The organism is Azospirillum agricola (genome assembly GCF_017876095.1).
Classification (GTDB): Bacteria; Pseudomonadota; Alphaproteobacteria; order Azospirillales; family Azospirillaceae; genus Azospirillum; species Azospirillum agricola.
Map to the genome: position 1 here is coordinate 1 of NZ_JAGINM010000034.1, position 56289 is coordinate 56289.

At 68.7% G+C, this 56289-nt stretch carries 44 protein-coding genes and 1 pseudogene; 19 read left to right on the plus strand and 26 right to left on the minus strand.

Annotated features, from left to right (window positions below; all coding sequences use genetic code 11):
- Window positions 1-396: 396 nt before the first annotated feature.
- Window positions 397-1149: a methyltransferase, TIGR04325 family gene (locus J2847_RS30975; RefSeq protein WP_209782580.1), complete on the minus strand. Its 753-nt coding sequence runs from the start codon at window positions 1147-1149 to the stop codon at window positions 397-399.
- A 432-nt stretch (window positions 1150-1581) separates the two neighbouring features.
- A complete protein-coding gene (locus J2847_RS30980; RefSeq protein WP_209782581.1) occupies window positions 1582-2850 on the minus strand; it encodes a tetratricopeptide repeat protein in 1269 nt (422 codons plus the stop codon).
- A gap of 148 nt (window positions 2851-2998) precedes the next feature.
- Between J2847_RS30980 and J2847_RS30985 the strand changes: the two genes are divergently transcribed.
- The gene (locus tag J2847_RS30985) at window positions 2999-3304 is read left to right on the plus strand and encodes a hypothetical protein (protein ID WP_209782582.1); all 306 of its coding nucleotides are present in this window, start codon (window positions 2999-3001) and stop codon (window positions 3302-3304) included.
- On the opposite strand, the gene J2847_RS30990 is transcribed toward J2847_RS30985, so the two are convergent.
- From J2847_RS30990 to J2847_RS31000, 3 genes are all read right to left on the minus strand, one after another.
- Window positions 3292-5403, minus strand: a complete 2112-nt coding sequence (locus tag J2847_RS30990) for a glycosyltransferase family protein (protein WP_209782583.1) — start codon at window positions 5401-5403, stop codon at window positions 3292-3294. The genes J2847_RS30985 and J2847_RS30990 overlap by 13 nt on opposite strands.
- A gap of 5 nt (window positions 5404-5408) precedes the next feature.
- Entirely contained in the window at window positions 5409-6470 is a 1062-nt protein-coding gene (locus J2847_RS30995; RefSeq protein ID WP_209782584.1) for an FkbM family methyltransferase, read from the minus strand.
- Window positions 6471-6670: 200 nt separating this feature from the next.
- Window positions 6671-7765, minus strand: coding sequence for a 3-oxoacyl-ACP synthase III family protein (locus J2847_RS31000; protein WP_209782585.1), 1095 nt, complete (start codon window positions 7763-7765; stop codon window positions 6671-6673).
- Window positions 7766-7935: 170 nt separating this feature from the next.
- Here J2847_RS31000 and J2847_RS31005 point away from each other — a divergent pair, with 170 nt between their 5' ends.
- The 4 genes from J2847_RS31005 to J2847_RS31020 are packed head-to-tail and all read left to right on the plus strand — an operon-like array spanning window position 7936 to window position 10920.
- On the plus strand, window positions 7936-8700 hold the full coding sequence (locus J2847_RS31005) for an SDR family NAD(P)-dependent oxidoreductase (RefSeq protein ID WP_209782586.1): 765 nt from the start codon (window positions 7936-7938) through the stop codon (window positions 8698-8700).
- A 35-nt stretch (window positions 8701-8735) separates the two neighbouring features.
- On the plus strand, window positions 8736-9368 hold the full coding sequence (locus J2847_RS31010; protein ID WP_209782587.1) for a Rieske 2Fe-2S domain-containing protein: 633 nt from the start codon (window positions 8736-8738) through the stop codon (window positions 9366-9368).
- Window positions 9365-10363, plus strand: a complete 999-nt coding sequence (locus J2847_RS31015) for an RHO alpha subunit C-terminal catalytic domain-containing protein (protein ID WP_209782588.1) — start codon at window positions 9365-9367, stop codon at window positions 10361-10363. Before J2847_RS31010 ends, J2847_RS31015 begins: the two co-directional genes overlap by 4 nt.
- Complete coding sequence (locus tag J2847_RS31020; RefSeq protein WP_209782589.1) at window positions 10360-10920, plus strand: GNAT family N-acetyltransferase; 561 nt, start codon at window positions 10360-10362, stop codon at window positions 10918-10920. Before J2847_RS31015 ends, J2847_RS31020 begins: the two co-directional genes overlap by 4 nt.
- A 22-nt stretch (window positions 10921-10942) precedes the next feature.
- Here the strand turns inward: J2847_RS31020 and J2847_RS31025 are convergent, their stop codons facing one another.
- Window positions 10943-12091, minus strand: coding sequence for an aromatic ring-hydroxylating oxygenase subunit alpha (locus tag J2847_RS31025; RefSeq protein ID WP_233474899.1), 1149 nt, complete (start codon window positions 12089-12091; stop codon window positions 10943-10945).
- Window positions 12092-12167: 76 nt separating this feature from the next.
- On the minus strand, window positions 12168-13322 hold the full coding sequence (locus J2847_RS31030) for an exo-alpha-sialidase (protein ID WP_209782590.1): 1155 nt from the start codon (window positions 13320-13322) through the stop codon (window positions 12168-12170).
- A gap of 142 nt (window positions 13323-13464) precedes the next feature.
- Here J2847_RS31030 and J2847_RS31035 point away from each other — a divergent pair, with 142 nt between their 5' ends.
- The 5 genes from J2847_RS31035 to J2847_RS31055 all read left to right on the plus strand — a co-directional run bounded on the left by J2847_RS31035 (window position 13465) and on the right by J2847_RS31055 (window position 16403).
- On the plus strand, window positions 13465-14070 hold the full coding sequence (locus tag J2847_RS31035) for an NUDIX hydrolase (protein WP_209782591.1): 606 nt from the start codon (window positions 13465-13467) through the stop codon (window positions 14068-14070).
- Complete coding sequence (locus tag J2847_RS31040; protein ID WP_209782592.1) at window positions 14067-14324, plus strand: hypothetical protein; 258 nt, start codon at window positions 14067-14069, stop codon at window positions 14322-14324. The genes J2847_RS31035 and J2847_RS31040 overlap by 4 nt, the downstream gene beginning before the upstream one ends.
- Before the next feature lie 198 nt (window positions 14325-14522).
- Window positions 14523-14732, plus strand: a complete 210-nt coding sequence (locus tag J2847_RS31045) for a hypothetical protein (RefSeq protein WP_209782593.1) — start codon at window positions 14523-14525, stop codon at window positions 14730-14732.
- 57 nt (window positions 14733-14789) lie between these two features.
- Entirely contained in the window at window positions 14790-14996 is a 207-nt protein-coding gene (locus tag J2847_RS31050) for a hypothetical protein (protein ID WP_209782594.1), read from the plus strand.
- A 117-nt stretch (window positions 14997-15113) separates the two neighbouring features.
- Entirely contained in the window at window positions 15114-16403 is a 1290-nt protein-coding gene (locus tag J2847_RS31055) for a nucleotide sugar dehydrogenase (protein WP_209782595.1), read from the plus strand.
- Window positions 16404-16431: 28 nt separating this feature from the next.
- On the opposite strand, the gene J2847_RS31060 is transcribed toward J2847_RS31055, so the two are convergent.
- The 4 genes from J2847_RS31060 to J2847_RS31075 form a co-directional block, all read right to left on the minus strand.
- Entirely contained in the window at window positions 16432-17940 is a 1509-nt protein-coding gene (locus J2847_RS31060; protein WP_209782596.1) for a glycosyltransferase, read from the minus strand.
- Entirely contained in the window at window positions 17937-18974 is a 1038-nt protein-coding gene (locus J2847_RS31065) for a lysylphosphatidylglycerol synthase transmembrane domain-containing protein (RefSeq protein ID WP_233474900.1), read from the minus strand. Before J2847_RS31065 ends, J2847_RS31060 begins: the two co-directional genes overlap by 4 nt.
- Before the next feature lie 91 nt (window positions 18975-19065).
- Window positions 19066-21798 (minus strand): right-handed parallel beta-helix repeat-containing protein, encoded by a 2733-nt coding sequence (locus J2847_RS31070; RefSeq protein WP_209782597.1) that lies wholly within the window; start codon window positions 21796-21798, stop codon window positions 19066-19068.
- Between the two features lie 163 nt (window positions 21799-21961).
- Complete coding sequence (locus J2847_RS31075; protein WP_209782598.1) at window positions 21962-22972, minus strand: M23 family metallopeptidase; 1011 nt, start codon at window positions 22970-22972, stop codon at window positions 21962-21964.
- 224 nt (window positions 22973-23196) lie between these two features.
- Between J2847_RS31075 and J2847_RS34395 the strand changes: the two genes are divergently transcribed.
- Window positions 23197-24675 carry a carbohydrate-binding domain-containing protein gene (locus J2847_RS34395; protein WP_233474901.1) on the plus strand — a complete coding sequence of 493 codons (1479 nt, stop codon included), beginning with the start codon at window positions 23197-23199 and terminating at the stop codon, window positions 24673-24675.
- Between the two features lie 10 nt (window positions 24676-24685).
- Here J2847_RS34395 and J2847_RS31085 read toward each other — a convergent pair whose 3' ends face one another.
- Together J2847_RS31085 and J2847_RS31090 are read right to left on the minus strand one after the other, a co-directional pair.
- Window positions 24686-26176: an HlyD family type I secretion periplasmic adaptor subunit gene (locus tag J2847_RS31085; RefSeq protein ID WP_209782599.1), complete on the minus strand. Its 1491-nt coding sequence runs from the start codon at window positions 26174-26176 to the stop codon at window positions 24686-24688.
- Window positions 26177-26187: 11 nt separating this feature from the next.
- On the minus strand, window positions 26188-28479 hold the full coding sequence (locus J2847_RS31090) for a type I secretion system permease/ATPase (RefSeq protein WP_209782600.1): 2292 nt from the start codon (window positions 28477-28479) through the stop codon (window positions 26188-26190).
- Window positions 28480-28735: 256 nt separating this feature from the next.
- On the opposite strand from J2847_RS31090, the gene J2847_RS34720 reads away from it, so the two are divergent.
- Entirely contained in the window at window positions 28736-29623 is an 888-nt protein-coding gene (locus tag J2847_RS34720; RefSeq protein ID WP_209782601.1) for a hypothetical protein, read from the plus strand.
- A gap of 70 nt (window positions 29624-29693) precedes the next feature.
- Here the strand turns inward: J2847_RS34720 and J2847_RS31100 are convergent, their stop codons facing one another.
- The 8 genes from J2847_RS31100 to J2847_RS31135 all read right to left on the minus strand — a co-directional run bounded on the left by J2847_RS31100 (window position 29694) and on the right by J2847_RS31135 (window position 43740).
- A complete protein-coding gene (locus tag J2847_RS31100; RefSeq protein ID WP_209782602.1) occupies window positions 29694-34037 on the minus strand; it encodes a DUF4347 domain-containing protein in 4344 nt (1447 codons plus the stop codon).
- A gap of 375 nt (window positions 34038-34412) precedes the next feature.
- The gene (locus tag J2847_RS31105; RefSeq protein WP_209782603.1) at window positions 34413-35396 is read right to left on the minus strand and encodes a glycosyltransferase family 2 protein; all 984 of its coding nucleotides are present in this window, start codon (window positions 35394-35396) and stop codon (window positions 34413-34415) included.
- Window positions 35397-35408: 12 nt separating this feature from the next.
- On the minus strand, window positions 35409-37838 hold the full coding sequence (locus J2847_RS31110; protein WP_209782604.1) for a calcium-binding protein: 2430 nt from the start codon (window positions 37836-37838) through the stop codon (window positions 35409-35411).
- An 81-nt stretch (window positions 37839-37919) separates the two neighbouring features.
- Window positions 37920-38216, minus strand: coding sequence for a hypothetical protein (locus J2847_RS31115; RefSeq protein WP_126999957.1), 297 nt, complete (start codon window positions 38214-38216; stop codon window positions 37920-37922).
- A 103-nt stretch (window positions 38217-38319) separates the two neighbouring features.
- Entirely contained in the window at window positions 38320-39891 is a 1572-nt protein-coding gene (locus J2847_RS31120; RefSeq protein ID WP_233474903.1) for a flippase, read from the minus strand.
- A gap of 148 nt (window positions 39892-40039) precedes the next feature.
- The gene (gene pseC, locus J2847_RS31125) at window positions 40040-41305 is read right to left on the minus strand and encodes a UDP-4-amino-4,6-dideoxy-N-acetyl-beta-L-altrosamine transaminase (RefSeq protein ID WP_325169524.1); all 1266 of its coding nucleotides are present in this window, start codon (window positions 41303-41305) and stop codon (window positions 40040-40042) included.
- A complete protein-coding gene (gene pseB, locus J2847_RS31130) occupies window positions 41302-42363 on the minus strand; it encodes a UDP-N-acetylglucosamine 4,6-dehydratase (inverting) (RefSeq protein ID WP_233474904.1) in 1062 nt (353 codons plus the stop codon). Before pseB ends, pseC begins: the two co-directional genes overlap by 4 nt.
- Before the next feature lie 141 nt (window positions 42364-42504).
- Window positions 42505-43740 (minus strand): glycosyltransferase family 4 protein, encoded by a 1236-nt coding sequence (locus J2847_RS31135; RefSeq protein ID WP_209782605.1) that lies wholly within the window; start codon window positions 43738-43740, stop codon window positions 42505-42507.
- A gap of 134 nt (window positions 43741-43874) precedes the next feature.
- On the opposite strand from J2847_RS31135, the gene J2847_RS31140 reads away from it, so the two are divergent.
- Window positions 43875-44459 carry an NUDIX hydrolase gene (locus J2847_RS31140; protein WP_209782606.1) on the plus strand — a complete coding sequence of 195 codons (585 nt, stop codon included), beginning with the start codon at window positions 43875-43877 and terminating at the stop codon, window positions 44457-44459.
- A gap of 292 nt (window positions 44460-44751) precedes the next feature.
- Here the strand turns inward: J2847_RS31140 and J2847_RS31145 are convergent, their stop codons facing one another.
- Window positions 44752-45690 (minus strand): replication protein RepA, encoded by a 939-nt coding sequence (locus J2847_RS31145; RefSeq protein ID WP_209782607.1) that lies wholly within the window; start codon window positions 45688-45690, stop codon window positions 44752-44754.
- 644 nt (window positions 45691-46334) lie between these two features.
- Between J2847_RS31145 and J2847_RS31150 the strand changes: the two genes are divergently transcribed.
- Window positions 46335-47771, plus strand: a complete 1437-nt coding sequence (locus J2847_RS31150) for a mannose-1-phosphate guanylyltransferase/mannose-6-phosphate isomerase (protein ID WP_209782608.1) — start codon at window positions 46335-46337, stop codon at window positions 47769-47771.
- Between the two features lie 86 nt (window positions 47772-47857).
- On the opposite strand, the gene J2847_RS31155 is transcribed toward J2847_RS31150, so the two are convergent.
- Window positions 47858-48439, minus strand: coding sequence for an ATP-binding protein (locus J2847_RS31155; RefSeq protein WP_209782621.1), 582 nt, complete (start codon window positions 48437-48439; stop codon window positions 47858-47860).
- 33 nt (window positions 48440-48472) lie between these two features.
- Window positions 48473-48888, minus strand: a pseudogene (locus tag J2847_RS31160) (IS21 family transposase); the annotation flags it as partial.
- Here J2847_RS31160 and J2847_RS31165 point away from each other — a divergent pair.
- From J2847_RS31165 to J2847_RS31180, 4 genes are all read left to right on the plus strand, one after another.
- The gene (locus J2847_RS31165) at window positions 48869-49315 is read left to right on the plus strand and encodes a pre-peptidase C-terminal domain-containing protein (RefSeq protein ID WP_209782609.1); all 447 of its coding nucleotides are present in this window, start codon (window positions 48869-48871) and stop codon (window positions 49313-49315) included. The pseudogene J2847_RS31160 and the gene J2847_RS31165 overlap by 20 nt on opposite strands.
- Window positions 49316-49515: 200 nt before the next feature.
- Window positions 49516-49938, plus strand: coding sequence for a hypothetical protein (locus J2847_RS31170; protein ID WP_209782610.1), 423 nt, complete (start codon window positions 49516-49518; stop codon window positions 49936-49938).
- Between the two features lie 95 nt (window positions 49939-50033).
- Window positions 50034-52151, plus strand: a complete 2118-nt coding sequence (locus J2847_RS31175) for a peptidase domain-containing ABC transporter (protein WP_233474905.1) — start codon at window positions 50034-50036, stop codon at window positions 52149-52151.
- 5 nt (window positions 52152-52156) lie between these two features.
- Window positions 52157-53497, plus strand: coding sequence for an HlyD family type I secretion periplasmic adaptor subunit (locus J2847_RS31180; protein ID WP_209782612.1), 1341 nt, complete (start codon window positions 52157-52159; stop codon window positions 53495-53497).
- A gap of 34 nt (window positions 53498-53531) precedes the next feature.
- Here the strand turns inward: J2847_RS31180 and J2847_RS31185 are convergent, their stop codons facing one another.
- On the minus strand, window positions 53532-54701 hold the full coding sequence (locus tag J2847_RS31185) for an acyltransferase family protein (protein ID WP_209782613.1): 1170 nt from the start codon (window positions 54699-54701) through the stop codon (window positions 53532-53534).
- A 78-nt stretch (window positions 54702-54779) separates the two neighbouring features.
- On the minus strand, window positions 54780-55901 hold the full coding sequence (locus J2847_RS31190; protein WP_209782614.1) for an acyltransferase family protein: 1122 nt from the start codon (window positions 55899-55901) through the stop codon (window positions 54780-54782).
- A 284-nt stretch (window positions 55902-56185) separates the two neighbouring features.
- Between J2847_RS31190 and J2847_RS31195 the strand changes: the two genes are divergently transcribed.
- Window positions 56186-56289: NAD-binding protein (locus tag J2847_RS31195; protein WP_209780498.1), on the plus strand; the 104-nt coding region annotated here is incomplete at its 3' end.

Consider the following 56289-nt stretch of genomic DNA (forward strand, 5'->3'; position numbering starts at 1 on the left):
CCATCCTCCATCGTACCCTCCGCGTCCCGTAAGCCCGCACGCAATCTCGATCATGGAACCCGGTTCGGGAAGAAGGGGGCGCTCGTAACGCTTACGATAAACATTGCGTGCGCAGCAGGGAGCCGGCTGTGCCTGCATGCCTGATCCTCCGCGCAGAAATCCACACGCAAAACTCCACGCATCAACAGCATGGCCTTCTGGTTGCAGCCGAATTCGCGACCCGCTGGATTGTGATCATGCGGCACATCGTCTTTTCTGCTTGTTGGTGCATGAAGCCAATCCACTGGAGGAACTGGGTGGCGCGAAGACGTGGTTCCCAGGCTCGCGGACACCTCGCAAACGATGATTTCCAGGGCTTTCTCCCCGATGTTCAACCGTTTTGATCATGATTGCGGTTCAAGGCGAAGAAGAGGGGTGTCGAGCGAGCAAAAGGCCGATGAACCGCATTTCACTGCCGTCGTCGAGCGAATGGCATCCATCGAAGCCATCCGTCCAATGATAGACGGTGTCATGGGTGGCGCCAAAAACGGCTCGCCAGCGTTGTCGAGAGAAGCCCCAATGAGGCAAGAACATGCCGCTTTCGATGAGCGCCATATCCTGAACGAGGCACGCATCCTCCAAGACCTCTTCGCTACCCTCGCGGATCGGAAAGCGGTTCACGACCATATGGTGATGAGGCCGGCGGGCAAGCTGCGCAAAGGTTTCCACCGGTTCGGGCAGATACTGGAATACGCCCGACACGATGATGACATCGTGTTCCCTGTCTCCCAAGGCGTCGATCGATTCGTAAAAGCGCAGACCTTTCTGGGCGAATTGTGCGTTCCCGGCGCGGGCCATGGCAGGCGTTTCGACGACGTCCCATTCGAGTTCGACGCTGGGCCCCAGGATCGCATCCAGAATCGTATAGGCGGCTCCCAAGCCACCGCCGAAGTCGCAGACGCGCAACGGCTTTCCAGCCGAACCTCCACGCAGTGCGCCCGCCAGGAGAGCTGCCCCAAGTTGCTGGTGCAGAGGGTCAAGCATCCCTTCCCATTGGAGGTGTGCCTGTCGCGTTTCCACCAATCTGGAAACGATCCGGTCATCATCGTATCTTTGAGAGCGTGCCTCGGCTAGCGCAAGGCTGGCGTAAGGACCACTGAAAATCCCCATCACTTCCTCTTCCTAGTCACTTCGCGCCACATTGGTTTCCCATCGGAAGGCATCCCCAGGCCCTTCAGGAAAGACCAGTCTGTAAACACCGCGCCCGCGTTCGAACCTCCGGGTTGCTCATCGGCGACGACAAGCGGATGTGCTTGGACGGGACATCGAAACGCCCGCGACATTGTTGGCCAGAAAGGTAAATAAATGTCTTTTCGCCATTTTTCCCGTCCCTTCTCTGACGGCGACCTGTCGGGCGATGTGCCCCACCAATACTCTTCGGCCCAGAACACCGGCCGCGCCAAGCTCGAAAATTGAAACTGGAGCAACGGCATTTCCTTACGGGAGTCCGAACCCCACCGTTTCCGATTGTCGCCGCCACGATGCGGAAGCCAAGCCGAACATCATGCAAATCCAGACCGGCGTGCCGCTGTGGGAAAACGGTCAGGAAGCGTTGGCGCCATGCCGCGCGGCATTCCCCATCAATTCGCGGTATCCGGCCGCGGACAACAGAGGCCCCAGCGCCTCGCCATGCCGTCCGAGCAGCCGAAGCGATACCGCAATCAAAAGTTGCTCTTCGGCCAGAGCCTTCCGGATCAATTGGTCGGCTTCCGCAACCTCTCCCAGCCCGAGCAAGGCAAGAGCCCGCCCGAGACGACCCAGTGCCAGATTATTGAGATCCCCGGTTTGATCGGGAAGATCGTCGAGCGCTTCGCGGAAACGGCCTTGGGCAATCTTGAGGATGCCGGAGCCCAAACGCGGCAGCATGTAATCCGGAAGGTGCCTGGAACCCTCCTCAAAATCCACTGCCGCTTTTTCGAAGGAGTCCATGGCAAGATGGGTCAGGCCACGATAAACGGCGACCCACGCAAAACCGGGATCAAGCAGGCGCACGGCCTCGCAAGCTGCCATCGCTTCGCCGGGACGGCCTGCCAACAGAAGCGTATATGCGGTCATCAGGCCGGCCCAGAGCCGCATGGGATCGCTGCTGTCCCGAACCTGGCCGTAAAACTCGAGCGCAGCGTCCAGTTCGAGCCCAATTCGAAGGTAATGGCCGAGAAGGAAGCGGGCGGCCGTCCGCTCAGGCGCCGCAAGGATCGCGGCACGCGCCTCGCGCTCAGCCTCGTCATGACGCCCCTGCGTCATAAGGATCAGGCCACGCTGGTAGTGAAGATGGCCAAGGTCCTGCGCGTGCGGAGCCGCGAGATCGCACCATTGGAGAGCCTCGTCAAGGCGATCGCGATTCCGCAATTCCCCGGCAAGCTTGACGAAGCTGTCCGGCCTATGGGCTGCGGCCTGCGCGCCCACGGCAAGCGCCTCCCGCATGAGCGCGATCGCCTGGTCCACCTTTCCGGCATCGAAGGCATCGTCCGCGTCCTCGACCAGCGCCAGCGTATCGGCGGCGGGATCATGCGCACGGGCATGCTCAAGGACCGCGCGCGCGCGGTCCGGCTGGCCATCGTCGACCAGGAGGTGGGCGAGATTCCGCGCGGACGAGAAACGCCGGGGATCCGTTGCCACGGCCCGCTCAAACGCGGCCAGAGCGGGTGCACGCTCCCCCTGGGCGAGGAGGGCCACGCCCATCTGGTGATGATAATTGCCGAAGGTGTCCCTGCGGATGGCTTCGCGCCAACGCTGGACGATATCCTGGGAGATGCCGGCTTCCGGGCCGCTTTCAGCATCACCGGAGGGCATTGCCGTGCCTTTGGTCATCCAGATGTCCGTTTCCCACCCACAAAGGGCTGCCCTGCACGTTCGCCAGCATCATCCCACCCTTCCAGGAAGGATGTTGCGCGCATCATGCCAGCAGCCCGTCGGCGCGATCAAGCCATCCGTCGCAGGAGGCTATGGAGTCGTCGACGTGAACACCGGATGGGGAGGCGACCGTCCTGCATGGGCAAGCGGCGCGGCTGCACAGGCCATCGGCATCCCGGTGCGGATCAGGATCTGCGGCCGCAAGGGGGGCTTCATCGCAATCGGGCCTCCGGGGCTGCCGAGCGTTCTTCGCTTGCCTTGGCCGAAACCCAAAGCTGATGAATGTCTTCGAGTGGGCCGGCGAAAGCCTCGTCGCTTTCATGCCAAGCGCCTCATTTCCATCCTGGTCAGCCGACTGCACGGCCAGGAAAAATACAGAAAGATAATCACTGCATTCAGTCATCCGGCCTGATGAAAAGCCTCATTTTCTGCCTTACAATGGGAATAAATATAGGGATATGCATTATAAATGGTAATGGTTCCTTCGAGGTTGGGGAACAAACGATTTATACGCTTGACAGAATCGGACACATATTGATTGGCAACAACAATAACAGCGTCAGCGATTTCCTCATTCCTTAGAGTTTCCGGCCGACGCACCGGAAGCCCCCAGGCCTCCCCCTCGTGATGGGAGTCGAGAAAACCGGCGACTGTGATCCGTTCCCACTTGATCAGCTCCAACTGTAGGAGCCGGCCGCCGCGCGACGCGCCGTAGATGAGGATGGGCCGACTTGGCGGCAAGCGGGCAAAATCATCAGGCCCCAGGAGCCGAGGCAAAGCGGCGACGGACTGCGAATTCAGATCGGAAACCCCTGTCCAGGGAATGCTTGATGCCTTTGGCGCAGACACAGCCGTCGGGATGGAGCGCGGTTTCAGAGATGCAAAATGCTTCAGCCGCTCTAGTTCTTCCGGCGGCAAGGCACTCTGACCACGCGCCCGGATTGTGGCCCTGTCGCTGCGGGCGATGCCGCGCTCGGTGGTCAACCGCTGGGCCAGCAGCCAAGCCGCGGCGGGGCCAAGTTGGGGATCCTGTCGCAGCAGCGGATTCAGTTGCTCCCGTCGGACCAGCAAACCGGCAGGATGGGCGGGTGTCTCTTCGGCCAAGCGCCAAGGCCGCATGACGCAGGCATCGGTGTGGGTGGAAGGCTTCACCTCATCCGGTTCCAAGACATCACCACGAATGACCGTCGCGTCCGGCCACATCGTGGCGGCCGCATGGAGGGACGCCAGATGCTCGGGAAATGGAAGGGCGCCTTCGGGAAGCCAAGCCACCCATCCTTGACGGGCCGCAAGGGCTCCTGCCCACAGGCTGCTGCCTTCTGGACATCCGGCGGGCTGTTCGATGACTCGTCTGGGAATCCCACCGGCGGCGGTCGGGGTGCCGGCCAAGGTTTCAGCACCGGGGCCGGCAACGATCACTTCGGCCGGCAACACCATCTGGGCTTCCAGGGCGACCAGACGCTCCTGCGCCGACGCGACGCCACCGGTCCCGATCGGCACCACCACCGAGATCGGGAGGGGCTCTGGCGAGCAGCGGTCCGAAATTCGGCCTGCTCTCGGCCCCACGCAGCCTTGCAACTCGCCCAGCAAGTCCGGCAAAGGGGCGAACAACCGCTCCAAGCTAAGGTTTTTCAGGAAGATCGCCTGGGCTTCCCGCGCCATTTCGCGGCCGGCGGCGAGGCACGCACGTGCCCAGTTCCCATGAGCGAGGATCTGCTCGGCCACCAGTTCCTCACCCAGTTCCATATCCACATAGAGCACGGTGTCGCCAAAATTCTCGACGATGAAGGGATGCCGATCCGCGACGATCAAAGCCCCCGCAGCGCACAGCTCAAAGACGCGCATATTGGGGATGCCGATCTCGAAATGGGCTGGCAAATGCAGGCACAAGCCCATCCCGCAGGCGTGAGCGGTTTCGATGACGGAACGGCCATCGAAAGGAAGGCTTCTGATGAAAGCGTCCGCCAAATGCTTCCAGCGATCCTCTTGGCCATGCAGGGCCAGCATGCGATGGCGCGCCAATGTTTGCAGCAAAGCGGGGAAGCGTCGGCCGTCCCAATTGGAACCGATGTAAAAGAACCGGCTGCCGCTGTTCAGTGCGGGCTCAAGCGCCCAGCCCTGTGAACTGGGAAAGATGGGCGAGGTCACAAATCGGCGGCCGGTTCCCCAAAGGCTGTCGCGCAGTTGACGTTCGAGAGCTGGCGCTGCGGTCAGGAAAGCGTCATGGGACAATCCGTTCCGCAAGGACACCGGATCGTCCCCGAAGATTACTGGCGGATTCCAGTGACAGCCCAGGCTGGGTATGGCCGTCATTTTCGGCACCGCCTGGGGATGCAGGCAAAGGGCGGCGTCCGGGGCAAAGGCCTCCAGCGCCTCTACGCTGTTGACGATGCGATGCTCCCATCCCATGCCCTCCAGCGCGATCGACATGCGAAGAGCCAACTCGCGCTCGGCCCAAGGCGCCTCCGGCGGAAACGGGTTGTGAAGGGCAAGGCGCAGACCGCTTCCCATGACAGTCACCCCGGAGCGTCAAAGCTGTTGCAGGCGAATTCCGGGCTGTGCATCGGAACGAAAAACAGGTCGAACTGCCACAAGGCTTCGTCATGGCTCCGCCACATCGGCTCCGACAAATCAATGGGTCGGAATCCCCGCTCGGCCATCCAGGCACAGATCTCGTGAAACAGCAGGGCCTGCTGGTTGACATGGAACACGTAGACCTCGATCACCAGCAGGCTGGTTTGCGGCAGAAGCGCCTCCGCCCCGGTCAGGATCGGCACTTCGAAACCATGGGTGTCGAGCTTGATGAGGTAAGGAGGCTTCAGCCCAAGCCGCTCGACCTCCGAAGCGAGGGTAACCTGCCGAATCTTTCCACCCCTGCTCGTCGGAGTGTGGGACAAACCTCCGCCATACGGGGCCTCGGGATCGTTGTGGAACCAAGCCTCGCCATCATGCTCACCGGCAGCCGCCAGCACATGGCTGAAGTTGTCCCGCTCGGCGCAGACCCGTTCAAGCGCACCACGCCAATGCTCGAAGGCCTCGACCAAGTGATAGCGGGCATCCGGCCAGACCGGCAGAGCCGCCACCGACCAGAGACCTTCCGCAGCACCGACATCCAGGACGGAGGCCACCGGCAGACCGCGCCGGGCCAAGCGGAACAGGGCACTGGTCGTACGCAGCCGACCTTCATCCAGATACCAGCGCAGACGGTTCAGGGCGGCATGAGCATCCGGATCGATGGCAACCGCACGACACAAAGCCTGAATGCTCTCGCTCTTGCGTCCAAGCCGGTCCAGGGTGCGCCCACGGTCAACATGGGCAGGGGAAAGCAAAGGGTTGAGGTCCAAAGCGCGGTCCAGAAAGCTCAACGCTTCGGTCGGACGCTCCAAGGCAAGAGCCAGTCGCCCGAGGTCGTAAAGCGCATCCGCGGACAGTGGCTCATCGGAAACGGACAACGCATCATATAAGGTCTGTGCGGCTGCCGGAGCACCGACTTTCGCCTGGGCCAAGGCATCTTCCACCAAACTTGCGATGTCCACGAATATCTCCTGGTTCTCTTGCGAAAACATGAGGTTGATCATATCATTCGCCGATTCCCTGGAAAATCCCTTTCAACCCTCCAACCTCGGATAAACCGAGAGGCGGAGGGTCATTTATTTCCAAGAGAATTTCGTGTGATCGGCAAATATTGCTTTCAACAAGCTGAGTTGGACAATGTAGCCGGTTCTTCCACCACATCAGCCCAATCGAGACATGGAGCCAACGGGCAATCCGGCGCGTCTCACACCGCCAGCACCGGGTACCCCTCGGGCAGATCCACCACCCGCGGCTCCGGGATCGGCCCGATGTCGGCAACCATGGCACCCCAGGACCACCCCACCCCGAAGCCGGCCATCAGCGTCCTGCGGCGGCCAGTCGACATGCTGGCGCCCAGGCCGCTGCAAATCGCCAGCGGGATGGAGGCGGAGCTGGTGTTGCCGAAGCCCTGCATGTCGATCACGAACCTCTCGGCCGGCGCCTTCACGCGCTTGCGCAGGTGCTCCAGCATGAAGGCGTTGGCCTGGTGCAGCACGAACCAGTCGATGCCGTCGACGTCGGTGCCGGCGTGCTCCATCGTCTCGCGCAGCAGCGGCGGGACGGCGCGCAGCGTGAAGGCAAAGACCTCCGCCCCGTTCAGGGTCAGACGGGAGTCGCGCTCCAGTCGTGCCTCGGCCTCCAGGTCGCGGGGGACGGCGGCCGAAGCGACCGGCGGGATCAGCGAATGGCGCTTGCCGCCGGCCTTCACGAAGATGTGGGGGGCGCCGGCGCCGTCGGTGCCGATCACCACCGGCATCGGCGGGGCTTCCGGATCGACCTCCAGCGCGGTCGCCGATCCGGCGTCGCCGAACAGCGGCAGGGTAGCGCGGTCCTCCGGGTGCAGATGGCGCGTCGCGTTGTCGCCGCACAGCACCAGCGCGCGCTTGGCGGTCGAACCGCTCAGCAGCCGCGACGCGATCCACAGCCCATAGACATAGCCCGAGCAACCCAGCGGCACGTCGAAAGCCGCCGCGCTGGTCGGCAGACCAAGCCGCTTCTGCATGATGCAGGCGGTCGCCGGCAGCACATAGTCGGCGTCCTGCGAGACGAAGACCAGCACTTCCACCGTGCCTGGATCCCAGTCGAGCTGCTCCATCAGCCCTTCCGCCGCCGCGACACAGAGATCGGACGCGCAGTAAGGCGGGAGCAGGACGCGGCGCTCGTGGACGCCGATGGTGGCGGCCAGCTTCCTCACCTCCTCCGGCGTGAAGATGCCGGGATCCTCCACGAAGGAATGGCGCTGCGGCGGCACCACGGCGCGCAGGCCCGCGATCCGGACACCGTCGACGATCGCTTTCATGATATCATGTCCTTGCGTGTTGGAACGTCCTGGGACGCTTAGCCGGAACCGGAGGTCAGCCTACGACAAAATGCCCTAACGACCGGCAAATATCGAACCCTCTATACCGTGATGGAAAGACGGGCTGTGTTAAGGTCGCCCATCCTCCACGAGACCGGATTCTGCCGCCCATGACTGCCGTTTACAACCCGATGGACCTGTCCGGCCGTCAGATTCTGGTGACCGGGGCTTCGGCTGGAATCGGCCGGGCGACGGCGGTGATGCTGTCGCAGCTGGGGGCGCGGGTCCTGCTGAACGGCCGCGACGCTGGCCGGCTGGAGGAAACCGCCGGATTGCTGGCGGGCGAGGGCCACGCAACCGCCCCCTTCGATCTTTCGGATCTGGAAGCGGTGCCCGGCTGGATGAAGGCCCAGGCCGCCGCCCACGGTCCGCTGGACGGCATCGCGCATTGCGCCGGCATCCAGACCCTGCGGCCGATCCGCATCTTCTCCGCCGCTTTCTTCGACGAGGTGATGCGGGCCAATCTGGGCAGCGCGCTCGCGCTCGCGCGCGGGCTGCGGCAGAAGGGTTGCCACGCGGAGCGGGCGGCGATCGCGCTGATCTCCTCCACCGCCGCCACGGCGGCTTCGCCCGGCAACGTCGTCTACGCCGCCAGCAAAGGCGGCATCATCGCCGCCACCAAGGGGCTGGCGGTGGAGCTGCTGGGCGACGGCATCCGCGTCAACTGCGTCGTCCCCTCCATCGTCGAGACCGAACTGATCGAGCGCGGCAAGCAGAAGCTGACAGCCGAGCAGTACGAGCATCTGCGCACGCTCCAGCCGCTGGGCTTCGGCCATCCCGACGACATCGCCCACATGATCGCCTATCTGCTCGCCGACACCAGCCGCTGGATGACGGGGTCCATCGTCACCGTGGACGGCGGGCGCACCGCCTGACCTCCCTCGCCTGACTCTTCAGAACCGGATTTCCCATGACCGAGGCCGTACCCGACGACACCCGCTGGTTCTATCTGTGCACCGAGGACGACCTCGCGGTGCCCAACGCCTTCGTCACCACCCGCGTCGGCGCCGTGCCGCTGGTGGCGCAGAATCTGAAGGGGCGGGTGGTCGCCTTCCGCAACGTCTGCACCCACCGCTTCGCCATCATACACGACGCGGCGTCGGGCTGCGGCCCGCTGCGCTGCCCCTATCACGGCTGGACCTTCGACGCCGAGGGCGTGCCGGTGGGGCTGCCCTTCAACCCGACCGACTTCCAGCTGGACGCGGAGGGCCGCCGCCGGCTGGCGCTGAACCCGGCCTCTCTGGCGCGCTGCGGCCGGCTGGTCTTCGTCCGCGTGGCGACCGAGGGGCCGGCGCTGAAGGAGCAGTTGGGGAACGATCTCTTCACCCGGTTGGCGGACCTGTCGGAGACCTTTTCCCGGTCCGGCGAACCGATGGAACCCGGCGAAGACTGGGAAGGGTTCGAGACCGCCAACCTGCGCGTCGCCCTGCGTGCCGGCCACGCCTTGCATCTGGAGGCGCTGCCCCCGCCCGGTGCCGGCGACCGCTTCGCCCGGACCGCCACCTTCTTGCCCGTCCACGCCGACACGGAGCGGCCCGCATGACCGCGCTTTTCCCCGAAGCGGGCGGCTTCCTGCCGCACCATCATTTCTGGACCGAGGAGGGCCTCGCCCTGGAGCGCGAACGCGTCTTCGGCCGCTGCTGGCTCTACATGGGCGTGTTCGACGCCACCGGCGCGCCGGCCGAACTGACCGCCGACATGGCCGGGTTGCGCTTCACCGTCCGGCGCGACGCCGCCGGCCTGTCGGGAATCTGCCGCGACGGCGACCGTGTCCGCCCGCTGGAGGTCGATTGCTGCGGCGCCCTGGTCTTCGCCCGCGTGGCCCGAGAAAGCGCGGAGGACGGCCTCACCCTGGCCGAGCATCTGCACCCCTACGCCGAGCGGCTCGCCGCCATGTCGGTCAACTGCGTCAACCCCGAGCTACCGGTCGGCATCCCCTTCCAGGCCAACTGGAAAGCGCTGGTCGAGAACACGATGGACGATTTCCACGGTTCCACCGTCCATCCCGAGACGATCCACCCCGCCGTCCATCCGGACTGGCAGACCCACCTGACAACCGAACGCTTCGGCGCCAACAGCGATTCATGCTGGCGGTTGGCCGACGGCACCGCCGGCTGGTGGGCGAAGCTGGACGCCAAGCTGCGCCTCGCCAAATTCGCCGATGAAGCGGTCTATCGCCACATCTTCATCTTCCCGAACTTCTATCTGGCGAGCTTCTACGGCGCGACGGTCATCCCGCACCGGGTCGATCCGGTGGCGCCCGACGCGGCGGTGCTGCGGTGGCAGTTGTTCCTGCCGACGACCCGGCTGGAGACACCGCGCGAGCGGGCCTTCCACCGTTCGACCGCCGCCTATCTCCTGACCTCGGCTAGCGGCGTGATCGAGGAAGACCGCCCGGTCTGCGAGGCAGTGCAGCAGGGGCGGGCGGCCATCCTCGGCAACGGCGTGTACGGCCGGCGCGAGCGGCGCATCCTGGATTTCCATGTGGCGATGCTGGCGCAGTTGGCCGGGACCGCCGCGACGGGTTCCCGCCCATGAGCGGCCTCGGCTTCATCGTGCCCACCGAGGAGCACGCCCGGATCCTCCTCGATTGGCGCACCCGGCCCGACATCGCCGACCAGATGCTGTCCGAAGTGCCCCACGACGTGGAGCGGCAGAAGGCGTGGCTGCGCCGCTGCGCCGAGCGCGACGACTATGTCCACCGCATCCTCTGCGTCGATGGGGTGCCGGCGGGCCATGTCTCGATCACCGTGACCGAACCGGCCTGGGGAATCGCCACGCTGGGCGTGCTGATGGGCGAGCGGGCCGGGCGGATGGGGGCGGCGCCGCTGAACTTCGCCTACATGCTCAACCACGTCTTCTACACGATGGGCCTGCGCAAGGTGGTCAACCACATCCTGGGCACCAACAACCCGCGCCTGTTGAAGGGCCAGCCGCTGATCGGCTACCGCCCGGTCGGGGTGCTGGCCCGGCAGGTGGTGAGGGACGGCCGGGAGATCGACCTGCACATCTTCGAGATGCTGGCCGAGGATTGGCGCGCCACGCGCGGGCGGTTCCGGATCCGCGAAGACATGGACGGCCGGGTCTGGGAGTGACCCGCCCGCCGGATCGGGCGATTCAGGCCCACTCCATCGCGTCCCGCCAGACCGCGTGGAAATGCTGGATGCGCTCCTCGCCAAGCCCGAGCATGGCCGGGAAGCCAACCTGTTGCACCCCCCGGAAGGCCTGCTCGGTCTCTTCCTGGTCTTCGCGCAGCAGGGCGACGTTCAGGTCGCGGGCGGTGTCCTCGATCATCCGGCGCGCCGCCGTGCCGCCGCCCTCCAGCCCGGCGGGATCGGCCAGGAACAGCCGCAGGCGCAGCGCGCAGCGGGCGGGGTCTAGCGGGTCGTAGGTCTGCACGCTCATCACCGCGCCGCGGGTAAAACCGACCTCCAGGTTGGGGAAGATGTGAAGGTGGTCGTACTCGCGCAGGGTTCCGCTCGGGCGGAAGCCCAGCCTCTGCGAGACCCCGTCCCACCAGCGGGCGCTCTTGTCCGAGACGGAGGTGACGCCGCGCGAGTGCGGCCCGGCTTCGCGCGCGTCGCCGCCGTAGTCGCAGCGCCAGTCGCCCTTGACCAGCTTGCGGAAGGTGGTCGGGTGGACCATGTCGGCGTGGTAGACCTCCAGCACGCTCTCCACGCCCATCTTCCAGTTGGCCTCCCACATCGTCTCCCGCTCGTCGAAGGAGCGGATGAAGATTTCCGAGGCGTGGCGCAGAACCTCGGCGTAGACGCCCAGCCACTCCTCCAGCGACGGGCCGTCCGCCGCCACCCGCAGGAAGACGAAGCGCCCGCAGATCTCCACCGCCACCGGAGTCAGCGCCCGCGCGCAGCGGGCCGCCTTGTCCAGGCCGAACTGCGCCTCGTTGCCGGGGATGCCGTAGGGCACGCCGTCGCGGTCGTAGGTCCAGCCATGGTAGCCGCAGCGCAGCATCCCATTGCCGCGCGCTTCCCGCTTCAGGATGGCGAAGCGGTGGGTGCAGACGTTGCGGAAGGCCCGCAACTCCCCTTCGAAATTCTGCACCACCACGTCCAGCCCGCCGATCCGCCGGGTCAGATAGTCGTTGTGGCGGACGAGGTCGTCGGTAAAGCCGGCGAACACCCAGCAGCGGCGGAAGAGGCGCTCCTCCTCCGTCCGGAAGATCTCCGGATCGTGGTAGGCGGCCGGAGGAAGTCCGGGGGCGGCCTTGGCCGGTGCGAAGCCCGGCGCGCGGGGGAACATGTGCATGGCGGGCAGGGTAGCGGCGGCGCGGCGGGCGGTCCAGGGCGCAGCGCCCGTCCCGGATGCGACCGCATGCCGCCCTTCAGCCCGGTCTGAACAGGCTCGCCTCGATGCCGCGCACGCCCAGCGAGTCGGCTACGTAATAGGCGATCATTGCCCGGCCGTCTGGCAGCATGCCGGTCCAGGGGTATCCCAGGTCGGGCGCCGGACCGTCGTCACGGACCAGAATCTCCGGCGCGTCGTCGATGGCCTGGGTCAGCGGATCGTAGATTCGCGCGCGGATGCCGTAGGGCTCGTGCCGGTAGCCCCGGCAGACCAGCAGCCGGCCGTCCGGCAGCGGGCAGGCGTCGTAGGGGTGTCCCGGCAGGTCGTGGCGCCGCCACGGCTCCCAGCTGCGCCCCAGGTCGGTGGAGCGCGAGGTCGCCAGGGAATCGCCCAGCCCGGTGGTGCGGTGGAAGGCGGTCAGCCCGCCCCCGGCGTCGAGATGCAGCGCCGTCTCGCAGAACCCCGCCTTGCCCTCCGGATCGAAGGCGATGACGGAGCGGTACTCCCAGCTCTCCCCCCTGTCGGTCGAGGCGAAGAGGTGGCTGGCGTAGGTTCCCGTCGCCGGGTGATGGGTGTAGCCGGTCAGCAGGAGCGTGCCGTCGGGAGCCTCCACCGCCCGGCCGCGCACCGCGCCGCCGCGGAAGGGCCGCTGTCCGGGCACGAGGTCGGGGTGGCCGGGCAGGGCGGGCAGGAAGCGGTGCGGCGACCAGTTCCGCCCACCGTCGTCGCTGAGCCGGGTGTAGCCACCCCAGAAGAGGTAGAGGTCGCCGGTCTTCAGCGGGCTGCCCACCAGCCCCAGCCCGAGGTCGCGCAGCGCCTGCCCGTCCTCCGCCGGCACGGGGTACCAGCAAAAGCCGGCAAGCAGGATGCGACCGTCTCGCAAGACCAGCAGGCTGGCGTCCTGGTCGGCCGCCTGGGGGTCGGGCGGCAGGCCCCAGGGGTCGCCTTGCGGACGCCCATCGGGACCCAGCTCCAGCAGCACGGTCTGCGAGCGGGCGTCGAGATGGTCAATGTGGTTGAAACCATCCTCGCTGCGCCGGTAAGCCTCCCCGCGCAACCAGCGGTGGTCGCGGGCGCGCCGGAAGGCGACCAGCACCGTCCCGTCGCCCCGCACCGCCACCGAGGGGAAGGAGGCGTAGAAATGCGGGTCGCGGTAGAGGACCCGATGCTCGATGTCCGGCGCGGAGGCCATGGCCAACCCTTTCCCAATCATTGCCACAGCCTTGCAAACCGGAGCGGGCCTTGCCAAGCGCCCTCTCCGTCCGGGGGCTTGTGCCGGGCGGGCCGCTCCGGTTAGGTCTCGGGCGCCTTGGAACCAAGCCGAAGGACCGCGCATGACGCGACACCGCCCCTGGACCGTGCTCGACAGCCGCGACCTGGTCGACGCCGACCCGTTCCTGAAGCTGCGGGTCGAGACGGTGGAACTGCCCGACGGCCGGCGGATCGACGACTACTACCAGCTCGACATGCCGTCCTTCGCCTGCGTCTTCGCCGAAACCGAGGACGGCCGGATCGTTGTCTACCGGCAGTACCGGCACGGAACGCGCCGCGTCGGGCTGGTCTTCCCCGGCGGCCACCTGTCGCCCGGCGAGGAGCCGCTGGAGGCCGCCAAGCGGGAGCTGCTGGAGGAGACCGGGATGGAGGCCGCCGCCTGGACCGGTCTCGGCGGCTACATGGTGAACGCCAACCAGGGCGGCGCGGTGTCGCACATGTTCCGCGCCACCGGCTGCCGCCGCGTCGCCGAGCCGCTGTCCGACGACCTGGAGAACACCGAGATCCTGCTGATGACCCGCGACGAGCTGCTCGCCGGGATCGGCCGCGGCGAGATGCATCTGCTGACCCAGATCGCGCTGGTCAGCATGGTCTGGCAGGCGGAGATCGCCCGCGCCGTCGCCAAGCCCCCCACCGCCCCCACCACCGAACCGGGAGAACCCGCATGACCCGCACCGCCACCCCCCTCCTGTTGGTCCTCCTCCTCGCGGCCGGCGCCGCCGCCGAGCCGATGAAAGGCACCTACGAACTGCGCTGCCAGGACCCGGCGACGCGCCAGTGGACCGTCGCCGGCCGCCTCGCCGATCCGGAAATCCGGGACAAGCCGACCGGCGGGCGCGAGGTTCTGGGCAAGGGACCCGACGGCAAGCCGCTGGTCCTGCCGATGCCGAACGACCGCACCTGCATGCTGAGCCAAACCTGATCTTGAACCATCACGCCCACAAATCCGAAAGGGGTAGCCCTTCCAAGAAATACTTTCACCCCAGACTTTTATGAAAGTGGTAATCACCAATGGACCTAGGACCAAAAGGCGATGTTAACGCCTCGTTAACTGGCCGGATGGCTCAATGATTTCATCGAGACCGCACCGGTCTTCACTTGAAATGCAGGGATGATGACCATGACGAAGACCACTTTCTCCTCCGAGATCTTCAGCGCCGCCACCCTGCACCTGGACATCCTCGACCAGTTCGTTGGCATCGTGCAGGGCAAGCTGGCCGCGACTGACAACGCCTTCGCCCGCGACAGCCTGACCGACCTGCTGGCCAACCTCACCGACCAGCGCGACAGCTACATGGCCTTCGCCGTCCCGATGGCAACCGCCGCCTGATCCGTCCCGCCTCCGCTCCTTCGGTCAACGCCCGCCACGCACAGGAAGCCCGAGATCATGAAGACCGCCATCGCCTCCGAGATCGTCAGCGCCGCCGCCCTGCACCTGGACGTGCTCGACGGGTTCATCGCCGTCGTGCAGGGCAAGCTGGCCGCGACGAGCGACGCCTTCCTGCGCGACAGCCTGACCGACCTGCTGGCCAGCCTGACCGAGCAGCGCGAGACCTACCTCGCCTTCGCCCCGCTGATGAGCGCCGCCGCCTGATCGCCCCGGCCGGCCACCGATAAGCCGCGCCGTCTGGAAGATTCGTGTTGAGTTTGCGCGCCCGGGCGGGAAATCTCCCGCCACGCCGTCTCCACTGAATCGACCGTAACCTCCATCATGACCCACCCCCGCCGGATTTCCGTCATCGGTCTCGGCTATGTCGGCCTCCCGGTCGCCGTCGCCTTCGGCCGCGCCGGAGCCTCCGTGGTCGCCTTCGACATCGACGCCGGCCGCATCGCCGAGCTGCGCGAAGGCCGCGACCGCACCGGGGAAGTCGAACCCGACAAGCTCGCCGAAGCCAAGCTGACCTTCACCGCCGACCCGGCGGATCTGGCCGCGGCCGATTTCCACATCGTCGCCGTGCCGACCCCGATCGACGACGCCAAGCTGCCGGATCTGGGCCCCCTGCTGTCGGCGACCCGCAGCGTCGGGCGCCAGTTGAAGCGCGGCGACATCGTGGTCTACGAATCCACCGTCTACCCCGGCGCCACCGAGCGCGAATGCGTGCCCCTCCTGGAGCGTGAATCCGGCCTGCGGTTCGGCGCCGATTTCGGCGTCGGTTTCTCGCCCGAGCGCATCAACCCCGGCGACCGCGAGCACCGCTTCGAGACCATCGTGAAGGTGGTCTCCGGCTCCGACGCGGCGACGCTGGACACGGTCGCGGCGGTCTACGGCAGCGTCGTGACGGCGGGCGTCCACCGCGCGCCCTCCATCGCCGTGGCCGAGGCCGCCAAGGTGCTGGAGAACACCCAGCGTGACCTGAACATCGCGCTGATGAACGAGCTGTCGGTCATCCTGCACAAGCTGGGCGTCGATACCCAGGACGTGCTGGCCGCCGCCGGGACGAAGTGGAACTTTCTGCGCTTCTTCCCCGGCTTGGTCGGCGGGCACTGCATCGGCGTCGATCCCTATTACCTGACCCACCGCGCCCAGCAGGTCGGCCACCACCCGGAGGTCATCCTGTCCGGGCGCCGCATCAACGATTCGATGGGCTCCCACATCGCGCGGGAGACGGTGAAGATCCTGCTGTCCCAAGGGCAAGGCGGGCGCGACCTGCGGGTGACCGTGCTCGGCCTGACCTTCAAGGAGAACGTGCCCGACATCCGCAACACCCGCGTCATCGACGTGGTGCGCGAGCTGGAGGGCTTCGGCATCGCGGTGGCGGTCCACGATCCCCACGCCGACGCCGAGGCCTGCCGTCACGAATACGGGCTTGAGCTGACCCCGGCCGAGGATCTGGCCCCCGCCGACGCGGTGATCCTGGCGGTCGCCCACGACACGTTCCGGCGCGGCGGCTGGCCGCTGATCACCACGCTGCTGAAGGGCGGGCGTGGGCTGACGGTGGACGTGCGCGCCTGCCTGGACCGCGCGGCGACGCCGGACGGCGTCCGGCTCTGGCGGCTGTAAGGGCCGCCGCCACAGACGATCGGGCCGCTCAGAAGGCCTTCAGCTTCTTCCAGGCGAAGATCACCATGCGGGCCAGCAGCCAGCCATGGGTGAAGCGCGAGATCTGCGTTTCCCCATAGCTGCGATCGGCGTAGCGCACCGGGACCTCGACGATCTTCAGGTTCAGCTTGGCGGCGCCGAAGATCAGGTCGAAGTCGCCGAACGGGTCGAAATCGCCGAAGTAGTGGCGGTTCGCCACGATCTCCTCGTAGTCCTTGCGCCACAGCACCTTGGTGCCGCACAGCGTGTCGGTGAAGCGCTGGTTCAGCAGGTAGGAGAAGATGCGCGCGAAGGCCCGGTTGGCCAGGAAGTTCAGGAAGCGCATCGCTTCGGCCGCCATCGGGTAGACCAGCCGGGTGCCGTTCACGAACTCGCCCCGGCCGGAGACCATGGCCTGGTAGAACTTCCCCATCGTTTCCGGCGGCACCGTCAGGTCGGCGTCGAGGATGATCAGAATGTCGCCACGCGCCGCCGCGAATCCGGCCCGCACCGCGTCGCCCTTGCCCTTGCCGGGCTGGCGCATGACCTTGATGTCCCAGTCGGGATGGGCATCGCGGACCCGTTCGCACTCCTCGAAGGTGCCGTCCTGGCTGTGGCCCTCGCAGTAGATCACCTCGATGTCGGGGGCGAAGCGGGACAGCCGGCGGATGGCGTTCTCGATGTTGCCGCGCTCGTTGCGGCAGGGGATCAGGATGGTGACCGAGGGCGGCTTGCCCTCCACGGTCACGGCGCCGTCCGGTTGCGGGCGGGCGACCACATAGCTGCGCAGGCAGAGCCGGCGGATGCCCGGCAGCGGCGCGAGGTAGCGGTTGACCAGCGTCCCCAGCCCCAGCACGCGCTTGGGCACCAGCTGGCGCCATTCGCGGCGCACCGGCTCCCAGCCGGCCAGATCCAGCAGGTTGACGATGTCGGTGGTGGACAACCAGTTCTGCTGGCCCTGCGGCAGGCGCAACCCCAGCTTTTCCGCCGCCCACAGGATCGGCTCCCAGGCGCGCGAATGGTAGCTGACGACGATCCGCGTCTTAGGCGTGGCGAAGCGGCGCAGCAGGCGCAGCGTGTCCTCGATGTCGTCGAGGAAACCGATGGTGCCCGACAGCACGATGTGGCTGAACGGCCCCTCGATGGCGTCGAGAGCCGCCGGATCCTCGGCGTTGCCGGCGTGGAACTCCAGATGAGGGTGGCGGGCCCTCGCCCCGGCCACCGTCGCCGGACTGAGGTCGATGCCGACCCCACGCGCCGGCTTCAGCGCCGCCAGCGTGTCGCCCAGCCCGCAGCCGATCTCCAGCACCGTGGCGCCTTCGGGCACCAGGAAGCGCAGATAGGCGCAATCGGCGTCGTGGAAGTCGCGGTTGTGGCCGGCCCGGCGGTCGCGCTCCGTCGCCACACGGTCGAACAGGGCGCGGATGCGCTCCTGCCGGAAGGACAGGGGGCGGGGAGCGGGACGGGCGCCCGCCTCCGCGGCGGTCCGATCGAGCATGGGCAGGGTCGGGTCGGTCATCGGGAGGAATCCGGCAGGGAAGAGGTTTCGCTCCGCAGCAGCAGCCAGAAGACTCCGCCGGGAAGCGTCAGGACGGCGATCGACAGCCCGATCATCACCGAGACGAGAAGCGCCGCGCCGGCGTCGAAGCCGAGCAGCACGAAGCCGGCGACCATCGCCCCCTCGCGCACGCCCCAGCCGCCGAAGGAGACGGGCAGGGCCGACGCGACGATGGCGGCCGGCACGATGGCCAGCCCGTCGAGCCAGCCGAGCGGCAGGCCGAGCGCGTGGGCGAACAGGATGGTCGTGGCGATGGTGGCGAGATGGACACCGACGGCGTGGCCCAGCGCCACCCAAGCGGCCGGGCGCAGGGCCATGGCGCGCAGCTCCGCCACCGCACCCCAAAGCGATCGCACCACCTTACCGTCGCGCAGGCGCGCCGGCAGGGGCAGGCGCTCGCGCGGCAGGCGGGCGGCCCCCAGCAGCGCCGCGACGCCGGCGCCCAGCACCAGGGAGGCGCCCAGCACGCTCCAGGCGATGGCGGGCGGCGCCACGGCGACCAGATGCGGCAGCCCGGCCAGCCCGATCAGCACGACGCCCAGCAGCGCCAGCAGCCGGTCGACCAGCAGGGTCAGCGTCACCGCTCCCGCCGGATGGCCGAGTCGCCAGGTGAACCAGCCACGCAGCAGGTCGGCACCGACCGATCCGGGTAGGATCTGGCCGACGAAGCCGCTCGCCATCTGGATCCGGAAGGACATCCATCGGCTCATGGTGAAGCCGGCCGCCCGGCCCACGGCCCGCCACCGCAGGGCGGCCAGCGGCAGGGTGAAGGCCTTAACCGCGAAGCCAGCGGTCAGCAGCCAGGGATCGGCGGCGGACAGCCGCGCGGCGATGGCCGCCCCATCGGCCCCGGCGGCCAGCAGCCCGAGGATCGCGACCGTCACCGCCAACTTGACCAGGGTCGGCCAACGCCGTGCGGGGGCCTTGTCCGGCGCCGCGTCCGGGCGGATGAAGGGGGGGCCGAGGGGAGGATCGAGAAGGGCCTGGGGCATCATCCCTGCGCAAAGCATGAGCGCCGCGTGAACGCGGCGCCGAACGTGCCGTTGTAGCCGCTCGGGCCCCTCCTGTCATCCCTGGCTCTTGCCCTCACATCCCACCGGAGGCGGCGAGCAGGGTGGCCGAAGCCAGCGTGTCCGCCGCCCTGGACGGCGTCACCGGCACGCTCAGCGCCCGCCCCTCCAGCCGGCCGATCAGGGCGTAGTGCCGCATGGCGGCGTTCAGGTCGCCCCCGGTCGCGGCGGCCACGTCCGCGTTGGCGGCCAGATAGGCCGCCGCGTCGAAGACGGTGCTCCGCTTCTCGGCGCGCCCGCTCGTGATGTAATGCCTCTCCGCCGCCGTCCGGTCGGTGCCGAAGACGGCGGCGAGGTCGGGGTTGGCGGCCAGATAGGCCAATGGATTGAAGCTCACCGCGCGGTTCTCCGCCCGGCCGCTCGTGATGTAATGCGCTGCCGCGCTCGTCGGATCGGTGCCGAAGGCCGAGGACAGGTCGGCGTAGGACGCCACATAGGCCAGCGGATTGAAGGTCACCGTTCGCCCTTCGGCCCGGCCGCTCGCGATGTAGTGCGCCGCCCCCGCCGCCGCGTCGGTGCCGAAGGCCGCCGACAGGTCGGCGTAGGAGGCGATGTAGGCCAGCGGATTGAAGGTCACCGTTCGCCCTTCGGCCCGGCCGCTCGTGATGTAGTGCGCCGCCGCGCCTGCCGGATCGGTGCCGAAGGCCGAGGACAGGTCGAGGTAGGAGGCCGTATAGGCCAGCGGATTGAAGGTCACCGTTCGCCCTTCGGCCCGGCCGCTCGCGATGTAGTGCGCCGCCCCCGCCGCCGCGTCGGTGCCGAAGGTCGCCGACAGGTCGGCGTAGGAGGCGATGTAGGCCAGCGGCACGAAGACCGATGCCGCCACGACGGAGGCGGCGGGCGTGACGGTGGTGGTCGCGACGGAGGCGGTCGCGCCGCCCGCTCCGCCCGGGGCGACGCCCGCCGGCGGCGTCGGGATCCCCGGCACCGTCGGGGCGGCGGTGCCGATCCGCGCCCAGTCCAGGTCATGGATGCCGAGCGACGCCGCCGCGCTCGCGCTCAGCCGGTAGTCACCGGCCGCCGCGTTCACGAACAGCCCGCTGCCCGCGGTGTCACCGCTGTTGAAGACCCGCGTGCCCTGCACGAGGTTGCCGGTGACGCTGTAGGAGCCGGGGGTCCAGAATTCCCAGTAATCCACCCCGGTGGACGAGGCGATCACGTTGCCGGTCACGCTGTTGTCGGCCAGCAGCCCGATGGTGCCGGCGTTGGGGCTCCATTCCAGCCGGATGAAGCGCTCGCGCGGGTTCGACAGCAGGGCGACGTTGTTGGTGACCCGGTTGGAATCGCCGCCATGGACGAAGACGCTGGCCCAGCCGGTGTTCTGAATGAAGTTGTCCTGGACGGTGACCCCGTTGGCCATGTCGTCGAGATAGACGCCGAAGCTCTTGTAGCGTTCGAGCCAGCCCGACGCGTTGCTCGCCAGCCCGCCGACGTTGCGGATGTCGTTGCCCCGGATGACCGTGCGGGTGTCGACGTTGGACCGCCCCAGCATCTCGATGGCGCCGCCGTCGGCGGTCTCCAGCATCGTGTTCCAGATGCGGTTGTACTCGACGACGGTGCCGGTGTTGACGGTGGCGGAGTCCCAGTTCTTGATCGACACGCCGTAGCGCGGGCTGTTGCGGATGTCGTTGCCGGTGATCCGCGTGTCGTTGGACCCGTAGACCGAGACGGCGGCGACGCTCTTCAGCACCTCGCCGATGTCGGTGATGCTGTTGCCGGAGATCAGGTTGGCGTTGCTGCCGTAGCCGACCTTGATCCCGCTGGCGCCCAGATGCTCCAGCCGGTTGGCCTCGATGGTGTTGCGCGGCGAGCCGGTCAGCGTCATCGCGGTGCCGACGTTGACGAAACGGTTGCCGGCGATGCTGTTGTCCGCGGCGTTGGTCAGGGTCAGCGCCGACCCGTCATAGACCGTGTCGGAGAAGGTCAATCCCTGGAGCGTCACCCCGCTGGCCCCGTTCAGCGCCACCAGCGTGCCGAGGCGCGACACCACGGCGCCCTGCGACAGCAGTGTCGCGGCGTCCTGCGGCTTCACCACCAGCCGGCCGTCCTCGGCCCGCCACGCGAACTCCCCGGCGTCGCGCAGGAAGGCGTCGTCGTTGAGAAGACGGAAGGTGCCGCCGGTGCGCAGGGCGTATTGGACGCCCTGGGTGAAGCTGATGGTGCGGCTCCCCGTGTCGATGCCGGCGACGCCGACGATGTTGTCGGCGAGATGCTCGGTGTCGAAGGTCTGGATCACGGTGCCGGCCTGCACCGTGGCGGGGACCGACGCGTCGCCGGCGTTGTAGCGCAGGCTGGTCTTGCTGGCCCCGCCGGACGCCGCCTCCAGGAAGGACCAGCCGGACTTGGCGTCCCCGGCGTTCCAGTCACCGGTCTGCGCCACCTTCTGGCGCACCCCGCCGATGCTCAGATCGAGCCCGGTCGCCGAGGGGACCGGGGCGGCGTAGAGCCCGCCGCCGATGTCGGTGAAGCCGGCGACCGGCTGGCCGCCGCTCAAGACCGGGGTTTCCCCCGGATAGGCCATGATCCGCACGCCGCTGTCGGCCCCGGTCAGGGTGACCGTGCGGTCGAGCGTGTAGGTGCCGCCGCGCAGATAGGTGTCGCGTACCCCCGTCGCCCGCATGGCGCTCTGGGCGCGCTCCAGCGTGGCGAAAGGGCCGTCGGTCCCCTCCGCGTTGGGAGCCGCCAGCCGTCCCGACCACGCGTCGTTGCCATTGGTCGCGACGAAGAATGCCTGAGTGCTGTCTGTCATTGCCGGATGCCTTGCCCGTATCGGGGCAATCACACGGCATAAACCTTAATAACGGATAGCCCCGTTCCTTTCGAGGCACCACTTTCGCCAAGACAGGCTGTGCTCTTTTCATGACAAAGAGTTGTCGGGTCGATTTGTCACTTGTTGCTTCCGAAAAGAAGGCTCATCGCAACTCGACGCTGCGCTCCTCGCGGACCACGACATCCTTCCCGTGCGACAGCGTCACGGTGACCCGGTAGAAGCCGGGAGGCCAAGCCTGGGCCGGCTTGGGAACGGTGGCGCCGACGAACAGCACGGCAAGCGGCCTCGGCACGACGCCGTTGCTGGCGTGCAGCCGGCGGCCGTCCGGTCCGGTCACCTGGAGCGACATGCGGTCGCCCTCCCGGCCGCCGAAGAACTCCGCCCAGACGCCGAGCGCGGGGGTGTCGGCCGGCAAACGTTCGGCGTTGTACGCCCCGTCGCGCGCCTTCTCCGCCTTGGGCGGTTCCGCCGCGAAGCCGGCGCCGAGCAGGCCGCTCGGCCGGTAGGCCAGGGTCTCGCGGGCCTGCGGGCTCCAGAGCCCCTCCACCTCCGGCGCGGTCTTGGCGGCCTTCTCGCGGACGCCATCCTCACCGACGAAGGGATCGACCACCCGCCCCTCGTGGCGGACGGAGAAATCGACATGGGGGAACTCGGTGTTGCCGGACAGGCCGATCTCGCCCAGCGGCGCGCCCGCGTCCACCCGGTCGCCGGGCTTGACCGCGAGGCTGCCGCGCCGCAGGTGGCTGTACTGCGTCTCCCAGCCGTCGCCATGGCCGATGACGACGGCGTTGCCGGCCTCGCGGCCGGGCTTCGCCCCGCCGCTCTGCCGGATGCTGACATCCTCCTCCCCGTCGCGGATCCGGGTGACCACACCGGGAGCGGCGGCGACCACGGCCACGCCGCGCCGCATCGCCCCCAGATCCGGCACCCGGAAATCGGTCCCCTTGTGCCCGTCATAGGTCAGCCGGCCCTCGGCGAAGTCCCGCGCGCCCGGCCCCGGATCGCGGTCGACGTAGTTCTGGACGAAGCACTCCACGCCGATCCGGCAGCGCACCGGCACCTGAAGCGAAGGCGGCTCCGCCTTCGCACCGGCCGGCAGCGCCGCGAAGGGCAGGAACACCGCGCCCCAGCGGAACACAAAGGACAACGCCATCCTCGACCTCGACACGCCGTTTCTCCTTCCAGGGCAACAGGGCGGATCGGAAAAGAGCACCGAAACAGCCCCGCCGCCAGCGGAAGCGCCACGGTGGACGGGGATGGGGCTCACGATTTCTCCGCGCCGCGCCCGCTCGTCGTTCCTTCCTTATCATCCGAAGGCCACACCCGTTTGGCGATACTGCGCCCGATACGAACAGGGTAAGACGAAGGGCGAAGAGCATGGCGAGCACCTACACCGGGGCCGGCGGAACGATCGTCGTCATCGACAGCGGCTGGTCGTCCAGCTGGAACGTCGGGCGGCTGGTCTACCAGTACGACTTCGCCAACGGCGACGCCGACGCGCGCAACCCCAACGCCGACGCCCACGGCGCCCTGGTCACCTCCTCGATCCTGTCCCAGGCCCCCGACGTGGGGATCATTTCGCTGAAGGTGATGCCGGACGGTTCCAACACCGCCGAGGGCGCCACCATCGAGCAGGCCCTGCAATGGGTCGCAGCCAACGCCTCGGCCTACAACATTGTCGGCGTCAACCTGTCCCTGGCCGGCGGATCCGCCCCGGCGGAGACCACCACCATCCTGTCCGACGAGTTGGCCAGCCTCGCGGCGCAGCGCGTTCTGGTCTCGGCCGCTGCCGGCAATGCCGGGCAGAACGGCACGGCGACCGACGTGTCCTATTACGCGGCCGACCACAACGTGATCTGCGTCTCGGCCTCGACCGGGGACGGCGCCCTGCCGGGCTGGTCCCAGCGCAACGCCACGATGACCGACCTCTGCGCCGACGGCACCGGCATCGCGCTGACCGACCTGACGGGGCGGACCCTGACGGTCAACGGCTCCTCCTTCTCGACCCCGGCGGTGACCGCGGCCGTGGCGCTCGCCCAGCAGGCGGCGATCCAGCTGCGCGGCAGCGCCCTGACCCAGGACGAGTTCCTGTCGCTGGCCCACCAGACCGGGACCGCCATCGGCACCACCGGCTACACCGACCTTAACACCCCCGCCCTGCTCGCCAAGATCGCCCAGCTCTACACCACGCCGGCAGCCGGGACGACGACGGGAACGGCGACCGAGACGGCAGCGGCGGCCACGCCCGTCACGCCGGTCTCCGCCAACCCCGCCCCGACCACCACCGCCTCGACCATCGTGGTCAACGCCAAGGGCACGATGGCGGGGGGCGTGAACGCCCACTTCACCGTGCTGGTGGATGGCCACGCGGTCGGCGAGGCCACCGTCGGCACGGCGGTGAAGAACTACAGCTTCACGGCGGATCTGGCCGCCGGCACCGGCCACACGGTGCAGATCCAGTACGACAACGACGCCTACATCGGCGGCCAGGACCGCAACCTGACGGTCAACACGGTGACGGTGAACGGCCATGCCTACGCCGCCACCGACAGCGCTGTGACCTACGACAAGGGCGCCTTCGACGGCAGGGATGTGGTCGCCGGCCAGTCGAACCTGTGGTGGAACGGCACGCTCGCCGTCCACGCCGACAAGAGCCTGTTCGGCACCCAGGCCGCCGCCCTCCAGACGGTGGAGCTTCAGGCCGCCGACAGCGTGTGGAGTCACGCCGTCGCCGGCCACGCCGCCGTCGATCCCGCCCCCGGCTGGTCCGGGATCGCCGACATCCATGCCCAATACGCCGCGCATGACGGCCTGTTCTTCGACGCCTCGACCGTCCACCACGATCTGGTGGGCTGAACACCCTTCCTCAGCGCTCGTGCATCGCCTCCTGGGCGCGGCGCGACAGGGGGGAGAGCAGGTAGTCGGCGATGCGGCGGCGGCCGGTCTTGATCTCCGTGGTCACCGTCATGCCCGGCGCCAGCCGGGTGGCGCGGCCGTCCACGTCCAGCGTGTCGCGGTCGAGCGCGATCCGCGCGGCGTAGACCGAGCCGGTCTCAGCCGCCTTGGCCGCCGTCTTGTCGGTGTTCTTCTCGGCCGAGGCCTGCTGCACCGCGTCGCCCGACAGCGAGGCGACCCGGCCGGGGATCAGCCCGTATTTGGTGAAGGAGAAGGTGTCGACCTTGACCTCCGCCACCTGTCCGGGCTCGATGAAACCGATGTCCTTGTTCTGGACAAAGGCCTCGACCTCCAGCCGGCTATCCTCGGGCACCAGCACCAGCAGCGGCTGGGCGGTGGTCACCACGCCGCCGACCGTGTGCACGGCTAGCTGCTGGACGTAGCCGTCGACCGGCGCCGTCAGCCGTTGCAGCGAGACGCGCTGCTCGGCCTTGGCGAGATCCTGTTCCAGCGAGGCGGCCTTGCGTTCGGCCTCCGCCAGCCCGGTGTAGAGGGAGCGGCGGAACTCCGCCTCGGTCTGGTTGCGCTGCTCGGCGTTGGCGGCGAGCGAGGCATCGGATTCGGTCATCCGGATCTTCTGGACCAGCAGCTCCTGCTCCTGCCCGACCAGATCCTGCTGGAGCTGAAGGTACTGGAAACGCGAGGTGGTGCCCTGCGCCGAGAGCGAGCGCAACGCCTCCGCGCGCTCACGGATCAGCGGCAGGGTGACGGTCAGCTTGTTGACGGTCTGCACCACGGTGGCACGGTCGGCCTCGCGACGGGCCTGCTCGCGGTCGATGGCGGCGAGTTTGGCGCGCTGCTCGGCGATCTGGCTGTCGAGAAGCTGGCGCTGCATCTGGGCGAGCGCAGGCGGCAGCCCGGCCGGGGGCACGAAGGCGCGGGCGGCGTCGGCGTTGCCCCGGTCGATCTCCAGCGCGGCACGCAGCCGCGCCGCCTCGGCCCGCGCGGCGGCCAGATCGGAGCGCAGGCGGTCGCGGTCGGCGGTCGCCTCGGTCGCGTCCAGCTCGATCAGCAGATCGCCGGCCTTGACCAGCTGGCCGTCCTCGACGCGGATGGCGCGGACGACGCCGGCCTCCATCGGCTGGATGGTCTTGGTGCGCCCGCTCGGCACCACGCGCCCCTGGGCCACCGCGACCACGTCGATCTCGCCGACCCAGGCCCAGGTCACCGCCGCCGCGAAGGCCAGCATGATGACGGCGCTGAAAGTCCGCGCGGTGGGCGAGGGCGGGCGCTCCATGATCTCCAGCGCCGCCGGCAGGAAGTCGATCTCGTCGCGCCGCCGCGTCGGCAGGCGGCGGACGTTGTTGGTGGGAGCCGGGACAGGAGCGGTGGCGGGCTTGACCGCGGGGCCGGGAGCCGCCTTGGCGGTTGCGGGAAGGGTCGCGCCCTGGGACTTGGTCATGATCGCTCTCCTCAACCCGCCGCCTGGCTGATCAGACCGCCCGGTTGGGCGGCCACCTGTTGCTGCGCCACCGGAGCTGGCGCCACCGGCTGCCCCATCTGGCCGCGGAACAGGATGGCGTAGCGCCCGCCCCGCCGCAGCAGCTCGTCCGGCGCGCCGTCCTCGACGACCCGGCCGCGCTCGACGGTGACGATGCGGTCGGCGATGGCGACCGTGGACAGGCGGTGGGCGATGATCAGCACCGTCCGTCCGGCACAGATGCGGCGCATGTTGGCCTGGATGATGCGTTCGGATTCATGGTCGAGCGCCGACGTGGCCTCGTCGAAGATCAGGATGCGCGGGTTTGTGACGAGCGCGCGGGCGATGGCGACGCGCTGCCGCTGGCCGCCCGACAGGCTGGCCCCGCGCTCGCCCACCACCGTGTCGTAGCCGTCCGGCAGCTCGGCGATGAAGTCGTGGGCGCCGGCCAGCTTCGCCGCCGCGACGACGCGGGCCATGTCCATGGTCGGGTCGGTCAGCGCGATGTTCTCGCGGATGGTGCCGGAGAACAGCACGTTGTCCTGGAGCACCACGCCGATCTGGCGGCGCAGCCACACCGCGTCGGCGGTCGACAGGTCGGTGCCGTCCACCATCACCCGGCCGCGCTCGGGCATGTGGAAGCGTTGCAGCAGCTTGGCCAGCGTGCTCTTGCCCGAGCCGGACGTGCCGACCACGCCGACCACCTGCCCGGCCGGGATATGCAGCGACACGTCGCTCAGCGTCTCCGGCCCGTCGTGGCGGTAGCGGAAGGTCACGTGGTCGAAGGTCAGGTCGCCCTTGATGGCCGGCATGGCACCCTTGCCGGCGCTCTGGAGCGGCTCGGGCGCGGTGTTCAGGATGTCGCCGATGCGCTGCATCGACAGCCGCACCTGCTGGAAATCCTGCCAGAGCTGGGCAATGCGCAGCACCGGCTGGACGACGCGGCCGGCGAACATGTTGAAGGCAACCAGCTCGCCCACCGTCAGGCTGCCTTCGATCACCAGCTTGGCCCCCAGCCACAGCACGGCCATGGTCGACAGCTTGGAGACGAACTGCACGCTCTGGCTGGCGATGTTGTTCAGGTTGCCGGCGCGGAAGCCGGCGGTGACGTAGCCCGACAGCTGGTCTTCCCATTTGCGCTGCATGCGCGGCTCGACCGCCATCGCCTTGACGGTCTCGATGCTCGAGACGGTCTCGACCAGGAAGCTCTGATTCTCGGCGCCGCGCGCGAACTTCTCGTCCAGCCGGCGGCGCAGGATCGGCGTCGCGATCAGGCTGATGGCGACGTAGACCGGGAAGGAGGCCGCGACCACCGCCGTCAGCATCGGGCTGTAGACCATCATCACGCCGAGGAAGACCACCGTGAACAGCAAATCCAGCACCAGCGTGATGGTCGAGCTGGTCATGAAGTTGCGGATCGTCTCCAGCTCGCGCACGCGGGCGACGCTGTCGCCGACGCGCCGGGCGGCGAAATAGCCCATGGGAAGCGACAGCAGCCGCTGGTACAGCTTGGCGCCGAGCTCCACGTCCAGCCGGTTGGCGGTGTGGGCGAAGGTGTAGGTGCGCAGGCCCCCCAGCACCGCCTCGAACAGGATGACGGCCAGCATGCCGACCATCAGCACGTCGAGCGTGCCGATGCTGCGGTGGACCACCACCTTGTCGACGACGACCTGGAAGAACAGCGGCGTCACCAGCGCGAAGAGCTGGATGAAGAAGGAGGCGAGCAGCACCTCGCCCAGGATGCCGCGGTACTTCCAGGCCACCGACCCGATCCAGCGCCCGTCGAAGCGCGCCTGCCCCATGCCCATGGCGCCCTTGCGGCCGAGGCACAGCAGGCGGCCCGACCACAGCGGCTCGAAGGCGGCGCGGTCGATGACGCGGGTCTGCCCGCTCACCGCGTCGTGGACCAGCACGCGGTCGGCGTTGGCCTTGGCCAGCACCAGGAAGCCGCCGTCGGGGCCGGGCACCAGGGCCGGCAGCGGCGTGCGCTCCAGCCGCTCCCACGAGGTCTTGACCACCCGCGCCTTGGCGCCGAGGCGCTGTGCCTGCCGGACCAGCCCGGCCAGATCCGGCGCCTCGCCGCCGCAGGCATGGCGGATGCTCTCGTAATCGGCCGGAACGCCCAGGATGCGCAACGCCGCCACCAGCCCGGCGATGCCCGCGTCGATCTTGGGACCGATCGCGGGATCCGTTCCAGCGTCGCTTCGCCCAGGGTGGGCCGGACCGTTCTGGGTCGGACCATAGGAGGTCGGTTCGTTCGCCGGCCCGTTCTGCGTGTTTTCCATGAGGCTTTCCGGTTCCGAAAACTTTATGGGAGGCGCCGAAAGGCTGCACCGTACCGAAAATGCGCATCCCGTCACCTTGTCACCACCTCGAACGATGGAGTAACACCCAGCGGTCATCCCGGCTTTTCCTGGACCTGGACATACCGATAGGAGTACGCATTCAAGCGCAACGTCGTCGCCGGAAAGGACAGCCCAGAACGTATTTGCAGGGTCTCCGAACCTTGTTTGCCCCGCCAACCGCCGCATGCGTCCGATCTTGTCTCTTCTGCCGAATATCCTTCGCCTTCTGCTGCTGTTGCTGACACCGCTGTGGCTCTCCCTGGCGGCTCAGGGACTGGGCCTGCGCTGGTCGCTGCCCACGGTGCTGTCCGACTGGCTGCATCTGGAAAAGACGGTCGACCCGGCGACGCTGCCGCCGCCGGGCTGGCGCGAGTCCGGCTACCTCGCCGCCAACCCCGATGTCGCCGCCGCCGTGCGCGACGGCCGGATGAGCAGCGGCTACACCCATTACTTGCAAAGCGGCCGAGCCGAGAACCGCCCCGGTGGCTTCCCGACGGCATCCGCCCCGGTGCCGGCGCCTCCTCCCGCGCCAGTTCCAGCACCGCCCCCCGTTTTACCGTCGCCCCGGACGACGGCCAGCGTCGAACCGCCGCCCGCCTCACCCGCCGCCGCGCCGCTTCCCAAGCCACGCCCGGACGCGCAACCGGATCCTGCCCTGCCGCCCCCGCGTCCCGTGCCATCTCCGGTACCGGAGGCGGCGGCCAGCCCGAAGCCGGCAGCCACCGTTCCGGCCGCCCATGTCGCCCGGATCCGGACCGGAAACAGCGACGGCGCGGTGCGGATCATCCTGGATCTCGACCGCGCGCCGCGCTTCGAACCACCGGTGCGCCGGCCGGACGGATCGCTGGCGGTGACGCTCCCGGGCACGGAGTGGCGAGCCACCCCCAGCGGCCGGCTTCCCGCCACGGAGTTCACCTACCGGGTCGAGAGCACCGGCGCGTCCAGCCGCCTGATCGTCAAGGGGCCGAAGCCCCTGGCGCCGAAAGCCATCGCCGCCCTGCCGCCGGACGAGGAGCGGGGGCATCGACTGGTCATCGACGCCGTCGCGGCCACGCCCGTCCAGGGCAAACCCGCCCGGCCATGACGGAAAACGGCGCCGGGAAACCCCGGCGCCGTCGTCACGTCCTGCGCATCGATGAAATCGAACCCTGCCGTCAGGCCGGCAGATCCGGCCGGCGCTGACCATTGAGCCCGCCGTCGGCGGCCACCAGGATGCCGAGGGACGCCGAAGCGGCGCTCTGGTCCTGGTAGGAACCGTCGATCCCCAGCGAGGCCGACCCGGTCATTCCCGCCGCCAGCATCGCCACCGCAACCGGCGCCGCCGTCGAGGTGCTCTGCTGGATGTAGGCCAGTTCCACGGCCCCCGGCTCGGTACCGAAGACGGCGCCGATGCTGGGGTTGGCTGCCAGATAGGCCGCCGGGTCGAAGGCGGTCGTCGAGCGGTTCTCGGCAAAGCCGTGCTGGATGTAGTGCAACTCGGCCGCCGTCGTGTCCGGACCGATGGCCTGCATCAGGTCCGGGTTGCTGGCGATGTAGCGCAGCGCGTCGAAGCTGGCGGTGCGCCCCTCGGTCATGCCGCTCTGGATGTAGTGCTGAGCGGCCGCCGTCGTGTTTACACCGAAGACCTGCACCAGATCGGGGTTCGCCGCCAGATAGCCGTAGGCGTCGAAGCTGACGGCCCGGCCCTCGGTCCGCCCGGTCTCGATGTAATGCTTGGTCGCCGCCGCCGTGTCGGTGCCGAAGGCCGCCGCCAGATCCGGGTAGGAGGCGATGTAGGCAAGCGCGTCGAAGCTGACGGCCCGGCCCTCGGCCCGCCCGGTCTCGATGTAATGCTTGGTCGCCGCCACCGTGTCGGTGCCGAAGGCCGCCGCCAGATCCGGGTAGGAGGCGATGTAGGCAAGCGCGTCGAAAGTGACCGTCCGGCCTTCCGCCGCACCCTGCGCGACAAAGTGCTGGGCCGCCGCCGCCGTATCGGTGCCCAGCGCCGCCGCCAGATCCGAGTAGGAGGCGATGTAGGCAAGGGCGTCGAAGTTCGCCATCACGGCGGAAAGCGGAGTGACCTGCACCGCGACGCTCTGGGCCGCCACGCCGCCCCGGCCGTCGCTCACGCTGTAGGAGAAGGCCCCGGCGCCGCCGGTGACGCCATCCGCCGCCACGAAGCTCAGGCCCGGCAGATCACCGGCCGTCAGCGTCTGGTTGACGGCGACCGCCGAACCGTCGGCCAGACGGACGGTGCCGCCGGCCGGCACGCCGGTGACCGTCACTGACAGCGCGTCCCCGTTGATGTCCGTGGGGGCGGCGATGCCGAGCGACACGGCGGCGGTCTTCTCCCGCATCGTCACCGTCTTGTCGGCCTGGACCGTGGGGGCGTCGTTCACCAGTTCGACCGGCTCCAGCGTCGGCGGGGACACTGGCTGCGTCACCGGCGGCGGCGGGGGCGGCGGGGACACCGGCTCCGATACCGGCGGGGGCGGAGGCGGCGGGGGAGAGACCGGCTCGGTCACCGGCGGAGGAGGGGGAGGAGGGGGAGAGACCGGCTCCGTCACGGGCGGCGGCGGGGGAGGGGGCGGGGGAGGGGGCGGGGACACCACCACCTCGCCCAACGTCACGCCGCCGCCGGTCAGCTGGAATTGCGTCGGGTCGAAGGTCCCGGCCAGGGTGACGGTCAGGTCGGCACCGGCCACTGCGTCGCGGCCGAAATGCAGGACCGTGTTGCCGCCGACCGTCTCGGCCTGGACGCCGCCGGCCAGCAGGTCGGCGCCGTCGCCCAGACCCAGCGTGCCGTCCAGCGTCAGCCCGTCGATCACCAGCCGGTCGCCGATGGCGGCGTCGGTGATGGTGACGCTGCCGGTGGTGCCGGCGGCGATGTGGAAGACGTCCGCCCCGGCGCCGCCGGTCACGGTGGTGGCGCCCGTGCCGCCCACGGTGATGGTGTCGTCGCCGGCCGAGCCGGTCACCGCGACTTGGCCGAAGCCGGCCAGCCCGGCGCCGCTCACGTCGATGGTCGCACCGGTGCCGGCGGCGCCGACCACCAGGCTGTTCCCGGCCCCCGCGCCCGTCACCGACAAGCCGGCGAGTTGAGCGGAGGACAAGGTCAGGGTGGAGGCCGCGTCGGTCAGGGCGATGGTCTCGATGCCCGACACCGCCACGGCGGACAGATTGGCGCTACCGCCGATGCGCAGCACGTCGGTGCCGGCGCCGCCCGTGATGGTCGCGAAGCCCTGGGCCTGCGCGCCGGTCAGGGTCACGTCGTGGCCCCGGGCCCCGGTCAGCTCCAGCGCCTCCACGCTGGTCAGCGTCATGCCGGTGATGTCGATGGCTGGCGAGGCGGCGATGGTGGACTGGTAGATGTCGGCTGCGATGTCGTCGTAGGTGAGGTCGTCGCTGCTGATCTCCAGCGTGTCGGTGCCGGTGCCGCCGTCGAAGCTGACCGTCCCGGCGTCGTTCTGGTTGACGACGAGGTAACGGTCGTTGCCGGCGCCACCCTCGATCACGTCGGCCTGGGCCTCCGAATAGCCGCCCGAAACGTTCTGGCCGGCCATGAACAGATCGTTGCCGGCGCCGCCGCGCATCGTGTCCACGCCCCAGCCGCCGATCAGCGTGTCGTTGCCGGCTCCGCCCACCAGCAGGTCGGCCCCGCCGAGGCCCCAGAGGCGGGCGCCGCTGTCGTCGGCGGTCAGCGTGTCGCCGTCGTTGGTGCCGGCCACCACGCCGCCGGTGCCGCCGGGCACGGTCTCGCCAGGGACGGTTTCCTCGCCGACGGGCGGCGGGGGAGGGGGAGGCGGCGGGGAGACGACCGGGCCGGTCGGGGTGACGCCGAAGCCGATGCCGCCCTCGCCGAGCAGGATGTCGGTGGCGGTCAGGGTGCCGGCGATGGTGATGCTGAGGTCGGCGCCGGCCGTGGCGTCGGTGCCGATGTGCAGGACCGTGTTGCCGTCGACCGTCTCCATAGCGACCGCGCCGGCCGCGAGCGCGGCTCCGGTGCCTTCGCTGACCGTTCCGGTCAGGGTCACGCCGCTGATGGTGAGGGTGTCGCCGGTCTTGACCCCAGTAATCCGCTCGAAGCCGGCGGCCTGCGCGGCGGTCATGACGATGTGGTGGGGGTTGGCGCCGACCAGATCCAGGTTCTCGACGCTGGTCAGCGTCATGCCGGTGATGTCGACCGTGGCCGACGCCGGGGTGACCTTGCCCTCGTAGTTGGTGAGGGCGACCGAGCTGACGCGCAGCGTGTCGGTGCCGGTGCCGCCGTCGTAGGCGACCGTCCCGGCCTCGAGTTGGTTGGCGATCAGGTAGACGTCGTTGCCGGCGCCGCCGTTGATGATGTCGGACTGCGTCTCGGCATAGCCGCCGGACTCCACCTCGCCGGCCTCGAAGGTGTCGTCGCCGTCGCCGCCGTTCATCGTGTCGCGGCCCCAGTCGCCGAAGATGCGGTCGTTGCCCGCCCCACCCTCGATCAGGTCGTCGCCGTTGCCGCCGCCGATGGTGTCGTTGCCGGCCTCGCCGTGCAGCACGTCGTTGTCGGCGCGGCCGTAGATCAGGTCGTCACCGGCACCGCCGAACACGGTGTCGTCGCCGTTGCCGGCCTCCAGCGTGTCGTTGTGGGCGCTGCCGTGCTCGACGTCGTTGCCGTCATGGCCCCAGAACCAGACCGGGCCGTCGCCGGCGGTCATGCTGTCGTCGTGGTTGGTGCCGATCCAGCGCTGGATGTCCTCGAAGGTGTCGCCGGCGGCCTCGCCGGTGTTGTTCGACGGATTGCCCAGGTCGAGGGTGATGCCGGTCGTCGCGTCCTCGTAGGTGACGGCGGTGAAGCCGTTGCCGCCGACGTAATGGTCGGCGCCGAGGCCGCCGTTCAGCGTGTCGCCCGCCAGACCGTCGTTGCCGCCGCCCACCAGCGTATCATTCCCGGCGCCGCCGATCAGGCTGTCGTTGCCCGTGCCGCCGACGATCGAGTCGTTGCCCGCGCCGCCGTTGATGACGTTGCCGGTGTTGTCGCCGACCAGCGTGTCGTCGCCGTCTGTGGGGGTGCCGGTGTAGGCCAGCACATGCACCCAGCCTTCGGTGGTGGCGAAGGGGGCCTTGGCGGCGACCGGCGCGGTCATGACGTCGAGATCCCAGGAGCCGCCCAGATCGGCGTGGCCGACGGCCCGCGAGGAGGCGGCGACCCGCGCGCCAGTCGCCTGGGCGAGCGCCTCGACGAAGCGGCCGCCATCGGCGCCGGTGTCGCAGGCATGGATCAGGATCGCGGTGTCGGGGGCTTGCGGCCAGACGCGGCCGGCGAGAGACGCCGTGTCGAGAGCCTGCGCGCCGATGCGGACCGCGCCCGGTTCGCCATGCGCCAGAAGATGAATGACCGCCGGGCGCTGGGCGAGCGCCTGGGACAGGGCGTCGTGGGCATCGCCCGCCGCCGCGACCGGAACGACATGGACATCCGGCCCGCATTGGTCGAGCAACAGGGCGAGATCGTCGAGGCCAGCATCCGCAATCAGTACGTCGCGCACAGGTCTTCCTCCTTGGGATGGCGGCCGACCGGACTGCGGGCAAGCAAGGGCCCGTTCCGGTCTGGTATTTCCGCCGGTCGCTGCTGACGAGTGTGTGTGAAAGGCGTTCGTTGACCCTAATGTGGCCAAAAAAATGACCTTAACAATTCATTAAAGCGGGCTAGCCATGGCAAGAAGGGGGGAGATGATTTTCAACATGTTCGGGGTATAATTTCTTGTTCCCGCCGTGACTGGCCGATTCGGGATGGCTCTGAGGTGATTATTCGAAAGGATGATTTGCATGCGGAACAGGCCGAAAAATCCCGCGAAAAAGGGGTGGCTCTCACTATTTGGCGAGCGCCCGTTCCTCTGAAATGAGGGGTTGCAGAAGGGTGATCAGTCCCCGCGCCGGATCGCCCGCGGATCCCAGATCATCGCCGCCATCAGTGCCCGCTGAGAAACGCAACGGCCGGCCTGAACGACGCGGCGTCGACGGAGCACGCCACCCAGTCCGGACAGGGCCGCGCGCAGCCCTCGCCGCACGGTGCGGGCCGACTCCCCCCGCCAACGAAACAGCAGCAGATAGGTCGTGGCCAGGACGTAGAGCGGCGCGCTCGCCAGGATCAGGGGGAAAGGCATGTTCTTCGCCAGGATCCACAGCCCGTTGCGGACGGTGTGGAACAAGCTGAAGTCGCCATACTCCTTGGTAATGCCCGAGCCGACATGGTGGACCACCGCCGCCCCAACCTGTCGGCACCCGCCGCCGACCAAGCGGATACGGAAACCGAGATCGACATCCTCGCCGTAGCAGAAGAAGGCCTCGTCAAAGCCACCCACCCGCTCGAACAGGTCGCGCCGGTACATGGCTGCGGCGGCGCAGGGCGAGAAGGTTTCCCCATCCGCAAAGGGCCGCAAGGCGGGACGTCCGACGCCACCGCGCCAGAACACCCCGAAGCCGGCGTAACGGTCACCCACCCCGTCCAGCCGGGTCGGATCATCGGCCGACAGTTGGGTTGAACCAAACATCGCCACATCGGGATAGGTAGCCGCCGCATCAAGCAGCGCGCGCAGCCAGCCCGGCTCTGCGAATGCATCCGGGTTGAGCGTGACGATCCAGGGGGCTTCGGCCCCACGCGCACCGGTGTTGTTGGCGGCGGCAAAACCGGTGTTCTCCGACAGGCGGATCAGGGAAAAACGCGGGTCGTCCGGCAGTTGGATAGCGTCAGCGTCGCGCGAGGCGTTGTCGACCACCACCGTCTCGAACCGCTCCTCGGTCTGAAGAGCCAGAGCAGCAAGGCAGCGGTTGACGTAGGCGGCCGAGTTGTAGCTGACAACGATCACCCGCGCCAGCGGCCGCGTATCGCAATTGTTTATTTTCATGATTTAATGGCTTCAAAGAATGAAATCAAAGGCCGTGAAGCCATAGTTGGCGATGTTCACCTGGATGCGGAAATCGGCAACGCGATCGCCGTCCACGTCGCCCTCGATCAGGGTGACCGCACCGGACACCGTATAGCGCAGTTGCCCAGCGGCCGAAAATCCTGCTGTTCCGATGAAGGTGAAGGTGTCGTTGACGGGCGTGGCGGTGATGGCGTCGATCTCCGACACGTCGATGCGGTCGCCCTCCGCCCCGATGGTGCCGTAGCCGGCCATTCCCAGCAGTGCCTGGGCGGCGACGGCAGGGCCGTTGAAGTTGATGATGACGTCGGGGCTGGCGAGCGTCGATTCGTTGAGGTTGCGCACCGAGAACCAGTCGGCGCCGGTACCCCCATCCAGCAGGTCGGCCCCGTAGCCGCCGATCAGCGTGTCGTTGCCGGCCCCACCCAGCAGCACGTCGTCGTGGGATAGGGTCGAAGAGGCGGGCACCGCGATGGCGTGGGTGCGGTCGGAATAGACGTCGCCGAACAGGATGTCATCGCCCTCGCCACCGCGCAGCACGTCGGCTCCCATCCCGCCATAGAGCGTGTCGTTGCCGGCACCGCCGTCGAGCCAGTCGACCCCCTCGCCGGCGTCCAGCCAGTCGTTGCCGGCCTCGCCCAGCAGCGTGTCGTTGCCCGACACGTCGATGATGTCGCCGTTCAGCCGGTCGTCGCCGGCACCGCCGAACAACAGGTCATTGCCGGCGCCGCCGTCAAGGGTGTCCATCCCGGCTCCGCCCAGCAGCGCATCGTTGCCGGTTCCACCAAACAGTTGATCGTTGCCGGCCAACCCGCTGATGGTGTCGTTTCCGGCCCCGCCGCCCAGCACGTCGGCGTTGTCAGTGCCAACCAGATAATCGTTCCCGGCGGTCGCCGCCGCCGACACAGGCACACCGCTCAAAGCGGGAAAGGAAAAAGTCACCAACGAACCCACCGGGAACAGCCCGTCGGTCGCCTGGAGCATCTCGACGCCGCTCAGCGTGTCGGCGCCGTCGGCGCCGGTGACCACCAGATCGCCGCTGCCGTCGAAGGCGAGGGCGTAGGCGCTGAGGGCGCCGGCCAGAACGAAGGTGTCGATGCCGTCCAGCCCCGTGACGCTGTCGTTGCCAACGGTGCCGCTGAGGGTGTCGTTGCCGACGGTGCCGGCGACTGCATCGGCCCCAGGCCCCAGTGCCGACGCGGCGCGCAGCGGTCGGCGCTCGACAAAGCCGTGGATGATGTAGTGCTCCAGCGCGGCGGCGGCGTCGCCTCCGACCACGGCCGCCACGTCCGGGTTGGCCGCCAGATACGCAGCCGCGTCGAAGCGGATGCTCCGCCCTTCCGAGGCGCCGAACTGGACGTAGTGCCGGGCACCCGCCGCCGCGTCGAAGCCGAAGACGGCCACGAGGTCGGGGTTGGCGGCCAGATAGGCGCGCGCGTCGAACCGGGTGGTGCGCCCTTCGGCAAAGCCGCACCAAGCGTAGTGGAGCAGCGCTGCCGCCGGATCGGCGCCGACGGCGGCGCGCACGTCCGCATTGGCCGCGAGGTAGGCGTAGGGATCGAAGCCGCCGGTTGTCCGCCCCTCGCGCAGGCCGTTGGTCAGGTAATGGCGTTCCGCCGCCTGGGCGTCGACCCCGACGGCGGCCAGCACGTCGGGGTTCGACCCCAGATAGCCGTAGACGTCGAAGCCCGTGGTCGTGCGCCGCTCGTTCCGCCCCGACTGGGCGTAATGTCGGGCGGCGGCGACGGTGTCGGTGCCGAAGGCCAGGGCGAGGTCGCGGTTCCCAGCCAGATAGCCCAGCGCATCGAAGGCGACGGCGGCGGTCGCCGTGGTCCGCCCGTCGATGGTGACGGTCTCGACCCCCGCCAGGATGTCGGTGGCCCGGGTGGACACCACCGCGTGGCGCCCGTCGCCCAAGGCGACCACGACCGGGATTTCCGCTTGGTAGGCACCGTCGCGCAGGGCATAGCGCCGGGGGTCGGCGCCGTAGATGGCGCGATCGCTCCCCGCCCCGCCGTCAAAGGAGCGGCCGGCCGGAACACCCATGTAGAAGACGTCGTCGCCCTCGGCGCCGACGATCTCGGTCAATCCCTGGAAGACGCGGACGCCGAGCCGGTCGAGCTGGCCAGCGGGCAGGACGACGTCGATGCCCTCGATCCGGTAGCGCTGGGCGCCGGCGCCGTCGCGGTCGGTCAGACCGGTGAAGCGCGCGGTCAGGGCGTTGCCGCTTCCCGTCGCGGTGTAGGTCAGGCTGGTGTCGTGCCACCGGCCGTCGACGACGCGCGCGACGGTGACGCCGGTCGCCCCGGCAGCGAGCCCGCGGGCTTCGGGCTGGGTCGTGAAGGCGTCGTGCACGAAGCCGTTCGCCAGCCGGGCCTCGTCGAAATCGAGCGCGAAGCCAGAGCCGGCCACCAACCGCGACATGCCTCAGCCCTCCCCAGGGACCTCCCGAGACCCACACCCACGAGGCCGCTCCCGGACGGAGGAATCGGGAGCGGAAACGGGTCAGACCACCTGGAGATAGGCCGGGTCTAGCGCGCCGTGGCGGAACGGGATCCAGTCCTTGTGGTCGGCGCGGTACTGCAGACCGTAGGGGTTCTTGAAGAAGATCTTCTGGAGCGGCTGGCCGCCCTCGGCGCGGGTACGGTCGATGTCGAGCAGCGGCGACGGCGCGAACACCTTCTCCCACAGCTCGGTGTTGTCGACCTCACGGCCGGCGTTCTTCACATAGTCGCGGGCGGTGTCGCTCAGCTGCCACGCCTCTTCGACCATCGCGTAATAGTCCACAGTTCCCTCGGCCATGGCCTTGCTCCAAACAAGCGTTGCAAAAGAGATCGCGCTGACATAGCGCATTTCCAGCGGCAAAGGAACTCCCTGCCGCCGCTCCAGTGTTCCGGTCCTTGGATCAGACGGTATCGACCAGCCGATCCGGCACGATGTCCCGGCGGGACTGGCGGATTGGCGCCGACAGCCGGCTCGCCGACAGGTGCTTGCCCGACAGACGCCTCCACGACCGCGTGCCGAGCAGCCGGCGGACGACGCCCCATCCGACTGCGGCCAGCCCCAGCAGGCCGACCGCCGCACCGAGCGGACCACCGATCAGCAGCCCCGCCAGCCCGGCGAGACCGGCGGTTCCGGCGCGCAGCCCGATGGTCCGCGCCGCGGCCCCGGTCCCCGGCGCCAGCCGGGGCAGCAGAACCAGCAGCAACCCGCAATCGGCGGCGGTCCGCAGACTCCAGGCGATGGCGGCGCCGGTGGCGCCGTAGCGGTCGGCCAGGAACCACAGAACACCGAGATAGACCGGCAACTCGGCCAGTTGCAGCCTTGCCGTCACGTCGACCCGCCCGACCCCTTGGATCAGGGTGTAGGGCACATAGGCAGTCGCGTTGAAGAAGACTCCCAGCGTCAGGATCGACAGGATCGGCCCGCTGTTGGCGGCGAAGGCGGGGCCGAGCCAAAGCTCCAGCACCGTGTCGCCGCCGACGATCACCCCCGCCTGGACGGCCAGGAACACGGCCAGCGTCAGATGGCCGGCGGCGTCGAGCATGCGGGGCAGGGCGGCGGGATCGCGCCGGAACAGGCTGGAGGCCAGCGGGAACAGCGCCATCGACAGGGCGCCCGGGACCACCATCAGCCGGGTCAGGATCTCGAAGGGGGTGGTATAGAAAGCCACCAAGGCGGCCGGCACCAGGCTGAGCAGGATGAAGCGGTCGGCGTACAGCATCGCCGGGCCGATCAGGTTGTTCAGCATCATCCAGGCGCTCATGGTGAACAGCCGGCGCAGGGATTGCCGGCCGTAGCGCGCCGGCCGGACCAGATCGGGCACCAGCCGGACCGCCAGCACCCCGTAGGCGACCATGCCGATCAGCCGCCCTACCGCGATGGCGGCGATGACCGGGACCAGGCTCTGGCTGAACGGCAGGACGCAGAGCGGGCTGAGGTAGTTCAGGACGCCGACGGTCATCCGCACCAGATTGATCGGCCGGAAGCGCTGGTAGGCCTCCAGCACGCCGCGCAGCCCGGCCGACACCAGGGCGATGGGGACGATGGCCGCCACCACCATCAGGCTGTCCCGGATTTCCTTGGACGGCGTGCCCGATCCCAGGAGGAAGCGGTCCGCCAGCCCCCCGGCGAGCGCGGCGACGACCCCGCCGGTCAGCAGGCCGAGCAGCGCCATGATGGCGATGGCCGGGCCGGCGATCCCCGCCGTTCCTTCCGCTCCGCCCCCCTTGTCGAGCCCGGGTCCGTCCCGTTCCGACCTTGCACCGCCCCGCCCGACCCGTTCGGCGACGATCTGGACCAGGGAACGCCCCAGCCCGAGGTCGAGCACGGCCAGATAGCCGAGCAGCGCCCAGATCAGGGTCAGGGCGCCGAAGCGCTCCATGCCGACGGCGGCGAGAAGCCACGGAATCGACAGCAGGGCCGCCAGCATCGGCAGCCCCTCGCCAAGCAGATTCCAAAGCGTGTTGCGAAACAAGGGCGGGTTCCGTACGCAGCGCACAGAGGGAGAGCGGGCATGGCCGGGACCATCACACCTCTGGCTTTCGGCTTAGGCACTATAGCGTCCCGGATAACAATTCTTATCCGTCCATCCCGAAAAAAAGGCTAACGGATTCGCCATCCTGTCACGAGATGGCACCGGTCAGCGCCCGTTCAAGCCCGGCGGCGACCCGTTCCACGTCGGCGTCGGCCATGCCGGGGAACAGCGGCAGCGACAGCGTCCGGGCGTAATGCATCATGGCCCCCGGCAGATCCGCGTCGCCGTAGCGGCGGCGCCAGAAGGGTTGGCGGTGGACCGGGATGTAATGGACCTGGCTGCCGATGCCGTCCGCGCGCAACGCCGCCATCACCCGCGCCCGCGAGCGGCCGGCGGCGGCGAAATCGATGCGGACCGCGCAGAGATGCCAGGCCGGGTCGCACCAGGGCACGGTGGCCGGGGACTCGACCAGCGGCGCCAGGGGCGCCAGCCACTCGGCGTAGAGCGCCATCAGCCGGCGACGGCGCTCCACGAAGGCGTCGAGGCGCCGGATCTGGCTGAGCGCGAGGGCTGCATGGATGTCAGACAGCCGGTGGTTGAATCCCGGCTCCGGCATCTCGTAATACCAGGGGTTCGGCATGCCGTCTGCGTCGAAGGCCGCTCCGGGATCGGCGAAGGCATGATCGGCGGCGGGATCGCCGCCCGGCGCCCGGCGCATGCCGTGGTTGCACAGGCTGCGGACCCGCGCCATCAGGCCTGGATCGTTGCCGGTGACCGCCCCGCCCTCGCCGGCGGCGATGGTCTTGACCGGATGGAAGGAGAAGACGGTGAGCGCGCTTTCGCTGCAGGCCCCAACGGGAACAGGCGCGCGGCCGGTTGCCAGCTCGACGCTGCCGACGGCGTGGCAGGCGTCCTCGACCACCGCCAGCCGCTCGGCACGGGCGAGCGCGCCCAACGCCGCCATCGGGGCAGTCTGGCCGGCGTAATGGACCGGCACCAGGGCGCGCACCCGCCATCCGGCGGCCCGGCCGCGCGCGATGGCGGCCTCGGCCTGCTCCACCCCCATCAGCCCGGTGGCGGGATCGACATCGGCGAAGGCGACCTCCGCCCCGGCGTGATGGGCGGCCGAGGCCGTGGCGAGGAAGGTGTTGGCGGGCACGACCACCGCGTCGCCCGGCCCCAGATCCAGCGCCGTGTAGGCCAGCCGCAGCGCCGCCGTGCCGTTGGCGCAGGCCACCGTGTCCCGCGCCCCGACCCGGCCGGCGAGCGCCCGCTCGAAGGCGGCGACCGCTGGCCCCTGGGTCAGCCAGTCGCCGCGCAGGACCGCCGCGACGGCGGCGATGTCCTCCTCGTCGACGCTCTGCCGACCATAGGGCAGAAAAGGGGGCGGGAAGGGCAGGGCCGCGGCGGTCACGACGCCTCGCCCAGCAGGCTGCGCAGCCGGTCGCCGTCCAGCCAGTCGTCGTTGCCGTCGCTGGCGTAGCGGAAGCCGTCGGTGACCGGGCGGGCGTCCAGCCGTTCGTAGGGGGCGTGCTGCCAGAAAGCGAAGGCCGGCTCGATGACGTAGCGGTCGGACAGCTCGTAGGTCTGGCGGGAATCGTCCTCGGTGATCATCACCTCGTGCAGCTTCTCGCCAGGCCGGATGCCGACCAGCCTGAGTGGCAGATCCGGCGCCATCGCGCGGGCGAGGTCGCCGATCCGCATGCTGGGGATTTTGGGCACGAAGATCTCGCCGCCCTGCATCATGGCGAAGCAGGACAGCACGAAATCGACGCCGTGCTGCAGGGTGATCCAGAAGCGGGTCATCCGCTCGTCGGTCACCGGCAGATGGTCGGCGCCCTGGTCGATCAGCTTGCGGAACAGCGGCACGACGCTACCGCGCGAGCCCACCACATTGCCATAGCGCACCACCGAGAAGCGCGTGTCGAGCGTCCCCGACAGGTTGTTGGCGGCGATGAAGATCTTGTCGGCCGCCAGCTTGCTGGCGCCGTAGAGATTGATCGGGTTGGCCGCCTTGTCGGTGGACAGCGCGATGACCCGGCGTACCCCCGTCGACAAGGCGGCGCGCATCACGTTCTCCGCCCCGTAGACGTTGGTGTTGATGCATTCCATCGGGTTGTATTCAGCGGCCGGCACATGCTTCAGCGCGGCGGCGTGGACGACGAAATCGACCCCGCGCATCGCCAGCTCCAGCCTTTCGCGGTCGCGCACGTCGCCGATGAAGTAGCGCAGGGTCGGCGCCCAGTCCGCCGGCATGCGCTGCTGCATCTCGTACTGCTTGAACTCGTCGCGTGAGAAGACGATGACGCGGCGCGGCTTGGCTTGGCGCATCACCGTGTCCACGAAGCGCCGCCCGAAGGAGCCGGTGCCCCCCGTCACCAGGATCGATTGCCCGTCCAGCATCCGCAGGCCGGCGGCGAGTGAGTCCTCGATGGAGGTGCCGATGGGGTCGTTCTCTCTTGTCTTCACCATCGGTTCCGCCTGTTGGTCGTGGACTGGATCGAGTCTGGGGTGTGTCTGGAAGGGATCCGATCGACCGTAACCGGGGCTTCCTGATCAGGGGGTTAATTCAGCCGGACGGCGCGCGCAAGGCGCGTCTGCCGCGCATCCCCCTCACGCTTGGGAAAGCGGCGGCAGGCGGCCGGCGTACAGATCCTCCAACAGGTGGATCTGGGCAGGCAGGCAGACCGTCTCCAGGTCGAAGCGCTCGACCACCGTGCGCCGCGCAGCGGCGGAGATCCCCGCCATCCGGCCCGGATCGTCCAGCGCCTCCTCCATCCGGTCGGCGACCACCTTGGCGTCGAAGAAATCGACCAGCAACCCGTTGCGCCCGTCCTCGATCACCTCGGCGACCGGCGGGGTGTCGGAGCCGACGATCACCGCCCCGCAGGCCATCGCCTCCAGCATCGACCAGGACAGGACAAAGGGATAGGTCAGGTAAACGTGGGCGCGCGAGATCCGCAGCACCGACAGGAAGGCGTCGTAGGGGATCTTGCCCAGGAAATGGATGCGTTCGGGATCGGGCCGGGTCTCCGCCGTCAGCTGCTCGCGCCAGGTTCCCCCTTCGGCCGGCTTGGTGCCGTAGCTGACCTCGTCGCCGCCGACCACCAGGATGTGGGTGTTCGGGCGGCGCCGCAGCAGATCCGCCGCCGCCCGCATGAAGGTCGGGAAGCCCCGGTAGGGCTCCAGGTTGCGGGCGACGTAGGTGACGACCTCGTCGGCGCGCGACAGGACGCGGCCGCCGGGCAGGGTGACCGTCGCCGCCGCGTCGGGACGGCACAGCGCGGTGTCGACACCGTCGTGAACGACCGAGATGCGGGGGCGGAAGACGGCGGGGTGCTGACGGCGCTGCCATTCGGTCGGGCTGACGCCCCAGTCCGCCGCCTCCAGCCCGGCGAGCAGCGCCGCGTTCTTGGCGCGAATCCGGCAACGCGTGTCCAGCGTCACCGGCTTTTCCGGATCGAACCCGACGTCGGAGCCGTCGGCGCGGTAGAAGAACTCGCAATAGAGCATCAGCTTGGCGTCGGGGAACACGTCCTTCAGGAACAACGCCTCGCCCCAGCCGGGATGGGCGCAGATCACGTCGGGCGTGAAGCCCTCCTTCTGCAACGCTAGCCCGGCGCGCACCGCGCCCTGACCGTGCAGGATCTGCCCCTCGAACAGGTTGATGTAGGGGTGGGTGGCGCTGCCCGGTTCGCGGGCCGGGCGGTAGACGACGCTCCGCACCCCCGGCATGCCGCGCTGGACCTTGCCGATGAAGGCGACCTGATGCGCCGGGTCGGCGGCGAAGCGACGGACCAGATGTTTGTATTGGCCGGGCGTGTTTTGGTGGACGAACAGAATTCGCATGGAGAGGCTGCGCGAAAGTGGTGGAGGCCCGACAGCCTGCGTCCTTCGGGCGTGCTTGTCGATGCCCCAAAGGGGAGGGAAGGCCTTATGATGGAGGTTCGAATCGTTCCCCGTTCCTTACCAGGGCCACAGCCATGGACCGTTGCCACCGCATCCTCGCCCGCCGGATCGGGCTTTCCAACAGCCGCTTCGACGTGATGCTCGACCATGTGGCGGGACCGGACGGGGGAGAGGTGCCGGATTTCCTGATGGTGCGGCCGAAGGTCCGGCTGGCCGGCGGCGTCGCTGGAGTATGCGTGCTGCCGGTGCTGGAGGATGGGCGCGTCGGGCTGATGCGGGTCCACCGCCCCCATTTCGCCGAGCCCCTGTGGGTCGCGCCCTCCGGCTTCGTCGAGCCGGACGAGACCGCCGAAGCCTCGGCCCTGCGTGAGTTGGAGGAGGAGGCCGGGCTGACCTGCTCGCCTGCCGACCTGCGCCCGCTGGGCCACCTGCTGCTCGACCCCGGCGTGCTGGAGGCGAGCCTCGCCCTGTTCGCTGCACCCCGGTGCCGGCCTCTGCCCGACGGTGCCCTGGCCACGCTCGAGCTGGGCGCCGGGCGCCTCATTGTGATGAGCGCCGGGGAAGCTGAGGAGCTGGCCCTGACCTCATCGGCGATGGACGGCGGCACCGTCGTCGCCTGCCTGCGCTGGATGGCCTTGCTGCGCCGGGAAGGGCACTGAAGAACGGGTAAGCTGCCTGGATTCTTGGCGCTCCCGTTCGTGGGAGCATGCCCCGTCGAATGCATGCCGGAATTCACGCAGGTATCTTATCCTGGCCCGGTGGAGCGTCTGATGTCCGCCAAGGCAATCTTCCTTTCCCCGCCGCTTCGCGGCGGGGTCACTGCCGGGTGGGCGCTTCGAACCAACCGGTAGAGCGTTTCTCCACCGTCCGCGCATCGGACTGGCCCGCTGCAGGGCCTCGGGTTTGGAGTCTTGTCGCAGGCCCCGGCGCACCCGGGTTTGGCTGACGGACTCAGCGGCAGAGCTGAGCGAATTTCCGTTCCGGGATCGGCGGCGCCGACGGGTGCAGCAGCAGCCCCTGCTCTTCGATCTCGACGCGGGCGTCGGGATAGACGGCGAGCGCCAGCTGGAGCGCCTCGATGAAGCGCTTGCGGAAGTCCCGCAGGCGGCTGTAGCCGGCGCCGAACTGCTCGAACACCGCTGGCCAGGTGATGGTCATCGAGCGCGACAGGCTATGCAGCCGGTAGGCCAGCCAGATGTAGATGTCGATGCTGGTGCTGTTGTTTTGGATGTGGCGCAGCGCCGGCTCCCAGATCGGCACCGGGTGGGCCTTCAGCTCGCGGAAGAAAGCCTCGGACAGCAGAACGCGGTCTTCCCAGAGTGACCCCTGGTCCGTTCCGGTGTTCGAGGAGAAGTGGATGCCGCCCTTGACGATGGAGCCTTTCTCGAACCCGATGCTGTGGGCGTCTTCCCAGGCGAAGGTCAGGTTGCATGCGGCGATGCGCGACGCCTGCTCACGGATGTCGCGATAGGTCTGGCCGCCCACCGACAGGCCCATGCGGTCGAGCCACTCGTGCATGCTGCGGCCGAGCTCGACCTCGCGGCTGTCGGTCTGGATCGCGCGGGTTTGCAGATAGAGGAGGATCATGCGCGCGCGACTGCCGTAGGGCACGCCGTAGAGCTTGAAGCCTCCGTTGCGGATCGGCAGTCGTCCAGGCTCGATCAGCAAGCGGATCTTATGACCACGGCGCTCCCAGGGCTGGTCATCGGGAAGACGACGATGGGGAAGAGCCGTCAGTGCGAAGCCTGAATAGGTGATGCCGAGCTCTTGGCGCTCCTCTTCCATGACCGCGGCAGCGACATCGACCAGCGACCGCTTCTCCGGATCCGGTTGAAGTGCCCTGGCTTGGTCTCGGCCAAGCTGGCTGATCAGATTGTGTATCTGCCCCATAGCGGCTGACCTTGGAACGACTTTGTGGAAAACGCTATATCACGGCGGGTCGACCTCAGCAATTTGGAGTCTTGTCGCTCAAACTATTTGTTAGATTATTTGATTCAGTTATTAGTTTGCGCGACAAGACTCCAGTGGCGAATCGCGAGTCGCGCGACAAGACTCCAGAATTGCCGCGACAAGACTCCAGCGGATAGCCCACGCGGCCTGTGGATTTTTCCTGGCACGCGACAAGACTCCAGGGGAAAAGCTTGGTTCTATGGGCGAATCGCTTGTAAAGAGCGGTTTTCCGAGTCGCAACGCTGTTTGGTGCACCCTCCGTGTCTCTGTGAATCGGGCGATGCTTGGAGTTCTGTCGCGCCCTCCTTCCGCAGAAGGGCCGGTGGGGGGGATCTGGCAGGGGGGGCGCGACAAGACTCCAAGCCTGAGCGTAGCGATCGGTGGGAGGTTTGGAGTCTTGTCTCTCCCCCTTCGGTCGGGCGGCACCGTCTGTTCCGGCGGAGAGTCCCGGTCGGGTAGCCGCCGGAGGGGTGCTTGTGGTCGCGGAAGAGCGCGGTCTATAAGGGAAACTGCTTGGGTTGCGGGGCGGTGTCCGCCGTGGCGGCCATGGCGTTCCTTGGCAAAACACGTTTCAAGGCGGCAGGATGAACGGCGTTTCCACGCAGAAGATCGTACCGGTGCTGCTGTCAGGCGGCTCCGGCTCCCGTCTCTGGCCCTTGTCGCGGGAGCTGTATCCCAAGCAGTTCCTTCCCCTGTGCTCCGATCGCTCGATGCTTCAGGACACCGCGCTGCGGGTCGGCAACGCGGTCGCCTTCACGGCGCCGCTCGTCGTCTGCAACCAGGAGCACCGTTTTCTCGTGGCCGAGCAACTGCGCCAGTCCGGCGTTGCGCCGCGCGGCATTGTGCTGGAGCCGGTGGGGCGCAACACGGCGGCGGCCTGTGCTGTCGCGGCGCTGAACATTGCTGCGACCGATCCCGACGCCCTGCTGCTGGTGCTGCCGGCTGACCACCAGATCCGCGATGTCGCGGCCTTCCACGAGGCCATCGGGGTCGCGGTGCGCGCGGCGCGGACGGACCGGCTGGTCACCTTCGGCATCGCCCCGACGGTGCCGGAGACCGGGTACGGCTACATCCGTCGGGGTGGCTTCCTGAACGACGCCGACGGCGCCTTCGCGGTCGCGGCCTTCGTCGAGAAGCCGACGCTGGAGGTCGCCAAGGGCTATCTGGCCGACGGCGGCTACGCCTGGAACAGCGGGATGTTCCTGTTCCCCGCCGCCCTTCTGCTGGCCGAGCTGGAGCGCCACGCCCCGGCGGTGGTCGCCGCCGGACGCGAGGCGCTGGAGAAGGGCGTCTCCGACCTCGACTTCTTCCGGCTCGACACCGACGCCTTCGCCAAGGCGCCGGGCATCTCCATCGACTACGCGGTGATGGAGCGGACCGACCGCGCCGCCGTCGTGCCCTGCGACATTGGCTGGACCGACGTCGGCGCTTGGTCAGCCCTGTGGGACGTCGGGGTCAAGGACGACCAGGGCAACGTCGTCGTCGGCGACGTGCTGCTGGACGGCGCGCGCGATTGCTACGTGCGCAGCGACAACCACCTCACCGCCGTGGTCGGGGTGGAGAACGCCGTGGTGGTCGTGGTCGACGACGCCGTCCTGGTTGCCGACCGCGACCATGCGCAGGACGTCAAGCGCATCGTCGACCGGCTGAAGGCGTCGGGGCGCGGCGAGTCGGTGAATCACCGCAAGGTCCACCGGCCCTGGGGCGCCTACCAGTCGCTGCACACCGGCGAGCGGTTCCAGGTGAAGAGCCTGACCATCGCCCCCGGTTCGCGGCTGTCCCTGCAGAAGCACCATCACCGAGCTGAGCACTGGGTGGTCGTCAACGGGACCGCCTTGGTGACGCGCGACGCGGAGCAGGTCCTGGTCTACGAGAACCAGTCCATCTACATCCCGATCGGGACGATTCACCGCCTGGAGAATCCCGGCAAGGTGCCGCTGACCATCATCGAGGTGCAATCGGGATCCTATCTGGGCGAAGACGACATCGTCCGGCTCGAGGATTCCTATGGGCGGAACTGACGCGCTTCCCGCCTGAGCGCGGGAAATGGTCCTTCCCAACGCCGCGCGGGACCGCCGGGAAACCGGCGCGTGTCCGCGTCGGCGATTCAACCGGAAAATCCAGCGACGGCCCCGCCGAGTCTCCGGGGCGAAGCCATGTGCGAACGGCGCCGCCCCGACGGACGGATGAAAAACACGCGCTCCCGTCGGGAAAATCCGGGATTCGCGCGGCTCTCCAGAGCCGGTGCGACATTATTTCCTGATTTCCTTTGCATGAGTTCGAAGATGGCCTTGGTTTCGGCCTGGTCCTTGTTGACGTAGGCGAAGTCGTCGAAGATCAGCAGGTGGTACTTGTCGAGCTTGGCGATCGCCGATTCCAAAGCGAGGTCGCGCCGGGCGATCTGCAGCTTCTGTACGAGATCGGTGGTCCGGGCGAACAGGACGCGCCAGCCGTTTTCCACCAACGCGTAGCCGATGGCGGCGAGATGGCTTTTGCCGCCGCCGAGCGGCCCGAACAGGATCAGGTTGGCGCCCTTTTCCAGCCAGCTGTCCCCGGCGGTGAACGCCATGACCTGGGCCTTGCTGACCATCGGCAGGGCGCCGAACTCGAAGGTTTCCAGCGTTTTGCCCGGTGGCAGGCGGGCCTCGTCGAGGTGGCTTTCGATCCGGCGCCGGGCCCGTTCGGCCATTTCATGCTCGGTGAGCGCGGCGAGGAAGCGGGCGGCGGCCGACAGGCTGTCGCTGCGGTGCTCGGCCGGCACGCCGCCGAGCGACCACAGCGCGTTCTACAGCCCTTCGGCCAAAGCGACGAATCTCTCGCCACCCAGCAGGACATGGGCGTGCTCCCAGCTGGAATAGGCGAGGCGGAAATGGTGGAGGCGATGGTCGAGGAACTGCCCGGCGACCGTGACGGCAAGTTCAGCCATGTCGGTGAAATCGGACAGACCCATGCGGCCGGGCACATGCTCCTGCCGGAAGACGACGTCCTGCTCGGGCCCGTTGACCGCCCGCCAACACGGATGCGCCGCTCCAGCGTGCGGCGGACGCCCTCGCTCAGTTCGGGATGGCGCCGGCGTATTTCGGCGAACACGGCGATCGCCCGCAAACCGGGGGCGGCCTTGAGCATCGGCACGACCTCGCTGATCGAGTACACCCCGACCCAGTCGGGGACCTACTACCTGTTCGCAGGCGCCTTCGGGAACAACGGCACCGGCACCTACCGGGTGGGCGTGATCGCTCCGACCCGGACGGTCGTCTTCCCGTCGACCCGCGGGACGATCGCCTACGAGGGCGAACAGGACGAGTTCACGGTCTCCCTGTCCGCCGGCAGCCGTTATCAGATCGACCTGGAAGGCAGCGCCACCGACCAGGGCACGCTGAGCAACCCGTATCTGCGGATCCTGAACAGCAGCGGCGCCCGCCTCAAATACGACGACGATTCGGGTAAGGGCCTCAATTCGCAGCTGGTCCTCTCGCCGACCTCCTCGGGCACCTATCGGCTCCAGGCATCGGGTTACGGCTCGTCGCGCGGCAGCTACACCTTGTCGGTGTCGCAGATCGGCTGACCGGGGAACGCGGCGGCGGCCCTCCGCGACCGCCGCCGTCCACCCCCGGCCGCCACCATCGGGTGTGATTTCGGTGGGGCCGGACACCCTGTCCCGATGACCGGGCTTGGTCGTCCCCCACCGATTCGGGTACAAAAAACGGGTGGAACCCGGCGATGGACGCCCGCTCCGCAGCCTCTTTGCCTTTCCGAGAGCGTGTGATGATTGTCGACCCGCAGGGCGGCCTGGACGACCGCATTCCCGAACTCTACGCCGACGGGGTCCTCGACATCGGTTTCGGCAACGGCATGGTCCGCATCGACCTGTTCAGCCTGTCCCCCCTGCGCAAGGACGAGAACGGGCAGCCGCGTCCCGCCATCCGGCAGCGCGTCGTCATGAGCCTCCAGGGCTTCCTGTCCAGCCTCGGCGCCATGGACGGCATGCGCCAGCGTTTGGAGGCGGCTGGAGTCCTGGTTCCCAACGGGGTTTCCGGTGGTGTTCTTGGCGGCCCGCCCGCCGACGCGGTTCCGCCCCCGCCCGTTCCGTTCGCGGCTGCGCCGAAGGAGGGCGGGGCGCTGTCCTCCCCGGTTGCTGCTCCTGCGCCGTCGGTGCCGTCCCCGCCCAAATCACCCAATTTCGGTTGACCGCCGTGCCGGACGCCAGCTCATCGCCGCTCGACCAGCGCGCCGCCGCGTCCCGGGACGCTTCCGCCTCTCCGCCTCCCCGGCAGGACAGCGCGTTGCGTTGCCTCGCCCTGGTGACCCGCCACCACGGGCTGCCGCCGCCGGCCCCTGTTCCGGCGGCCGGCGGCTCCGATGAACCATCCACCGCCGAGCTGCTGCGCATCGCCGGCGAGGCTGGCTTGAAGGCGAGCGCACGGCGTCTGGGCTGGAAGGATTTGCAGGCGCTTCCGCCTGTCTTTCCCCTGCTGGCCCGGCTGAGGAATGGCAACACCGTCATCCTGGTCGGCGTCTCCCGGCCGGCCGGGGACGCCGACCCGACGGTCGGCGTCGTCGACCCGCTGGCCGACCGGCTCGACGTGATCGACGTGCCGCGCGACCGCTTCCTGGAGCGCTGGGATGGCGAGCTGGTCTTCCTGAAGCCGCGCCACGGCATCGCCGACCCGCGCCAGCCCTTCGGCCTGCGCTGGTTCGTTCCGGAAATCCTCAAGCAGGGTGCCGCCTTCCGCGACGTGATCGTGGCGGCGCTGGTGCTGCACGGTCTGGCGCTGATCGTTCCGGTCTATTTCCAGATCGTGATCGACAAGGTGCTGGTGCACGAGGCGATCACCACGCTCCAGGTGCTGACCGTCGGCGTGCTGGCGGCCCTGCTGTTCGAGGCGGCCTTTCGCTTCCTGCGCCAGTTCATCCTGCTGTCGGCGGCCAACAAGATCGACATCCGGCTGCTCAACCGCACCTTCGGCCATCTGCTTGACCTGCCGATCACCTTCTTCGACGGCAATTCGGCCGGCGTCACCGTGCGCCACATGCAGCAGGTCGAGCGCATCCGCGAGTTCCTGACTGGCAACCTGCTGTCCACCGTGCTGGATTCGCTGGTTCTGCTGGTCTTCCTGCCGGTCCTGTTTTTCTATTCGGTCAAGCTGACGCTGATCGCGCTGCTGTTCGCGGCGCTGATCGCCGGGGTGGTGGTGGCGCTGGTGCCGGTCTACCAGAAGCGGCTGCGCGACCTCTACAGCGCCGACGCCGAGCGCCAGGCCATGCTGGTGGAGACCATCCACGGCATGCGCACCGTCAAGTCCTCGGCCCTGGAGCCGACCCAGCGCCGGCTGTGGGACCGCAAGGCGGCGCGCGCGGTGACCAGCCATTACCGGGTCGGTCGCATCTCCATCGCCGCCCGCACGGTGACCGAGTTCCTGGAGAAGGCGATGCTGGTCGCGGTGGTCGCGGTCGGCGCCTTCGACGTCTTCGACCGCCAGCTCTCGGTCGGCGCGCTGATCGCCTTCCAGATGCTGTCGGGCCGGGTGGTCACGCCGCTGGTGCAGATCGTCTCGCTGATCCACCAGTACCAGGAGACCGCTCTGTCGGTGCGCATGCTGGGCGAGGTGATGAACCACCCGGCCGAGCCCCGGCGCGAGGGCATCGGCGCCCACCCGGTGCTGGCCGGGCGGATCGACGTCGCCGACCTGGGATTCCGCTACGACCGCCACCGCCCGGCGGCGCTGAAGGGGGTGTCGCTGCCGATCCCCGCCGGGTCGGTCGTCGGGCTGGTCGGGCGCAGCGGTTCCGGGAAAAGCACGCTGATGCGGCTGCTCCAGGGCTTCTACCCGGTGCAGGAGGGCTCGATCCGCTACGACGGCGTCGACATCCGCGAGATGGACCTGTCGCACCTGCGGCGCTCCATCGGCGTCGTGCTCCAGGAGAATTTCCTGTTCCGCGGCAGCATCCGCGAGAACATCGCCATGACTCGCCCCGACGCCACCCGCGAGGAGGTCATCGAAGCCGCCACGCTGGCCGGTGCCGACGAGTTTGTCCAGAACCTGCCCGACGGCTACGACACCATCGTGGAGGAAGGCGCGTCCAACCTGTCGGGCGGGCAGAAGCAGCGCATCGCCATTGCTCGCGCCCTCCTGCCGCGGCCGCGCATCCTGATCCTCGACGAGGCGACCAGCGCGCTCGACCCCGACAGCGAGGCGGTGGTGATGGCCAACCTGACCCGCATCGCCCAGGGGCGCACCGTGCTGATCGTCACCCACCGGCTGTCCACCTTGACCGGCTGCGACAGCATCGCCGTGCTGGAGAAGGGCCGGGTGATCGACCGCGCCCCCCACGCCGTCCTGCTGGAGCGCTGCGGCGAGTACCGCCACCTCTGGCAGCAACAGAACCGGCGGGGAGGCTGAGCGCGATGAGCCTGTTCCCCCGTTCCGAAACCAGGCTGCCCGCCGGCTTCGCCGTCGATTTCCTGCCCGACGGGGCGGCCATCGAGCACGCCCCGCCGCATTGGCTGGCCCGCTCCACCCTCTACGTCCTGGCGGCGCTGCTCGGGGCCGGGCTGTTGTGGTCGGCGCTGTCGCAGGTCGACCGCGTCGTCACCGCTGGCGGGCGGCTGATCACCACCGCCCCCACCATCGTGGCGCAGCCGCTGGAGACCGCCATCGTCCGCTCCATCGACGTGGCGGCGGGCGACGCGGTGCGGGCCGGCGACCGGCTGGCGACGCTGGATCCGACCTTCGCGGCGGCGGATCTGGCCGATCTCGCCGCCCGGCTGGTCAGCCTGGACGCCCACATCGGCCGGTTGCGCGCCGAGATCGACGGCGGCGTCTTCCGCGCCGAGGCCGGCAACGCCGACGCGGCGCTGCAGGACACCATCCTGGAGCGCCGTCGCGCCGAATACGTCGCCCGGCTGACCGCGCTGGACGAGAAGGCGGCCCAGGCCCAGGCGGTGATCGCCACCAGCCGCCGCTCGCAGAGCGGGCTGGCCGAGCGGCTCTCCGTGATCGAGGAGGTCGAGACGATCCGCCGCCAGTCCCAGCAGCGCCAGACCGGATCGCTGCTGAACCTGCTGGAGGCGCGCAGCGAGCGCCTGCGCGTGCGCGACGATCTCGCCGCCCTTCAGGACCGCGAGCGCGAGGCTGGGCACGAGCTGAAGGCGGTGCAGGCCGAACGCTCCGCCTTCGTCGACGAATGGCGCCGCAAGGCGTCCGAGGAACTGGTCGAGCAGACCCGCCAGCGGGGCACGCTGGTCGAGCAGATCGCCAAGGCCGAGCGCCGCCGCTCGCTGGTCACCATGACGGCGCCGGTCGACGCGGTGGTGCTGGAGGTGGCGAAACGCTCGGTCGGTTCGGTCGTCAAGGAGGCCGAGCCGTTGGTCACCCTGGTGCCGAGCGACGTGCCGCTGGAGGTCGAGGCCGACATCCCGTCGCGCGACGTCGGGCTGGTCCGGGTCGGCGACGTGGTGCGGGTGAAGCTGGACGCCTTCCCCTTCCAGCGCCATGGCACGCTCGCGGGCGAGGTGCGCACCATCAGCGCCGACGCCTTCCAGCGCGAGGCCAAGGACGGCGGCGGCGCCGTGTTCCGCGCGCGGGTGCGGCTGCTGGCGACCCGGCCGGACGGCGTTCCGGAGGGCACCCGCCTCAGCCCCGGCATGGTGGCCTCGGCCGAGATCCGCATCGGCACGCGCTCGGTGCTGTCCTATTTCCTCTACCCGGTGATCCGGGCTCTCGACGAGAGCATCCGCGAGCCCTGAGGGCGGTTCCCCAAGGGAACGCCGGAGGATCGCCTCAGGGCGTCGCGGCCTGCGCGGCGCGCGGCAGACGATCGACCAGGAGGGCTTCCAGCCGGGTTTTCAGCCAGCGGCGCGCCGGTTTTTCCAGACAAACGAAGGTCACCAGCGAGGCGGCCACGGTGACGGCGAGATAGAGCGCCAGTTGGAGGCCGTGGGGAAGGCCGAGTCCGGCGAGGCGCGGCTGCAGGGCCCTGAGCAGGAAGAAGTGCAGGATGTAGGTGGCGTAGCTGGCCTCCCCCAGCCAGATCAGCGGGCGGCTCGCCAGAACGCTTCCCAGCCAGTCGCGCCCGCCAGCGACCGACAGGATCAGCAGTGCGAAGAGGGGCATCAGCAAGCCGTTGCTGACCATCAGGTCGGGCGTGCCGAGCGTTCGCCAGAAGCAGCCGAACAGCACCGCCAGCCCCACCGCCGCCACGCCGCCCCAGGCCGGAACCCGCACCCCCATGGTGAAGACGCGGGCCAGCAGGATGCCGGCGATGAATTCGGGCAGGCGCAGCAGCGGCGTGTACTGGATGAAGGCGTTCGCCAGGATCAGCCGTTCCGGGCTCTGCGCGACCCAATGCTGGACCGCCGGGCTGTAGCTGTAGAGGGCCGGCGCCAGCAGGGCCAGGGGGTAGAGCAGCGCCGCGACGGCGACCAGCCGGCCGGTGCCGAGCCGTGCGACGGCGGCGGCGATCAGGGGGAAGCCCAGATAGAAGAAGGCTTCGGACGACAGCGACCAGCCCGGGCAGTTCCATTGGCAGGAGGTCCAGGGCGTCCATGCCTGTAGCAGGGTCGCGTTGCCGAACAGCGTCCCCAAAAGCTGCGCCTGCGTCCGCAGGCCGACCGAAATGAGATCGACGCTGTCCTGCCAGAAGCTCGGGAAGGTGAGCGCGAGGCCGAGCAGGTAGACGGGGTAGATGCGGGCGAAGCGGGCGATCATGAACCGTCGCCGTCCGGCCCGGCTGGTGCTGTCGCGGTCCGTGTACTGGTAGCCCAGAACGAAGCCCGACAGCATGAAGAACAGCCCGACGCCGACGAACCCCATGCTGACGAACTCGAACGCCGGCAGCGGCACGTCGGGTAGGAACAGCGGCCGGACGTGGAACAGCACCACCCAGAGGGCGGCGAAGAAGCGCAGGCCCGTGAGACCGTCGAGGCTGGGCTTGGAATGGGCGTTGGTCATGGCGGAGCCTGCGGTGGTGGGCCTGGGGAGGCGGCGGGCGGTGGGGGCAGGGCGTCGGAAATCAGAACGGTGCGCGCCTCACGCCATCTCGCTGGCGGGGGTCATGCGGCGTGGCAGAAGGATGGATTTCAGGCGCAGGGCCGGCTGCTCCACCAGCTTCCAGGACACCACCGCCATCGCCAACGTGGCGGCGAAGGACACGGCGATGAAGGCCGGTAGGCTCAGCCCGGGGGCGTGGTTCATCACGGTCTGCTGGATCGGAAAAGCGAAGATGTAGATGCCGTAGGACACGTCGCCGTGCTTGGCGAAGATCCCCAGGCCGGGGATGCGGGCAAAGGCGACGAAGTGGACCAGATAGGGCAGCAGCAGGAAGAACACGGTCTCGCCGGCCGGTGTGTAGCGGCAGGCGACGATGGCGACGACGCAGAGGAGCGCCAGATCCCAGCGGACCGGAACCTTGTCCCGCGCTACGTAGAGCAGGCTGCCCATGAAGAAGAAGAAGGCGAGCCGCAGCGTCGAGTAGAGCGGGATGGAGCCGAGCAGGACGCCGCCCTGCTTCTCCCAACGCCAGCCCCAATGGACGGTGAGGTTGAGGCGGAGAAGGAACAGGACCGCAACCAGCGCGATCAACCAGCGCACTGTCAGGACGCGGGCCAGCCCGAGCCCGACCACCAGCGCGTACATGAAGACTTCGACTGGCAGGGTCCACAGCGAGCCGTTAACCATGAAGGGGTCGGGCAGCGTTTCGAACACCCCCGGCAGCACCGCCGAGGACTGGAAAACCGTCGCGTTCAGCAGGTAGGCCGAGGTCAGCGGATGCCGCCAGTACTCGGCGAGCGGCAGCGTGGTGTTGAGCGGCCCGATCACCAGGATCGTGAACAGCACGGCGAAGACCAGCCCCGGCAGGATGCGCAGGACGCGCGCGAGCGCGTAGGCGCCGAGCGAGCGCGCGTTCTGGAAGGAGCCGGTGATCAGGAAGCCGCTGATGACGAAGAAGATGCAGACCGCCAGCCCGCCGCCGGTGTCCACTCCCCCGCTCCAGGCCGCGAAGAACTCGTTCGGCGTGCCGGAGAGCGGCCAGGAATGGCTCACCAGCACCAGCGTGGCGGCGGCGAAGCGGATGAAGTCGAAATTGTTGTGCCGGCTGCGCAGGGAAGCGCCGATCGCATCGTATTTGGAAGTGTCCGGAGAGGTCTGCATGGGGCGCTCTGACTGGCAGCGGCAAGCCCGCAGCTATAGCACAGGCTTGTCCACCCGCGAACCTCTCCCAAGAGCATCGGACAACGCCGGGCTGTGGCGTGGCGGCCCGCCCACACTGCCCCGTGGGCGGGCGGACGGATCAGGCGAAGAAGCGCTCGTGGAAACAGGCGATGGTGCGCTCCAGCATGGTGGACACGCCGGGATTGCCGAGGTTGAGCGGGCCGAGTTTGTCCTTGCGGCATGGAAGCCGGGTTGGATAAACCTTCCTCCATAAGGGGAAGACCATGCGTATTGCGATGATTGGCACGGGCTATGTCGGCCTGGTGTCGGGTGCCTGCTTCTCGGAGTTCGGCGTCCACGTCACCTGCGTCGACAAGGACGCCGGCAA

Bases quoted from the DNA above. Each gene is read 5' to 3' on its own strand.
- J2847_RS31070 (WP_209782597.1), bottom strand. From the start codon at position 21,798: ATGACAGACAGCACTCAGGCATTCTTCGTCGCGACCAATGGCAACGAC.
- J2847_RS31030 (WP_209782590.1), bottom strand. From the start codon at position 13,322: ATGGCCTCCGCGCCGGACATCGAGCATCGGGTCCTCTACCGCGACCCG.
- J2847_RS31150 (WP_209782608.1), top strand. From the start codon at position 46,335: ATGAACGGCGTTTCCACGCAGAAGATCGTACCGGTGCTGCTGTCAGGC.
- J2847_RS31140 (WP_209782606.1), top strand. From the start codon at position 43,875: ATGGACCGTTGCCACCGCATCCTCGCCCGCCGGATCGGGCTTTCCAAC.
- J2847_RS31035 (WP_209782591.1), top strand. From the start codon at position 13,465: ATGACGCGACACCGCCCCTGGACCGTGCTCGACAGCCGCGACCTGGTC.
- J2847_RS31020 (WP_209782589.1), top strand. From the start codon at position 10,360: ATGAGCGGCCTCGGCTTCATCGTGCCCACCGAGGAGCACGCCCGGATC.
- J2847_RS31055 (WP_209782595.1), top strand. From the start codon at position 15,114: ATGACCCACCCCCGCCGGATTTCCGTCATCGGTCTCGGCTATGTCGGC.
- J2847_RS31110 (WP_209782604.1), bottom strand. From the start codon at position 37,838: ATGTCGCGGTTGGTGGCCGGCTCTGGCTTCGCGCTCGATTTCGACGAG.
- J2847_RS31155 (WP_209782621.1), bottom strand. From the start codon at position 48,439: ATGGCCGAACGGGCCCGGCGCCGGATCGAAAGCCACCTCGACGAGGCC.
- J2847_RS31185 (WP_209782613.1), bottom strand. From the start codon at position 54,701: ATGACCAACGCCCATTCCAAGCCCAGCCTCGACGGTCTCACGGGCCTG.
- J2847_RS31040 (WP_209782592.1), top strand. From the start codon at position 14,067: ATGACCCGCACCGCCACCCCCCTCCTGTTGGTCCTCCTCCTCGCGGCC.
- J2847_RS31085 (WP_209782599.1), bottom strand. From the start codon at position 26,176: ATGACCAAGTCCCAGGGCGCGACCCTTCCCGCAACCGCCAAGGCGGCT.
- J2847_RS31060 (WP_209782596.1), bottom strand. From the start codon at position 17,940: ATGACCGACCCGACCCTGCCCATGCTCGATCGGACCGCCGCGGAGGCG.
- J2847_RS31010 (WP_209782587.1), top strand. From the start codon at position 8,736: ATGACCGAGGCCGTACCCGACGACACCCGCTGGTTCTATCTGTGCACC.
- J2847_RS31190 (WP_209782614.1), bottom strand. From the start codon at position 55,901: ATGCAGACCTCTCCGGACACTTCCAAATACGATGCGATCGGCGCTTCC.
- J2847_RS31045 (WP_209782593.1), top strand. From the start codon at position 14,523: ATGACGAAGACCACTTTCTCCTCCGAGATCTTCAGCGCCGCCACCCTG.
- J2847_RS30995 (WP_209782584.1), bottom strand. From the start codon at position 6,470: ATGATCAACCTCATGTTTTCGCAAGAGAACCAGGAGATATTCGTGGAC.
- J2847_RS31015 (WP_209782588.1), top strand. From the start codon at position 9,365: ATGACCGCGCTTTTCCCCGAAGCGGGCGGCTTCCTGCCGCACCATCAT.
- J2847_RS31115 (WP_126999957.1), bottom strand. From the start codon at position 38,216: ATGGCCGAGGGAACTGTGGACTATTACGCGATGGTCGAAGAGGCGTGG.
- J2847_RS30975 (WP_209782580.1), bottom strand. From the start codon at position 1,149: ATGGGGATTTTCAGTGGTCCTTACGCCAGCCTTGCGCTAGCCGAGGCA.
- J2847_RS30980 (WP_209782581.1), bottom strand. From the start codon at position 2,850: ATGACCAAAGGCACGGCAATGCCCTCCGGTGATGCTGAAAGCGGCCCG.
- J2847_RS31105 (WP_209782603.1), bottom strand. From the start codon at position 35,396: ATGAAAATAAACAATTGCGATACGCGGCCGCTGGCGCGGGTGATCGTT.
- J2847_RS34395 (WP_233474901.1), top strand. From the start codon at position 23,197: ATGGCGAGCACCTACACCGGGGCCGGCGGAACGATCGTCGTCATCGAC.
- J2847_RS31135 (WP_209782605.1), bottom strand. From the start codon at position 43,740: ATGCGAATTCTGTTCGTCCACCAAAACACGCCCGGCCAATACAAACAT.
- J2847_RS31180 (WP_209782612.1), top strand. From the start codon at position 52,157: ATGAGCCTGTTCCCCCGTTCCGAAACCAGGCTGCCCGCCGGCTTCGCC.
- J2847_RS31145 (WP_209782607.1), bottom strand. From the start codon at position 45,690: ATGGGGCAGATACACAATCTGATCAGCCAGCTTGGCCGAGACCAAGCC.
- J2847_RS31090 (WP_209782600.1), bottom strand. From the start codon at position 28,479: ATGGAAAACACGCAGAACGGGCCGGCGAACGAACCGACCTCCTATGGT.
- J2847_RS31075 (WP_209782598.1), bottom strand. From the start codon at position 22,972: ATGGCGTTGTCCTTTGTGTTCCGCTGGGGCGCGGTGTTCCTGCCCTTC.
- J2847_RS31000 (WP_209782585.1), bottom strand. From the start codon at position 7,765: ATGAAAGCGATCGTCGACGGTGTCCGGATCGCGGGCCTGCGCGCCGTG.
- J2847_RS31170 (WP_209782610.1), top strand. From the start codon at position 49,516: ATGATTGTCGACCCGCAGGGCGGCCTGGACGACCGCATTCCCGAACTC.
- J2847_RS31005 (WP_209782586.1), top strand. From the start codon at position 7,936: ATGACTGCCGTTTACAACCCGATGGACCTGTCCGGCCGTCAGATTCTG.
- pseB (WP_233474904.1), bottom strand. From the start codon at position 42,363: ATGGTGAAGACAAGAGAGAACGACCCCATCGGCACCTCCATCGAGGAC.
- J2847_RS31050 (WP_209782594.1), top strand. From the start codon at position 14,790: ATGAAGACCGCCATCGCCTCCGAGATCGTCAGCGCCGCCGCCCTGCAC.
- J2847_RS31025 (WP_233474899.1), bottom strand. From the start codon at position 12,091: ATGCACATGTTCCCCCGCGCGCCGGGCTTCGCACCGGCCAAGGCCGCC.
- J2847_RS30990 (WP_209782583.1), bottom strand. From the start codon at position 5,403: ATGGGAAGCGGTCTGCGCCTTGCCCTTCACAACCCGTTTCCGCCGGAG.
- J2847_RS31065 (WP_233474900.1), bottom strand. From the start codon at position 18,974: ATGATGCCCCAGGCCCTTCTCGATCCTCCCCTCGGCCCCCCCTTCATC.